Origin of the sequence: Pseudomonas kermanshahensis (assembly GCF_014269205.2) — a bacterium.
In the GTDB taxonomy this organism is placed as follows: Bacteria; Pseudomonadota; Gammaproteobacteria; order Pseudomonadales; family Pseudomonadaceae; genus Aquipseudomonas; species Aquipseudomonas kermanshahensis.
Genome location: NZ_JABWRY020000001.1, coordinates 4,227,934 through 4,285,604, shown reverse-complemented (window position 1 = coordinate 4,285,604; position 57,671 = coordinate 4,227,934). Strand labels below are relative to the sequence as shown.

Sequence of the window (57,671 nt, the reverse complement as noted above, 5' to 3'; positions counted from 1 at the left end):
CCTGCAAGAGCAGCAGATGATGGTCGAGGGTTGGAACGACACCGCCGCGACGTACCCGAATGAGCGCAGCATCCACTCACTGATCGAAGCCCAGGTGTTCGCCACCCCGGACGCCCCGGCGTTGATGTTTGGTGAGCAGACCCTGAGCTACGCCGAACTCAACGGCAAAGCCAACCAGCTGGCGCACAAGCTGCGTGAACTGGGCGTTGGCCCGGACGTGCTGGTAGGCATCGCCATGGAGCGCAGCCTGGAGATGGTTATCGGCTTGCTGGGTATCGTCAAAGCCGGTGGCGCCTATGTGCCGCTGGACCCGGAATACCCGCAGGACCGCCTGAGCTACATGTTCGAAGACAGCGGCATTGCCTTGCTGCTGACCCAGTCGCACCTGCGCGATGCCTTGCCGATCCCGGCTGGCCTGCGCAGCCTTGATCTGGATGTCGAGGATTTGACCGGCTACAGCGATGCCAACCCAGGTATCGACGTGGCGCCGCTGAACCTTGCCTACGTGATCTACACCTCCGGCTCCACCGGCCGCCCGAAAGGCGCCGGCAACAGCCACCAGGCACTGGTCAACCGCCTGTGGTGGATGCAGAAAGCCTATGGCCTGGACGCCAGTGACAGCGTGCTGCAGAAAACCCCGTTCAGCTTCGACGTGTCGGTGTGGGAGTTCTTCTGGCCGCTGATGACCGGTGCGCGCCTGGTCATGGCCCAGCCGGGTGCCCACCGCGACCCGCAGCTGCTGGTCGACACCATCAACCAGTACGCCATCAGCACGCTGCACTTCGTGCCGTCGATGCTGCAGGCGTTCATGACCCACGAAGCGGTGGAAAGCTGCCGCAGCCTCAAGCGTGTGGTGTGCAGTGGCGAGGCACTGCCGGCCGAGCTGGCGCGCCAGACCCTGCAGCGCCTGCCAGGGGCGGGCCTGTACAACCTGTACGGCCCGACCGAAGCGGCCATCGACGTCACCCACTGGACCTGCCGCGCGGACGAACGCATCAGCGTGCCGATCGGCCAGCCGATCGACAACCTCAAGACCCACATCCTCGAAGGCAGCCTGCAACCGGCGGTACGCGGCAGTGCCGGCGAGCTGTACCTGGGCGGCGTAGGCCTGGCCCGTGGTTATCACCAGCGCCCGGCGCTGACGGCCGAGCGTTTTGTGCCGGACCCGTTCAGCGACAACGGCGGGCGCCTGTACCGCACCGGTGACCTGGCGCGTTACAACGCCGATGGCGTGATCGACTACGCCGGGCGTCTCGACCACCAGGTGAAGATCCGCGGGTTGCGGATTGAACTGGGTGAAATCGAAGCGCGCCTGCTGGAATTGCCAGCGGTGCAGGAAGCGGTGGTACTGGCCCAGGACGGGCCGAGCGGCAAACAGTTGGTGGGCTATGTGGTACCGGCCGACAGCACGCAAGACGAGGTAGAGTTGCGCGACAGCCTGCGTGAAGCCCTCAAGGCCGGCCTGCCGGATTACATGGTGCCTACGCACCTGCTGTTGCTGAGCACGCTGCCGGTAACACCGAACGGCAAGCTGGACCGCAAGGCCCTGCCGCAACCGGATGCCAGTTTGCTGCAAGGCGAATACATCGAACCCCAGACCGAAATGGAGCAGCAGGTCGCGGCTATCTGGGCCGATGTACTGAAGCTGGAGAAGGTCGGCCTCACTGACAACTTCTTCGCGCTGGGTGGCCATTCCCTGTTGGCGACTTCGGTGATCGTGCGCATTCAGGAGCAAGCCGGTGTTTCTGCCGAGCTGAAAGAGCTCTTCGAGTTCCCTGTCCTGGCTGACTTCAGCCGCCAGCTTGAAGCCAAGGCGCCCGTCATCGACGCTACCCAGGACCAGTTGGCCAAGTCCCTGGCGTTGCTCGACAGCTTGAGCACGGAAGAGCTCGATGAGCTGGTTTCCTAGCTTTTTGACTTAGCAGGGACCGTGTGGGGCCGGCCAACCGGCGCCCACACGGTAAGCGGCGCGAATTTCCATCTAAATCCTTGCCAGTGCTCAATCGTCTACCTACGGAGGAAATTGAAGAGCTGATTTCTTAGGAGATTCCCTGTGCAAGAGCTGCTCGATACGGTCGTATCGTTGTCCACCCAAAAACGTAAGGCGTTGGCAGCCTTGCTCAAGAAACAAGGCGTCAACCTGTATGGGGTCACGCCGATCTTCCCGAGGGATCCAGAAGAGCCGGTACTGCTGTCCTATGCCCAGCAGCGGCTGTGGATACTGTCACAACTGGGGGAGGTGAGTACCGCGTACAACCTCTCGTCCGTCTTGCGCTTCAAAGGGCAGTTGGACACTGCTGCCCTGCAGCGCAGCTTCGAGGCGTTGATCGCCCGTCACGAGACATTGCGCACCACCTTCCGCCTGGAAGGCGAGCAGGCCATACAAGTGGTCCATGCGCACACCCCCTTCGAATTGATGTTCGAACAGCTGGAGCAGGCCGATGACGCCAGCGTGCGTCGTCACGTCGAGCGCGAAGCCCATCTGCCCTTCGACCTGCAAACGGGCCCGCTGTTGCGGGTGAAGTTACTGGGGCTGATGCCGGGCGAGCAGGTACTGGTGCTGACCCTGCACCACATCGTATCTGACGGCTGGTCGATGCCGCTGATGATCAATGAACTGGTGCAGCTCTACCAAGGCTACAGCCAAGGGCAGGCGGTGGACCTGCCTGTGCTGCCGGTGCAGTATGCCGACTACGCCATCTGGCAGCGAAACTGGATGGAGGCCGGCGAGCAGGCGCGACAGCTCGCCTACTGGACCGAACAACTGGGTGACGAACAGCCCGTGCTGGCGCTGCCCACCGACCGGCCGCGGCCCACGACCAGCAGCTACCACGGCGCCCGCGTTACTGTGGCGATCGACAGCACGCTGGCTGGCGCGCTGAAGCAGTTGGCCCAGCAACAGGGCGCCACGCCCTTCATGGTGTTGTTGGCCAGCTTCCAGGCATTGCTGCACCGCTACAGCGGGCAGTGCGATATCCGTGTCGGTGTGCCCGTCGCCAACCGTAATCGGGTCGAGACCGAGCGGCTGATCGGCTTCTTCGTCAACACTCAAGTGCTGCGCGCAGAATTCGACCTGCAGATGACCTTTACTGCGCTGCTGCAACAGGTCAAGCAACGTGTGCTGGGTGCTCAGGCGCACCAGGACCTGCCGTTCGAGCAACTGGTAGAGGCCCTGCAGACCGAGCGCAACCTCAGTCACAGCCCTTTGTTCCAGGTGATGTACAACCACCAGACCCAGGCCAAGGGCGAGCGCCGCCGTCTGCAGGGGCTGGAGATGGAAGAATTGGCCTGGGACAGCCACACGGCCAAGTTCGACCTGACCCTGGACACCTTCGAGCATGAGCAAGGCATCAGTGCTGCGCTGACCTATGCCACTGACCTGTTCGAGGCTAAGACTATCGAACACATGGCCCGGCACTGGCTGAACCTGCTGCAGGGGATTGTTCACGAACCACAGCAGCGCGTTGTCGATCTGCCTCTGCTGGCAGAACAAGAGCAGGCCCGAATCATTCAGGACTGGAACCGCAACCCGGCGAAATTCCCCAGCGAGCACACGCTTCATCAGTTGATCGAAGCCCAGGTCGCGTTGTCGCCGGATTCACCCGCCTTGAGTTTTGCCGGCCAGACACTGAGCTACGGCGAATTGAACCGCCGCGCCAACCGCTTGGCGCACAAACTGTGCGAACTGGGTGTCGGGCCCGACGTACTGGTGGGGCTTGCCGTGGAGCGCAGCCTGGACATGGTCGTCGGCCTGCTCGGCATCCTCAAGGCGGGCGGCGCTTATGTGCCGCTGGACCCGGAATACCCCCAGGATCGCCTTGCCTACCTGTTCGAGGACAGTGGCATCGGCTTGTTGGTGACCCAAAGCCACGTGCGCGATGCCTTGCCGATTACGCCAGGCATGCAGACCGTGAACCTGGACGATAGGGCGCTGGCCGACTACAGCGAGGCAAACCTTGATCACGTGGTATCACCGCAGAACCTGGCGTATGTGATCTACACCTCGGGTTCCACGGGCAAACCCAAGGGTGCGCTGCTGGCGCACCAAAACGTGGTGCGCTTGTTCGCGGCGACCCAGGACTGGTTCCGGTTCGATGCCAGCGACGTATGGACGGTGTTCCACTCCTACGCGTTCGACTTTTCCGTGTGGGAGCTGTACGGCGCGCTGCTGTATGGCGGCAAGGCGGTCATTGTGCCGAGGGATGTGGCGCGTTCACCGCAGGATTTCCATGCGTTGTTGGTCAGCGAGCAGGTCACAGTCCTGAACCAGACGCCCTCGGCGTTTCAGCAACTGATCCCGCTGGCCTGCAACGCAGCGCAGGCTGGCAACCTGCTGGCACTGCGGCATGTGGTGTTTGGCGGTGAGGCGTTGGATGTGAGCAGCCTCAAGCCCTGGTTCGACGTTTTCGGTGACCACCAGCCGCGCCTGATCAACATGTATGGCATCACCGAGACCACGGTGCATGTGACCTATCGGCCAATCCGCCGGGATGACCTCAAACAGGTTGGCAGCAGCCCGATTGGCGAGGTGATTCCTGACCTGAGCTGGTACCTGCTGGACGGCGCCTTGAACACGATCGTGCCCGGTAGCCAGGGTGAGCTGATGATTGGCCAGGAGGGCCTGGCACGTGGCTATCACGGTCGCCCGGCGTTGACTGCAGAGCGTTTCGTACCGAACCCATTCGATAGCCACGGTGGCCGCCTGTACCGCTCGGGAGACTTGGCCCGCTATGGCGGTGATGGCGTGATCGAGTACCTGGGGCGCATCGATCACCAGGTGAAGATTCGTGGTTTCCGTATCGAGTTGGGTGAGATCGAAGCACGCCTTCAGGAGCAGGGCGCAGTGCGCCAGGGGGTGGTGGTTGCCCAGGATGGCCAGCATGGCAAACAGTTGGTGGGGTATGTGGTACCTGTCGACAGCGCGGTCCTGGACAGCCTCGAAGGCCAGGTTGTGCTGCGGGCTTCCCTGCGCGAAGCGCTCAAGGCAAGCCTGCCGGAATACATGGTGCCGACTCAGGTGCTGTTCCTCGCCAGCTTGCCGCTGACCGGCAACGGCAAGCTGGACCGCAAGGCGCTGCCGCAACCGGACGCCAGCCTGCTGCAGGGCCAGTTCACGGCGCCACAAAGTGCATTGGAGCAACGGATCGCAGTGGTCTGGGCCGATGTGCTGAAGCTGGACAAGGTGGGCCTTTACGACAACTTCTTTGAACTGGGTGGCCACTCCTTGCTGGCGACCCAGGTGATGGCTCGCCTGCAGGTTGAGCTGGGCATCAACTTGCCGCTCGCCTTGCTGTTCCAGGCCCAAAACCTGCAGGCATACGCAGCCATGATCAGTGGCTTGAATTCCAATACCGATGCAGACCTGGATGACCTCCAGGACTTCATGAGCGAGCTTGAGGCAGTTTGAGATGCAAACGGACAACAGAAACTTGGAACTGGTAAAACGCTTCATTGGCCTGCCCCTGCCGCAGCGCAAGCTCTTTCTTGAAAAGCTCGCATCGAAGGGCATGAGCCTTGCGCAGTTACCGATTCCGCAGAGCCGTGGCGGTGTCGACCCGATACCGCTTTCCTTTGCTCAGCAAAGGCAATGGTTCCTTTGGCAGCTGGAGCCGCAAAGTTCTGCCTATAACATTCCTGCTGCCTTGAAGTTCACCGGTGCACTGGACATCAGCGCTTTGCAGCGCAGTTTCGAGTCGTTGATCGCCCGCCACGAAACGCTGCGTACCACCTTCCGGCTGGAGGGTGAACAGGCGGTACAGGTCCTTCATCCGCACATGCCGTTCGCGCTGGTCGTGGAGCCTGTCGAGGCCTCCGCGACTTCTGTTCGAGCCTGCCTTGAAGCTGAGGCCCAGCTGCCCTTCGACCTGGAACATGGGCCACTGATGCGGGCCAGGCTGTTGCAGTTGGGGGCGCAAGAGCACGTGCTCACACTGACGTTGCACCACATCGTGGCTGACGGGTGGTCCTTGCCGGTGATGGTGCAAGACCTGGTCAAGCTTTATGAAGGGTTCAGCCAAGGCCGCGACGTGCAGTTGCCGGCGTTGCCGATCCAGTACGCCGACTACGCCATTTGGCAGCGGGCCTGGATGCAGGCAGGTGAACAGGACCGGCAACTTACCTACTGGAAAGCACAGTTGGGTGATGAGCAACCGGTGCTGGAGTTGCCGACTGATCGTCCTCGCCCGGCGGTCCACAGCCAACAGGGCGCACGGTTGGAAATCCCTTTGGACGGGGAACTGGTCGGTTCGCTCAAGCAATTGGCGCAGCAGCAGGGCGTGACACCGTTCATGCTGCTGCTCGCCAGCTTTCAAACGCTGCTGCACCGCTACTCAGGGCAGGCGGATATCCGCGTGGGCGTTCCGATCGCAAACCGCAACCGTGCCGAGACGGAGCGCCTGGCGGGCTTCTTCGTCAATACCCAGGTGCTGCGTGCCGAGTTCGACCTGAGCATCACCTTTACCGAGCTGCTGGAGCAAGTCAGGCAGCGTGCTTTGGGCGCGCAGGCGCATCAGGATTTGCCTTTCGAACAACTGGTCGAAGCTTTGCAGCCGGAGCGCAGCCTCAGCCACAGCCCGTTGTTCCAGGTGATGTACAACCACCAGACCGAGACCAAAAAAAGCGAAGGGCGCAACCTGCCTGGCCTGCTGATGGAGGAGTTGGCGGCTGAGAGCCATGTGGCCAAGTTCGACCTCGCACTGGACACGTTCGAGCACGAAGCGGGTATCAGCGCGGCGTTGACGTATGCGACCGATCTGTTCGACGCGGCCACCATTGAGCGCATGGCAGGGCACTGGCTCAACTTGCTCGTCAGCATCGCAGGGCAGCCGCACCAGCCTGTTGCAGGCTTGTCGATGCTGAGCCCGCAAGAGCAGCAACGCGTCATCAGCGACTGGAACAGCACGCAAGCGGATTACCCTGCCGATAAAGCCATGCACCAATTGTTCGAAGCTCAGGTGCGTGTGTCACCCGACGCCCCGGCCTTGTTGTTTGGCGAACAGGTGTTGAGTTATGCAACGCTGAACGAACGGGCCAACCAGTTGGCGCACAGGCTTCGTGAGCAGGGGGTAGGCCCGGATGTGCTGGTGGGCATCGCTATGGAGCGCAGCCCTGAAATGGTGGTTGGCCTACTGGCGATACTCAAGGCGGGTGGCGCCTATGTGCCGCTCGATCCTGAATACCCGCAGGACCGTATCGAGTACATGCTCGAGGACAGCGAGTCGGTCTTGCTGTTGTCCCAGTCGCACCTGCTTGCGCGCATGCCTGAGGAGTTCCATGCCAGGACCTTGTTGCTGGATCAGTTGTCGTTGCAGGCATACCCGGTAACCGATCCGGTCTGCCTGACCGAACCGGGCAATTTGGCCTACAGCATCTATACCTCTGGGTCCACAGGCAAACCCAAGGGTGTTCTGATCGAGCACCGCAACGTAACGGCGCTGATTGGTTGGGCACTGACGGTTTACAGCCAAGAGGACCTGTGCGGTGTGCTGGCCTCGACCTCGATCTGTTTCGACCTGTCGGTGTGGGAGCTGTTCGTCACGCTGTCGGCCGGAGGCTACGCGGTGCTTGCTGCCAACGCGCTGGAGCTGCCACACCTGGCGGCCAAAGACCGCGTACGCCTCGTCAACACCGTACCTTCGGCAATCAAGATGCTGCTTGAGACCGATGCCCTGCCGGCAACCGTTCGCACCATCAACCTTGCCGGGGAAGCGCTGAAGCAGTCGCTGGTCGACGATTTGTACGCGACCGGGCATGTGCAACAGGTTTATGACCTGTACGGCCCTTCCGAGGACACGACCTACTCCACCTTTACCCTGCGTTGCGCCAATGGCAAAGCCAACATTGGCCGGCCGATCGCCAACAGTGCGGTTTATCTGCTGAGTGAAGCGGTAATGCCGGTACCGGTAGGTGTTAACGGCGAGCTGTACATGGCCGGTGCGGGGTTGGCACGGGGTTATCTCGGCCGCCCAGGCCTGACAGCCGAACGCTTCATTCCCGACCCGTTCGATGAGCAGGGCGGCGGCAGGATGTACCGTACCGGCGACCTCGCCCGCTACCAGGAAGACGGGTTGATCGAGTATGCCGGTCGCATCGATCACCAGGTGAAGATTCGTGGCTTCCGTATCGAACTGGGTGAGATCGAGGCGCGGCTGCAGGCCCAGGAGGCCGTCCGCGAAGCGGTCCTGTTGGCTCAGGATGGCCCAAGTGGCAAGCAATTGGTGGGCTATGTGGTACCGGCCGATGATGCCGTGATGCACACACTCGAGCAGCAGTCAGCGCTGCGTGATGCGTTGCGTGGCCAGCTCAAGCAAAGCCTGCCGGAGTACATGGTCCCGGCGCAGCTTGTGTTCCTCAAAGCGTTGCCGCTGACGCCCAATGGCAAGCTGGATCGCAAGGCGCTTCCGCAGCCCGATATCAGCGTGTTCCAAGCCCAGTACCTTGAGCCTCGTACCGAACTGGAACGCAGTATTGCTGCGGTCTGGGCGGGTGTGCTGAAACTGGAAAAGGTCGGGCTGACCGATAACTTCTTCGAGTTGGGTGGCGACTCGATCATTTCCTTGCAGGTTGTCAGCCGTGCGCGCCAGGCAGGCATCCAGTTCACGCCCAAGCAATTGTTCCAATTCCAGACCGTACAAGGCTTGGCATCGGTTGCGCGGTGTGCCGATAACGTTGTCATCGACCAAGGCGCAGTCACCGGCACCTCGCCGCTGACACCTGTTCAGCACTGGTTCTTCGATCAGGCGATGCCCCAGCCTGAGCACTGGAACCAGTCGGTACTGCTGGCACCCAGCGTAAGCATCGACCCGCAGCATCTGAGTGCCGCACTGCAACACGTGCTGCAGCACCACGACGCGCTGCGCCTGGGTTTTGATCAGGCAGGCGGACGTTGGCAAGGCACGTTCAACGATGTCGATACCCAGGACGTGCTGTGGCATCGCTCGTTCAGCGACATGGACGCGCTTTTGCGCGCGGCCAGTGATGCGCAGCGCAGTTTCACGCTCGGTGGCCCCTTGATGCGGGTATTGCTGGGCACGTTGCCTGATGGTGACCAACGGCTGCTATTGGTGGTCCATCACCTGGTCGTTGACGGTGTGTCATGGCGCGTACTGCTTGAGGATCTGCAGCAGGCCTATCTGTCAGTCTCGGCCGGCCAGCCTGTCGAATTGCCTGCCAAGACCAGCGCCTACAAGGCTTGGGCCGAACGGCTGCAGGCGTACGGCAAAAGCGCCGATCTGGCTCAGGAGCTGAGCTACTGGCACGCACAGTTGCAGCATGCTGACGACGATTTGCCCCGTGATCATCTGCAAGGCGGTAACCAGGTCAGGCACGCCGCCTACGCAAGCACCCATCTGGATGCACAGTGGACGCGCAAGCTTTTGCATGAAGCGCCCATGGCCTACCGCACCCAGATCAATGACCTGCTGCTCGCAGCGCTGGCGCGTGTGGTGGCCCGTTGGACCGGGCGGACTAACGTACTGGTGCGCCTGGAAGGGCATGGCCGTGAGGACGTGTTCGACGACCTGGACCTGACGCGCACCGTGGGTTGGTTCACCAGCATCTATCCGGTGACCTTGACCGCTCAGGCGCAACTCGACAGCTCGATCAAGGTCATCAAGGAGCAACTGCGGGCAGTCCCCAACAAGGGTATTGGATACGGGCTGCTGCGCTATCTTGGCAGCGATGACAGCCGGCAGGTGCTGGAGAGCCTGCCGCAGGGTGAAATTGTCTTCAACTACCTGGGGCAATTCGACGGCAGTTTCCAGGAGCAAGACAGCGTCTTCACGCCAGCCAAGGAGGATGGCGGGGCCAATCAAAGCGAAGAGGCACCCTTGGGCAGCCTGTTGGCACTGAACGGGAAGGTTTATGCGGGCGAGCTGAAAATGGGGTGGACCTTCAGCCGGGAACTGTTCGACGCGTCGACCATTCAGCGCTTGGCTGATGAGTATGCCCAGGAACTGAAGGCGCTGATCACCCATTGCTGCCAGGCGGCCAATCGCGGGGTCACGCCTTCGGATTTCCCGCTGGCCCGCTTGAGCCAGGCCGAACTGGACAGCCTGCCGGTACCCGCCGCCGAGATCGCCGATATCTACCCGCTGGCACCCATGCAGCAGGGCATGTTGTTCCATACGCTGTACGAGCAGTCGGCCGGCAACTACATCAACCAGCTCCGTGTAGACGTGGACGGGTTGGACGTGGAGCGCTTCAAGCATGCCTGGCAGGGCGCGCTGGGGGCGTACGATATTTTGCGAACCGGTTTCGTCTGGCAGGGAGACCTGGACCACGCGGTGCAGATCGTACGCAAGCACGTCGAGCTGCCGTTCACTGAACAGGATTGGCGCAATCAGCCAACGGCAGATCAAGCGTTGGACGCGTTGGCCGAGCGTGAGCGACAACGCGGCTTCGTGCTGGATGCAGCCCCCTTGTTGCGTCTGGTGTTGGTGCGTACCGGTGAGCAACGTCATCATCTGATCTGCACGCATCATCACATCCTGATGGATGGCTGGAGTACGTCGCGTCTGTTGGGGGAAGTGCTGCAGCGCTATGCCGGTCAGGCACTGCCGACCCAGAGCGCGCATTACCGCGAATACATCGCGTGGTTGCAGCGCCAGGATGCGGTTGCCGCTGAAACCTTCTGGAAGGAGCAATTGACGGCGCTGGAACAACCGACGCGTCTGGTGCATGCCATACGCATGGCGCCGGGTGAGCAGGCTTCGGGTCACGCAGCCTTCCACCAGGTTTTCGACCGCGAGCAGACCGCACGTGTCGAAGCGTTCGCCCGAGCTAACCGCGTCACGGTCAATACGCTGATGCAATCTGCGTGGATGCTGCTTCTGCACCGCTATACGGGGCAATCGACCGTGTGCTTCGGCGCTACGGTAGCAGGGCGACCGGCTGACCTGCCCGGTGTGGAGGAACAGATCGGCTTGTTCATCAACACCTTGCCTGTGATCGGTTCCCCTCGCGTGGAGCAGACGGTGGCTGAGTGGATCAACCAGGTGCAAGCGAGCAACCTTGCCCTGCGTGAGTTCGAGCACACGCCGTTGTACGAGGTGCAGCGCTGGGCTGGCCTGGGCGGTGAGGCACTGTTCGACAACCTCTTGGTGTTCGAGAGCTATCCGGTATCCGAAGCCCTCCAGCAAGGCGCGCCGGCCGGCTTGCAGTTTGGGGAGGTGGCAAACCGGGAGCAGACCAACTACCCCCTCAGCGTGGCAATCGGGCTCGGCAATGTGCTGTCCGTCCGCTACACCCATGATCGAACGCTGTGGAGTACGCAAGCGATCCAAGGGGTCGCCAGCCACTTCGCCAATCTGCTCGAGGCGCTCGTCGACAATGCCACCACGGCACTGGGCGACCTGCCTCTGCTGGATCCGCAAGCAGCTCGCCTGATGGTCTCGGACTGGAACTGCCAAGCCGCCGTCAGCACCGATGAGCGGAGTGTCAGCCAGTTGATCGAAGCGCAGGTAGCACAGACGCCTGATGCCGTGGCAGTGCTTTTCGAGGGGCAGTCGTTGAGCTATGCCGAGCTGAACCTCAGGGCTAACCAACTGGCAGGCCGGTTGCGTGAGCTGGGTGTAGGCCCTGATGTGCTGGTCGGTATCGCCATGGCGCGCAGCCTGGAGATGGTGGTGGGGTTGCTGGCTGTGCTCAAGGCGGGCGGCGCCTATGTGCCGCTGGACCCGGACTACCCCCAGGACCGCTTGGCCTACATGCTCGAGGACAGTGATGTTCAGCTGGTGCTGACGCAGGCATCATCGGTTGCGCACGTACCGGTGCCAGCGCGGATGCACTGCGTTGTCGTCGACCGACACGATGAATTTGCAGGTTACCCAGGCGAGAACCTGACGCAAACCAGCGTCGCGCAGAACCTGGCCTACGTCATTTACACCTCTGGCTCGACCGGCAAACCGAAAGGTGCAGGCGTTGATCAGCAAGCACTCTGTGGTCGCCTGCTCTGGATGCAGAACGCCTATGGCCTCAACGAGCACGATGTGGTCCTGCAAAAAACATCGTTCAGCTTTGACGTGTCCGTGTGGGAGCTGCTCTGGCCATTGACCTGTGGTGCCAAGGTGCTGCTGGCACGGCAGGGTGATCAGCGTGACCCGGCGCTTCTGATCGACCTGATTCGTGCCCACGGCGTCACGACGCTGCACTTCATTCCGTCCATGCTCAAAAGTTTCCTAGACGCGGAGCACGTTGCCCACTGCCATAGCCTGAAGCGTTTGTTCTCTGGTGGCGAGGCCATCACCCATGACCTGCTCAACAGGGCCCTGGAGTGCTTGCCGCACGTGGCAATCTACAACCGTTACGGCCCGGTCGAGGCGACGATCAATGCGACTCACAGTGAGCGTTTGAGCGTTCGGCAGGGCGACGTCGAGATCGGCAAGGCGCTGCCTGATACGCGGATCCATATCCTCGACTCGGGCCTCAATCCGGTGCCGGTTGGCGTCTGTGGAGAGCTGTACATCGGTGGTAAAGCCCTGGCACGCGGTTATCACCGCAAGGCCCAGCTCTCGGCAGAACGGTTCATCCCCGATCCGTTTGGAGCCCCGGAGGGTGAGCGCCTGTACCGCACCGGTGACCTGGCGCGCTACCGCATCGATGGGGTCGTCGAGTACGTCGGGCGTATTGACCATCAGGTGAAAATTCGCGGTTTCCGTATCGAACTCGGTGAAATCGAAGCGCGCCTGCAGGCGTTACCAGGGGTGCGTCAAGCCGTGGTATTGGCTCAGCCAGGGCCGCAGGGACACCAGTTGGTGGGTTATGTGGTGCCGACCGAGCCATCGGTGATGCAAGGCGGCTCTGATACTCAGTCGACGCTGCGTGATGCCCTGCGGGTCGAACTCAAGGCCGCACTGCCTGAATACATGGTGCCTGCACACTTGCTGTTCCTGGATCAGCTGCCGCTGTCGCCGAATGGCAAGCTGGACCGCAAAGCCCTGCCACACGCGGATGCCAGCCTGTTACAGCAGGCCTACCTCGAACCGCAAACGGACCTGCAGCGTACGATTGCAGTGATCTGGGCGGACGTATTGAAACTGGACAAGGTGGGGCTGGCCGACAACTTCTTCGAGTTGGGCGGCGACTCGATCATTTCCTTGCAAGTGGTCAGCCGGGCACGTCAGGCCGGCATTCAATTCACGCCCAAGGAGTTGTTCGAGCACCAGACGGTACAGGGGCTGGCATCGGTTGCCCGGTTGTCGGCAGGCTTGAGCATCGACCAAGGCCTGGTCGTGGGCGAGATGCAGCTGACCCCGATCCAGCGTCGCTTCTTCGATGCGGATATCCCCGAGCGCCATCACTGGAACCAGTCGTTGCTGCTCACGCCGAATACCGCACTGGAAGCGGATCGACTGAATGCGGCGTTGCACGCGTTGCTTGCGCATCACGATGCGCTGCGTTTGCAGTTCGCACCGTCAGGTGGCAATTGGTCGGCCAGCTTCGGCACAGCAGCGCCGTCAACGTTGTTGTGGACCCGTACGCTGCGCGACGACGAAGCGCTGCGCGGGCTTGTCGACGAGGCGCAACGCAGCCTCGACCTGGAACAAGGGCCGTTAATGCGTGCGGTGCTCGCGTTGCTGCCTGATGGTAGCCAGCGGTTGCTGCTGGTGATCCACCACCTGGTCGTGGACGGTGTTTCATGGCGGGTATTGCTGGAAGACTTGCAACAGGCCTATGCCTCGTTGGGCTCCGGCCAAGCGCCGAGCTTGCCGGCCAAGACCAGTTCGTTCCAGGCCTGGGCCCAACGCTTGCAGGCCTATGCCAGCAGCGTCGAGCTGGCGCATGAGGTCAGCTATTGGCAAGGTAGCCTGCAAACGGCACGAGGCGCGTCGTTGCCTGTGGACCATCCGGGTGGCGAAAACCTGGTCAGGCATGCCGCCTCGGTGACGACCCGTCTGGATAAAACCTGCACCCGTCAGCTCTTGCAGGATGCGCCAGCGGCCTATCGCACGCAGATCAACGACTTGTTGCTGACCGCGCTGGCGCGGGTGCTTAGCCGCTGGATAGGGCAGCCGGACGTAGTAGTTCGTTTGGAAGGGCATGGACGGGAGGATGTGTTCGATGACCTCGATCTGACCCGCACCGTTGGATGGTTCACCAGTGTTTATCCGGTGAAATTGACCCCGAGCGCTGGGATGGCCGATTCGGTCAAAGCGATCAAAGAGCAACTGCGCGCGGTGCCTGAAAAAGGCATGGGTTATGGTGTGCTGCGCTTCCTGGGGAGTGACGAACAGCGTCAGGCACTGGCGCAGTTGCCACAGGGTGAGATTGTCTTCAACTACTTGGGCCAGTTCGACGGCAGCTTCGGCGATGAGGCAGGCCTGTTCGTTCCCGCTAAAGAGTACAGCGGTGATACCCATGACCAAGCCGCGCCACTGAGCAATCTGCTGGCAATCAACGGTCAGGTGTATGCCGGTGAGCTCAAACTTGGCTGGACCTTCAGCAGTGCGTTGTTCGATGCGTCGACGGTGCAACGCCTGGCCGACGAGTACGCTGAAGAACTCAAGGCGTTGATTGCCCATTGCTGCGTACCCGGGCATCGCGGGTTCACCCCGTCGGACTTCCCGCTGGCACGTTTGAGCCAGGTACAGCTGGACCACCTGCCCGTGGCGGCGGCTTCGATCGCCGATGTCTATCCATTGTCGCCGATGCAGCAGGGCATGCTGTTCCACACGCTCTACGACCAACAGGCCGGCAACTACATCAACCAGTTGCGCGTCGATGTCGAGGGGCTGGATGTACTGCGCTTCAAGCAGGCCTGGCAGGCGGCGTTGGATGCGCACGACATTCTGCGCACCGGGTTTGTCTGGGAAGGGGACCTGGACCAGGCGATGCAGGTGGTCCGAAAGCAGGTGACGCTGCCGTTCAGCGAGCACGACTGGCGTGGAGCACCAGCGCTCGAAGCGGCGCTGCAAGCATTGGCCGAAGACGAGCGTCAGCGTGGTTTTGCGCTTGATGAGCCGGCGCTACTGCGCCTGGTGCTGGTCCGTATCGACGATGACCGTTACCACCTGATCTATACCAACCACCATATTTTGATGGATGGCTGGAGCACGTCGCGCCTGCTGGGCGAAGTCCTGCAGCGTTATGCTGGCCCGACGACCGGGTTCCAGGCCACGCACTATCGGGATTACATCGCCTGGCTGCAACGTCAGGATACGGCAGTTGCCCAAGCCTTCTGGCAAGCCCAGTTGGCCGCGCTCGACGAGCCGACGCGCCTGGCCCAGGCCATTGCCGGTTGCGCAGGCGATGCCGGCAGCGGCTACGGTGATCATCGCCTGGCCCTCGATGCCGAGCAGACCGCCCGCATCGAAGCCTTCGCCCGGGCTAACCGCGTCACCGTCAACACCCTGGTGCAATCGGCCTGGCTGCTGCTGTTGCAGCGCTATACCGGCCAGGCCAGTGTCTGCTTCGGCGCCACCGTGGCCGGCCGCCCGGCAGATTTGCCAGGCGTTGAGGAGCAGATCGGCCTGTTCATCAACACCCTGCCGGTGATTGGTGCACCCCGTGCCGAGCAGCGTGTCGGCGAGTGGATCGCCCAGGTTCAAGGCTGCAACCTGGCGTTGCGCGAGTTCGAGCACACCCCGCTGTACGACGTGCAGCGCTGGGCCGGGCAGGGCGGTGACGCGCTGTTCGACAGCATTCTGGTGTTCGAAAACTACCCGGTGTCCGAGGCGCTGCAACAAGGCGCGCCCGGGCGCTTGCGCTTTGGCAACGTGGCCGTACAGGAGCAAACCAACTACCCACTGACCCTGGTGGTTGAGCTGGGTAGCAGCCTGGCGATGCACTACAACCACGACCGTACGCGGTGGAGCGACGAGACCATTGGCCGCCTGGCGGCCAACTTTGCGGATTTGCTGCAGGCACTGGTCGCGGATGCGGATGCAGCAGTCGGCGAGCTGCCGATGCTGAGCCTGCAAGAGCAGCAGTTGATGGTCGAAGGCTGGAACGACACCGCCGCGACGTACCCGAATGAGCGCAGCATCCACTCACTGATCGAAGCCCAGGTGTTCGCCACCCCGGACGCCCCGGCGTTGATGTTTGGTGAGCAGACCCTGAGCTACGCCGAACTCAACGGCAAAGCCAACCAGCTGGCGCACAAGCTGCGGGAACTGGGCGTGGGCCCTGACGTGCTGGTAGGCATCGCCATGGAGCGCAGCCTGGAGATGGTTATCGGCTTGCTGGGTATCGTCAAAGCCGGTGGCGCCTATGTGCCGCTGGACCCGGAGTACCCGCAGGACCGCCTCAGCTACATGTTCGAAGACAGCGGCATTGCCTTGCTGCTGACCCAGTCGCACCTGCGCGATGCCTTGCCGATCCCGGCTGGCCTGCGCAGCCTTGATCTGGATGTCGAGGATTTGACCGGCTACAGCGATGCCAACCCAGGTATCGACGTGGCGCCGCTGAACCTTGCCTACGTGATCTACACCTCCGGCTCCACCGGCCGCCCGAAAGGCGCCGGCAACAGCCACCAGGCACTGGTCAACCGCCTGTGGTGGATGCAGAAAGCCTATGGCCTGGACGCCAGTGACAGCGTGCTGCAGAAAACCCCGTTCAGCTTCGACGTGTCGGTGTGGGAGTTCTTCTGGCCGCTGATGACCGGTGCGCGCCTGGTCATGGCCCAGCCGGGTGCCCACCGCGACCCGCAGCTGCTGGTCGACACCATCAACCAGTACGCCATCAGCACGCTGCACTTCGTGCCGTCGATGCTGCAGGCGTTCATGACCCACGAAGCGGTGGAAAGCTGCCGCAGCCTCAAGCGTGTGGTGTGCAGTGGCGAGGCACTGCCGGCCGAGCTGGCGCGCCAGACCCTGCAGCGCCTGCCAGGGGCGGGCCTGTACAACCTGTACGGCCCGACCGAAGCGGCCATCGACGTCACCCACTGGACCTGCCGCGCGGACGAACGCATCAGCGTGCCGATCGGCCAGCCGATCGACAACCTCAAGACCCACATCCTCGAAGGCAGCCTGCAACCGGCGGTACGCGGCAGTGCCGGCGAGCTGTACCTGGGCGGCGTAGGCCTGGCCCGTGGTTATCACCAGCGCCCGGCGCTGACGGCCGAGCGTTTTGTGCCGGACCCGTTCAGCGACAACGGCGGGCGCCTGTACCGCACCGGTGACCTGGCGCGTTACAACGCCGATGGCGTGATCGACTACGCCGGGCGTCTCGACCACCAGGTGAAGATCCGCGGGTTGCGGATTGAACTGGGTGAAATCGAAGCGCGCCTGCTGGAATTGCCAGCGGTGCAGGAAGCGGTGGTGCTGGCCCAGGACGGGCCGAGCGGTAAACAGTTGGTGGGCTATGTGGTACCCGCCGACAGCACGCAAAACGAGGGCGCGTTGCGCGACAGCCTGCGTGAAGCCCTCAAGGCCGGCCTGCCGGATTACATGGTGCCTACGCACCTGCTGTTGCTGAGCACGCTGCCGGTAACACCGAACGGCAAGCTGGACCGCAAGGCCCTGCCGCAACCGGATGTCAGTTTGCTGCAAGGCGAATACATCGAACCCCAGACCGAAATGGAGCAGCAGATCGCGGCGATCTGGGCAGATGTACTCAGGTTGGAACGCGTCGGCTTGAGTGACAACTTCTTCGAGTTGGGGGGCGACTCTATCGTGTCGCTGCAGGTGGTCAGTCGCGCACGCCTGCAAAACATCCAGTTCACGCCCAAGGAATTGTTCCAGGCTCAAACAGTTCAAGGCCTGGCAGCCGTGGCCCGCCGCGCGGCGAGTGCTGTCATCGATCAAGGGCCGGTAACCGGCGTCACGCCGCTGATACCGATTCAGCACTGGTTCTTCGAGGCGGATATTCCTCAACGACACCACTGGAACCAGTCGGTACTGCTGACACCGAGTGAACGACTGGACTCGGATACGCTGGACGCAGCTTTGCTCGCACTGGTCGAGCACCATGATGTACTGCGCTTGCGCTTCGAGTCGAAGGGGGGCGCCTGGCAAGCCGAGTTCCGCGAAGCGCTACCCCATCAACTGTGGACGCGCTCAGCGGTCAATGCAGACGACCTTCAGCCTCTTGTCGAAGAAGCCCAGCGCAGCTTGAGCCTGGAGCAGGGCCCGCTGGTGCGGGCGGTGCTGGCTAACCTCGCCGATGGCAGCCAACGCGTGCTGCTGGTGATCCACCACCTGGTTGTGGATGGTGTGTCGTGGCGGGTGCTGTTGGAGGATTTGCAACAGGCATACCAAGCACTGCGGGCCGGTAATGCGCTGCGCTTGCCGGCCAAGACCTGCGCGTTCAAAGTCTGGGCGGAGCATGTACAGCGTCATGCCACCAGCCCTGAGTTGCAGGCCGAGCTGGGCTTCTGGCAAACACAACTGCAGGGCGCCAATGACGCGCTGCCGTGTGACAACCCGCAAGGCGAAAACCTGCTCAAACATGCGGCGTCGGTCAGCACCAAATTGGACCGCGAGACCACGCGGCAACTGCTTCAGCAAGCCCCGGTGGCCTATCGCACACAGATCAACGACTTGCTGCTGACTGCGCTGGCCAGGGTAGTGGGCCGTTGGACGGGGCGCCCGGACGTGTTGGTGCGCCTGGAAGGCCATGGTCGGGAAGACCTGTTCGATGGCATCGACCTGAGCCGCACGGTAGGCTGGTTTACCAGCATGTATCCGATCACCTTGCGCCCTCACGCTGGCCTGTCCGACTCGATCAAGGCCATCAAGGAGCAATTGCGCGCAGTACCCAATAAAGGGGTCGGGTATGGTCTGCTGCGATACCTGGGCGGGGACAACGCGCGTGATGTGCTCGCGGCGCTGCCCCAGGGGGAAATCGTGTTCAACTACCTGGGGCAGTTCGACGGTAGCTTTGACGGCGAGTCGGGCCTGTTCGTGCCTGCCAAGGAGTACGCGGGTGCTAACCAGGACGCAGACGCGCCATTGCCCAGCTTGCTGACAGTGAACAGCCAGGTGTATGGCGGCGAATTGAAGGTGAGCTGGAGTTTCAGCCGCGAGCGGTTCGACGAGGCGACACTCAAGCAGCTGGCGGACGCGTATGCCGATGAGTTGAGAGCGTTGGTGGCCCACTGCTGCGAACCGTCCCATCGAGGTGTCACACCCTCGGACTTCCCATTGGCGGGCCTTACCCAGGCTCAGCTGGACAGCTTGCCGGTTGCAGCTGCGGACATTGCCGATCTCTACCCGCTATCCCCGATGCAGCAGGGCATGCTCTTCCACACGCTGCAGGGCTCGGAAGCCGCGCTCTACATCAACCAGACCGCAGTAGAAGTCGAAGGCCTTGAAGTCGAGCGTTTCATCGCGGCCTGGAACCATGTGATTGCGCGCCATGACATCCTGCGTACCGGCTTCTGGTTGTCTGCCAAAGCAGACCAGCCGCTGCAAGTGGTCCATCGCCACGCCACCCTGCCTGTGCAAGTGCTTGACTGGCGCGGCCGTGATGATACCGCCCAGGCATTGCAAGACCTGGCTGCAAGGGAGGCGGCAGAAGGCTTTGACCTGATGGCTGCACCGCTGATGAGGTTGACATTGGTCAAGCTCGAAGACGCACGCTTGCACCTGATCTGGACACGTCATCACATCCTGATGGATGGCTGGAGCAACTCACGCCTGCTGGGCGAGGTGCTGCAGCATTACCACGGTCATGCTGCCAAGGCGCCGCTCGGCCGCTTCGCTGACTACATCCGTTGGCTGGGCGAGCAGCCGCAAAGCGCGCTCGAGACGTTCTGGAGCAGTAAGTTGCAAGGGCTGGAAAGCCCGACGCTGCTGGCGGGCAGCATAGCGCCACAGCCTGATGCCAAGCAGGTTGGCCATGATGCCCTGTATCTGAAATGGGACCGCCAGCAGACTTCGCGTTTACGCGAACAGGCACAGCGTCTGCGCGTCACCCCGAACACCTTGATTCAGGCCACTTGGCTGTTGCTCTTGCAGCGCTATACCGGGCAATCTACGGTGTGCTTCGGGGCCACGGTAGCTGGGCGGCCAGCAGGTTTGGCCGGCGCCGATGAGATGCTCGGGCTGTTCATCAATACCTTGCCAGTGGTGCAGTCAGCACAACCTCATCACGTTGTCGCTGAGTGGGTACGTCAGCTTCAGGCCTACAACCTGGAACTGCGAGACCATGAACATGCTGCCTTGTCTGACGTCCAGCGTTGGGCAGGGCGCGCGGGGCAACCGCTGTTCGACAGCATCGTGGTCTTCGAGAACTATCCAGTCGATGAGCGTCTGCGCGAGGAAGGGGCTGGCACGCTGCGGTTCGGTGAAGTCAGTAGCCGTGACGTGACCAACTATGCCATGGACCTCGCCGTGCACCTGGGCGAGACCTTGTCCGTCGAGTTCCTGTACCTGCGAAACCGCTTGACTCATGCGGCAACGGACATGATCCGCGGCAGCTTTGAGCGCTTGCTCACCGGGATACTGGATAACCCGAACGCAGCGATAGGCAGCCTGGACATGCTCACGCCGATGCAGTCGCTCAAGGCACGCGAGCGCAACCAACTGCAACCTAAGCAACAGGGCCTGCCGTTGCTGGCTGAGCGCATTGCCCAACACGCGGTAGCCAGGCCGCAAGCCGTGGCTGTCATCTGTGCTGGGCAGCAACTGACGTATGCGCAACTGGACGAACGCGCCAACCGCCTTGCGCACCATTTGATCGACCTGGGCGCGCAGCCAGAAGCGACGGTGGGGGTTGCGCTGGAGCGTTCGGTCGAGACGATCGTAGCCTTCCTGGCAGTGATGAAAACCGGCGCGGCCTATGTACCACTGGACATTGACTACCCGCAGGAACGTTTGCAGTGGATCGTGGAGGATTCGCACATGCACCTGCTGCTGACCAGCAGCAGCCTGCGTGAGCGTGTGGGTGACGTACAACACGTGGTGGCACTGGACCAGTTGTCGCTGTCGCGGCGGCCGTCGACTGCACCTCAGCTTCAGGTACAGGAAGACAACCTCGCTTACCTGATCTACACCTCTGGCTCTACCGGCAAGCCGAAAGGTGTGGCGGTAAGCCATGGGCAAATCCGCATGCACTGCCAGGCCATCGCCCAGTTGTATGAGATGGACGAGGCCACGCGCGAGTTGCTGTTCATGTCGTTTGCCTTCGACGGAGCCCAGGAGCGGTGGCTTTCCACCCTGTCCTCCGGTGGTTGCCTGGTGGTTCGCGAGAACCGCTTGTGGACCGCGGAAGAAACCTGGCAGGTGCTGCAGGCACAAAGCATCGATATTGCGTGCTTCCCGCCAGCCTACCTGCAGCAGTTGGCCGAGTTCGCCGAGAGTCAGCCAGAGGCGCCACCTGCGGTACGCATCTATTGCTTCGGCGGGGATGCGGTACCCGATGCCTTGTTCGAATTGGTCAAGCGCACCTTGCAACCGCAGTACTTGACCAATGGTTATGGGCCTACAGAAACGGTAGTGACGCCGATGCTGTGGAAGGTATCGGCACAGCAGCGTTGCGAGGCGGTGTATGCGCCGATCGGTGATCGGGTCGGCCAGCGCACGTTGCATGTACTCGATGATGACCTCAACCCGCTGCCCGAGGGTGTCGCGGGTGAGCTGTACATCGGGGGCGAGGGTGTGGCGCGGGGTTACCACCAGCGCAGTGCCCTGACGGCCGAGCGTTTCGTGGCCGACCCCTTCGCCGAAGGTTCGCGCCTGTATCGGACGGGGGACCGCGTGCGCCGCCGTGCTGACGGGGTGATCGATTTCATTGGGCGACTGGACAGCCAGTTGAAGGTGCGCGGCTTCCGTATCGAACCGGGCGAGATCGAAGCGCGCTTGCGTAACCTGGCCGATGTCAGGGATGCCGTAGTCGTGGCGCGTGAGGGCGCTGCCGGCAAACAGCTGGTCGGGTATGTGGTCACCGGTACGGCCGCAACCGATGCGACGCAGCTGCGTGAGGCGCTTCGTGCCGAGCTGCCTGACTACATGGTGCCTGCGCAGTTGGTGCTGTTGCCGACGCTGCCGCTCACACCTAATGGCAAAATCGATCGCAATGCATTGCCTGCCCCTGAGTTTGCAGCACAGCGGCAGCGGATTGCACCGCGCAATGCCGTGGAGCAGGCCTTGGTGAACATCTGGCAAGAGGTGCTGGGCGTGCAAAGTGTGGGTGTGGACGACAACTTCTTCGAGCTTGGCGGTGACTCGCTGCGGGTGCTCAAGATGTTGTCGAAGGTCCGCGCCAGCGATGATATTCCGATAGAGCTGAAACTGCGGGACGTCATGGCTAAACCGACCATCGGTGAACTCAGTGGCTATGCCGCCGCCGATGAAAGCCTCGATCCTTTGTTGCTGCTCAACAGCCGGGTGCCCGATGTGGCCCCCCTGTTCTGCCTGCACGCGGGCTTTGGTACGGTGTTCGATTATGAACCACTGGCCCGACGCCTGGAGGGGCGCTGCAGCGTATACGGTGTGCAATGCCGAATGCTGCTCGACCGTGACTGGGTGGACGATTCGCTTCAGTCGATGGCCATCGATTACGCCCAGTACATCCGCCAGAAGCAGCCCGAAGGGCCTTACCGCCTGCTGGGTTGGTCGTTGGGGGGGACGCTGGCCGTGCTGGTGGCCCAGGAACTGGAAAGCCAGGGCCAGCAGGTATCGTTGCTCGGGCTGGTCGACAGCTTCATGCCGGGGGCCGAACCAAGTGACGTGCCAGGTGACTGGAGCGATGACCTACGCGGCTTCCTGGGTGTCGTGTTGGGCGTACCCAAGGAACAACTGGCTATTGGCTCAGTGCCAGCCGGTACTGCAACTGCAATGCTGGAGCAGGTGATCGACGAGGTCTGCGCGATGCAGGGTGGGCAGTCAGCGTTTGCCGAAGTCGGCAGCGCTGAATTGGCTCATACATTCACCGTTGCCATGCGGCTGAAGGTGTTGTCGCAAGGGGTCGAGCCGCTTCCGGCCACCCAGGCATTGGCATCGTGCTGGTGGGCAGGCGGCAGCGTGAGCCCTGCCTGGACCCATGCCTATGCTGAAAGCAACGCTGTCTTAGCTGGCCACTATGACATCCTCAAGCATGCAGAGGTGATCGAGAGCCTGGTGGCGAAGTTGAGGGAGGTGGATACGGTCGCGTAGCAACGGCCTTGTAGAAGTACCAAGAGGGGCTATCCGTACGGGATAGCCCCTTTTTGTATGCAGGCGTAAATGGCGCTCGCCTTTGCAAAAGCTGGGCATGAAAAAACGGCGCTCCGGTTAGGGAAGCGCCGTTTTCAACAGGCCTGTCGTGTGGACCGTGGCCGGCTAGACCCGCCTGGCTAGATGAACGCCATCAGAAGTCGTAGCGCAGGTCGAGCGTGGCATTACGCGGAGCACCATAGTGGCCATAACTGCCGGCCATGCCGGAGTAGTACTTTTCGTCGAACAGGTTGTTCACATTCAGCGTTGCCGCCAAGTGGTCGGTGACCTGGTAACGCGCCATCAGGCTGGCCACGGCATAGTCGTCATCCTTGACCTTGGCATTGTTGAAGTTGGTGAACGTCAACGCTTTGCTGGAATCCCAGTTGACGCCACCGCCTACGGTCAGCTTGTCCCAGTTGCCCTGGAAGCGATAAGTGCTCCACAGGCGGAACGTGTCCATGGGCAATTGGGTCGTCAGACGGTCGCCGTCGGCGTTCTCGGTACGGGCATGGCTGTAGCCGGTTTGTACATTCCAGCCAGGCGCGATCTCACCCGCGATTTCAAACTCAAAGCCCTTGGTTTTCGCGCCGTCTACGGCACGGTACGCCTGGCCATTGGTTGGTGTGAGTTGGCCCGGATCAATTTCAGCGAAGTTGTCCCGCTCTACCATGAACACGGCGGCGCTGGTATTCAGGCGGCCATCGAAGAATTCGCCTTTCCACCCCAATTCGTAGTTCTTGCCGACCACAGGCTCGAGTACCTTGCCGTCTTTGTCCATCGACGTCTGCGGCTTGAAGATGTCGGTATAGCTGACATAGACAGACTGTTCAGGGGTCAGGTCGTAGACCAGACCGGCATAGGGGGTAACCTGGCCGGTTTCACGCATCTTGCTGACCGTGTTGGTGTTGGCAATCAGCGAGGTCAGGTCGGAGTCGTAAGTGTATTGCGAAACCCGTGCACCCAGCAGCAGGTGCAGGTCATCGGTAATGTTGAAACGGTTGGCCACGAAGTAACCGCTTTGTCGTGTCTTGATGTTGAAAATCAGAGAGGGCCGGTAGCCATCGCGGGCCAGGTAGTTATCCCAGGTGTAGAAATTGAACGTGGCGATACCACCGGTCTGCGAGTGGTGGTCGTTTTCATATTCGGAATAGTTGTACCCCACGACCAAGTCGTGGGAACGGCCGAACAGCTCGTAAGTGCCGGCGAGGTTGACGTCCAAGCCCTTCTGGGTTTGATCGGCGGAAATCTTTGCCCGTTCGGCGCTTGCAGCGCCGGTTTCCTCGTTCAAGTACGTGACCCCGGACGTGCTGCGGTACCAGCCCAGGTCAGCATCGCGATCGACGTCCATGTAATTGGCCACCACCCTGAGCTTCCAGTCGTTGACCAACTGCTGCTCCAAGGTCGCCGTGTAGTTCATGGTCTCGAAATCATCGTACATCCACCGAGCGCCGGAGCTGGTGGATCGCGAGAAATCGGTTTGCTTGCCATTGGTGAACAGCAGCGGGACACCCGGCGCGCCCGTCGATTTGTACTTCTGGTAGTCGACACCAAAACGCACGAGGGTCGTGTCGGTCAGGTCGGCTTCGACGACACCGTAGAGGATTTCCCGCTTCTGGTCATACCAGTCCATGAACGTGTGGTTGTCTTGCTTGGCCGCAACCATGCGCCCTCGGACGTTACCTGTTTCTGTCAGTGGGCCGGAGACATCGACTTCGCTGCGGTAGTTATCCCAGGATCCAACACTGCCCTTGACATAGGATTTGAACTCGCGGGTCGGCTTCTTGCGGATCAGGTTGATCACGCCGCCAGGCTCGCCGGCACCGGTCATCAGGCCCGTGGCGCCACGGACGATCTCGACCCGGTCATACAGGGCCATGTCCAGTAGCGTACTGGGCATGTTGCGCGTCTGGTTTTCCTGGCTGGTATTGACGCCGTCGAACTGGTAGGTATCGATGGCACTCCCGCGGGCGTAGATGTTGAAGCGCTCCCCGCCATCCTGGGACATGGTGATCCCTGGGGTCTCTTTGAGCACATCGGTGATGGCGCTGAGGTGTTGATCATCCATGCGTTGACGCGTCATCACGGTGACCGATTGAGGCGTTTCACGAAGCGACAGGTTCATCTTCGTGGCTGTACTGGTGATACCTGTGGTGTACGAACCGGTGCCTTCGGTAGTAGCGCCGAGGCCCACGCTATTGACGTTGGTCGCCGAAAGCTCGACCTGGCCTTCCTTTGCGGCCGAACTCGCGGTCACCGTCGCCGAGTTGCCATCGATCTGGTACCTCAACCCCGTCCCTTGCAACAGGATGCGCAGCGATGACGCCAGGTCATGGCGCCCCTTCAGTGCCGAAGAACGCAGCCCGCTGATATCTTGTGGGCTGTACAGCAGTTGAGTATCCGTCTGCTTGGCCAGCGCCTGCAGCGCCGAGTTCATCGACTGCGCGGGAATATCCAGGGTCCATTCCTGTGCCTGCACCTGTGCAACCAGCGCAGAGGACAGCGCCAGGCCCAGGCCAATGCGTGACAGCGCACGCTGGGGGCGAAGGGAATGACGAATCAATAAGGCTTTGGCAAGCGGGTTGAGCGCACTGGGCAATGGCATGGACATCTGTTGCGTTCTCGTTGGCAGAGGGGTTTTTTCTATGTGCTGTATGTGACGCAGCACCTGTGAAAAACCGGAACGATTCTTATTGACTGTTTTTCCGCAGGTGCTGTTAACCGCGTCACAACGTTCAGAGTTCGCGGGCTACGCGAAAGCCGAGGAAGTCGCCACGGGTGGTCTTGAGGCGGTCGTTGCGGTTGGCCGAGCGCGAGAAGATCGGTGGCTCGCCCCAGTCGTTGCCGCGCATGTGCGCGCGGATGCACTTGGGGTCCTGGATCCAGGCGCTGCCGTCGCTAGGGGCGCCTTCGTAGCTTTCGTGGTAGCAGTCGGCGACCCACTCGTAGACGTTGCCGTGCATGTCGTACATGCCGAAGGCATTGGCCGGGTAGCTGCCCACGGGGGCGGTGAAGGTGTAGCCGTCACGGGGGCCGTAGGTGTTGGCGTGCTTGCTGATCTCGTACTTGCCCGGCGCGTCGAACGGGAAGGGGAACGGGCCGGTAGAACCGCCGCGGGCGGCGTATTCACGTTCAGCCTCGCTGACCATGCGGTAGGGCTTGCCGGTTTTTTTTGCCAGCCACACGGTGTAGGCCTGGACTTCGTCGTAGTCGACGCACACCGCAGGTTGGCGGGCCGTTTGTTTGTAGGTGGGCTTGCTGGCTTCGCACCAGCGCCCGGGGCGGTCGTCGCCGCTCTTGATGACGGTGCCGGTGGCCTTGATGTAGGCGTCCAGCTCGCCGGCAGTGACTTGATAGCGGCTCATCGCGAAAGGCTTGGCGAAGGTCACGGTGTGCAGCGGGCCTTCGTCGGGCTGGCGGCCGGCTTCGTCATCGGGTGCGCCCATCACGTAGCTGCCGGCGGGCAGTATCACCATCTCTGGGCAGTCTTTGCAGTCTTGGAATACATCACCTGGCTTGGCCGCGTGGGCGTAGGCGCTGACCAGCAGCAGGCAGGTGATCTGGGCTGGCCGGTAGAGCCAGGCTTTTGCGTTCATGAGTGGTCCTCGGAGCGGGTGAATGCGTGCGGCGTTTCGCATTCAGACGAGCCAAGGCGGTGAAAAATTAACCAACGGCCGCGCCTACAAAGGTCGGTTTAGCCAGTTGCCAGCCAGAAAACGCCGGGCTATAGTCCAGGCCATTGATCTCATCCTGAAGACCTGTTCATGCCAGCCATCCCTTCCACCTCATGCTTTGCCTTCGCGCCAGTCGCGGGCGAGGTCGTGCGTGGAAGCCAGCAGCCGGCCATGATCAGTCACTACCCACCACCTGTCAGTGGCGTTGTAGGCGGCGTAGCTCCGCCTCTTTGCGTGGTCGTGCTGGGCTGATCGGCTTCTGGCCGCTGCCCACCGCACTCGCAACCTACTGAACACGGTCGGCTACTTCCCTCGCTGAAGCGTACGCCCTCCGTTCGGCTCATTCGCCCGAAAGGTGGCAATACATGTCTGTCATTTCCAAAGCATCCGTGGCCTCGGCGGCCACCACCAGCCTGTTCGTCTTGCTGTGGAGCAGCGGGGCAATCGTCTCCAAGCTGGGCCTGGCGCACGCCAGCCCGTTCGCTTTTCTGTTATTGCGCTCGGCGCTGGCCCTTGCGGGCCTGTTGATGATCGGCCCCTTGTTGGGCCTGCGTTGGCCGCGCAGTCGTGGGGCGGTGCTGCGCGCCCTGGGCACCGGCTGCGTGTTGCTGGGGGCCTACCAGATCTTCTATCTGTTGGCGCTCAATACCCATGTCACCCCTGGCGTGATGGCCACGGTGATGGGGGTGCAACCGATCCTCACCGTAGTACTGATGGAGCGTCAGCGTTCCTGGAGCCGGCTGTTCGGCCTGGGGCTGGGCCTTGCTGGCCTGGTGATGGTGGTCTATCAAAGCATCAACCTGGGTGGGGTGTCCCTGGCCGGCATGCTGTTCGCGCTGCTGGCGCTGGGCAGCATGACCTTGGGTTCGATCCTGCAGAAACGCATCACCGACAACCCCATGGGCACCTTGCCGTTGCAGTACCTGGCAGGGTTTGCCCTGTGCGCGCTGTTCGCCCCCTTGCAGCCGTTGCACGTGCAGTGGACCGGCGGCTTCGTCGGTGCACTGCTGTGGATGGGGCTGGTGGTGTCGTTGCTGGCCACCCTGCTGCTGTATCGCCTGATCGCCAAGGGCAATCTGGTCAATGTCACCAGCCTGTTCTACCTGGTGCCTGCGGTGACTGCGGTGATGGACTTCCTGATCTTCGGCAACCGTTTGGCAGCGCTGAGCCTGCTGGGGATGGGGCTGATCGTGGTGGGCTTGCTGTTCGTGTTCCGCAAGCCGGCTGCGCGGTTGGCGGAGGCGTAAGCGTAGCGCGCTAGCGAAACTCTTCGGGGATGGTGTGCCGCAGCACGCCTTCCTCGAAGTCCAGCAGGTCGGCTTCGCGTTGGGTCAGCAGGTAGTAGAGCAAGGTGTCGAGCGCGCGCAGCGAGGGGACTTCGACGGCAAGCATCCTCACCGCCTGTTCTGCTTCGCAATTGCAGCCGAAGTCTTGCAGGGCTGCGCGCACCTGGTCGAGGGTTTCTGGTGGCTTGACGATCACCCGGAACACCGAGCGGCCGCTGCTGATGCGCAAGCTGTCGAACCAGGTTTCACCGCTGTCCTCCCGCGTGTCGATGATGTCGCCCGGCGCAATGCCGTAGACATAGAACGGGATGCCATCGACTTGGTAGCCGCCCTCGACTGCCTTGGCCCACAGGCCCTCGACCGAGGCCGGCGGGTAACCGTCTGCGTCCTGCACCAGGCGGAACAACACCTTCTTGTATGCACTGTTCATCGTATGCCCCGCTTCAATGGCGCGTCGGCCGCAGCACCAGCCACAAGGCCGCGCCAATCAACACACCGCCGTACAGGTGCGCCATCGACAGCGGCTCATCCAGCAACCATGCTCCCCACAATACGCCGAATACCGGGATCAGGAAGGTCACGGTGCTGGCTTTGACTGGGCCGATTTCTTCGAGCAGGCGGAAGTACAGGATGTAGGCGAATGCGGTGCACAGCAGGCCCAACCCGAGCAGCGACAGCCATACCTGCCAGCCGCCCCAGCTGGCAGGGGGCTGAGCCAAGGCGCTCCAGGCGAACAGCGGGCTCAGCAGCAGCGTAGCGCCGAGCATGCTGCCCAGGGCCGAGAGGCGGCTGTCCAGGCCGCTGACCCAGCGGCGGGCGAGAAAACCGGCGAAGCCATAACAGGTGGTGGCCGCCAGGCAGGCGAGGGCGCCTTGCAGCAAGGCCAGGTCCAGGGCGACGGGGCCAGCGCCGCTGAGAATGCCGACGCCGAACAGGCCCAGGAAGATGCCGCAGAGCTTGGGCAGGGTCATCGGTTCACGGAAGAACAGCACGCCGATCAGTACGCCCATCAGCGGTGTGGTGGCGTTGAAAATCGCCGAGTAGCCAGCTGGCAGTACTTGCGCGGCCACGGAGTAGAACGTCGCCGGGATGCCCGAGTTGATCATGCCCAGCACCAGGCAGGCGCCGAGCTTGCCTTGGAAGTCCCAGCGTACCCGCGCGGCGGCGACGATGGCGAACAGGCCCAGGCAGGCGATCGACACGCGGAAGAACGCGGTCGGCACGGTGCCGAGTTCGGGGGCGATGATGCGCATGAACAGGAAACTCGCCCCCCAGACAGCGGCAAGGGTCAGCAGGCGGGCTAGGGCAATGGGGGTCACAACGGTCTCCGGGTTTTGGGCAGGGCGCGAGTTTACGCCAGGGGGGAGTGGGATTCTTGTGCTTTCTTGCGCTGTGAATCTAGGCGGGCTGTGGACCGGCTAAGCTGTATCTCTCACCCTGCACCGAGATGCCCTGCATGTCCCAGCACTGGCCTGCCAGCGAAATCGCCCGGATGATCCTCGATGGCTTCGATGACTACCGCGAACACTTTCGGCGCATCACCCTCGGCGCCCGTGAGCGCTTCGAGCAGGCGCGCTGGCAAGACATCCAGCGCGCAGCGGCGGCGCGTATCAACCTCTACGAAGAAAAGGTGGCCGAGGCCAACGGCCGGCTACGGCAGAGCGTTGCCGATGAGGTGCTGCTGGATGTGGAGCAGTGGCCGCTGGTCAAGAGCGCCTACATCCACCTGATCGACCCACGGCTCGACGACGAGTTGTCCGAGACCTGGTACAACTCGCTGTTCTGCAGCCTGTTCAGCCATGACCAGATCAGCGACGGCTGCATGTTCATCCACACCACCCGGCCTTCCATGCGCAGCCACGAGCGCGCGGCGCAAACCCGCACCTATCAGCTTGAGGACGGGCTCAAGGGCCTGCTGCGGGCGATCTTCGCCGATTACCCATTCGATGTGCCCTATGGTGACCTTGAGGGCGACCTGACGCGGCTGGAAGAACAACTGCGCGAATGCCTGCCGGACTGGGTGTGCAAGGACCCGGCCCTGGCGGTCGAGCTGTTTTCGCCAGTGTTGTACCGCAACAAGGGCGCCTACCTGGTCGGCCGCCTGTACACCCCCGACGAGCAGTGGCCGCTGGTGATCCCTTTGTTGCACCGCGAAGGCCATGGCATCGAGGCCGATGCGCTGATCACCGACGAGGCGGAGGTGTCGATCATCTTCTCCTTCACCCGCTCTTACTTCATGGTCGATGTGCCGGTGCCGGCGGAGTTCGTCAACTTCCTCAAGCGCATCTTGCCCGGCAAGCACATTGCCGAGTTGTACACCTCGATCGGTTTCTACAAGCATGGCAAGTCGGAGTTCTACCGGGCGCTGATCAACCACCTGGCCAACAGTGACGACCGCTTCATCATGGCGCCTGGGGTGCGGGGGATGGTCATGAGCGTGTTCACGTTGCCGGGCTTCAATACCGTGTTCAAGATCATCAAGGACCGCTTTTCACCGTCGAAAACCGTTGACCGTGCCACGGTGATCGACAAATACCGCCTGGTGAAAAGCGTCGATCGGGTAGGGCGCATGGCCGATACCCAGGAGTTCGCCGATTTTCGCTTTCCGCGCAGCAAGTTTGAACCAGAATGCCTGGCCGAGCTGCTGGAAGTGGCGCCGTCCACGGTTGCCCTGGAAGGCGACACGGTGCTGATCCGCCACTGCTGGACCGAGCGGCGCATGACGCCCCTCAACCTGTACCTGGAGCACGCCAGTGAAGGCCAGGTGCTCGAAGCGCTGGAAGATTACGGCTTGGCCATCAAGCAACTGGCGGCGGCGAACATCTTCCCCGGCGACATGTTGCTGAAAAACTTCGGCGTCACCCGCCATGGCCGGGTGGTGTTTTACGACTATGACGAAATCTGTTTTCTGACCGAGGTGAACTTCCGCCATATACCGCCAGCGCGCTACCCGGAAGACGAGATGTCAGGCGAGCCGTGGTACTCGATCGGGCCGCATGACGTGTTCCCCGAAGAGTTCCCGCCGTTTCTGTTTGCCGATATGGGCCAGCGGCGTTTGTTCAGCCGCTTGCATGGCGAGTTGTATGACGCGGATTACTGGAAAGGTTTGCAGGCAACGATTCGCGACGGGAAGGTGATCGATGTGTTCCCGTATCGGCGTAAGGTGCGGTAACCGCTGGGGCTGCGCTGCGGGCGCAAACTATCAGCGCCACGCACGTCTGGGGTTTCAGCCCTTCAGGCACTTCAACTCGCTGAAATCGGTGCGCACCTTGCTCAGTCGCGCCTGCAGTAGCTGACGCTGCTCCGGGGTGCTCAAGTGCATCAGGTCGACCAGCAACCTGCGTGCTTGCAGCTCGGTGTTCTGGTAGGCGATGCGGTACTCCGGGGTCCACAGGCTCTCTTTGCGCTGCAGCAACTGCGCCAGGCGCGGTTCGAAGCTGGCATCGCTGCGTTTGTCCATCGCCAGCACCAGCTGTTGCTGCCAGTGGGCACGGTTGGCGATCCACTGGCGGTTCTGATCGCCCAGCGCCTGTGACCAGCTCAGCACGCGTAGCCGTTGCGCTGCATTGAGCTCACCCAGCCAGGGCGTCAGGCGTTTTTCCATGCGCTCGGCGCGGCGGGCAATCTGCTTGGGCAAAGGCGTATCGACATACTGCTTTTGCCGTTCGCTGATGTCGTCGCGGAACGCCTCGCGCATTTCCGCCACCTGCGCGTCGCTCATGCCACGCAGCAGTTCGGTGGCGGAGGGGGTGATTTCTTCGGCAACCCGGCCAATCGCCTCGCGCGCTTCGCGGGTGCGCTGCTGCAACGCCTGGTCGGTCACCTGGTCTTCGGCGACCATGGCCCGCACCCGGTCCAGCCAGTCGAGGTAACTGGGCAGTTGGGTTTTGCAATGCCAGGCCAGGTGCTGCCTGAGCCGCTCGTCGAGCAGCACCTTTTGGTCGCGGTTCATGTCCAGGTAGTCACCGAGCGACCACGGCACCAGGCGGTCCAGGTTGCGGTAAGCCAGGTCGATGCGGCTGCACGCGACCAGGGCCAGGGCGAACGCGACGGTGATGAGCAGGGGCTTGAGCAGGCGTCGAGGCATGTGCTGATCCTTGCAGTGGCTGGCCAGTCGGTAGACGCAAGGGGGAAGATGACGGTTCCACCGAATCAGCGGTCGGGCAGTACGGTGGCTTCAGGTGTAGAATAGCCGTCTTGTCTTGAGGAACATCGGAAATGGCTCTGCTTGGGCGTTACAACAGTTTGCAAATCGTTAAACACGTGGAATTCGGCCTCTACCTGGACGGCGGCGCCGATGGCGAGATCCTGCTGCCGGGGCGTTACATCCCGAAGAACGCCGAGACCGAGGTAGACGATTGGTTGAACGTGTTCATCTACCTGGACAGCGAAGACCAGCTGATTGCTACCACCGAGAAGCCCAAGGTGCAGGTCGGTGAGTTCGCCAGCCTCAAGGTCAAGGACATCAATGGTGCCGGTATCTTCCTCGACTGGGGCCTGTCCAAGGACCTGCTGATGCCTTACTCGGAAGAGTTGCGGCCACTGAAGATCGGCGACTACTGCGTGGTGCACGCGTACCTCGACAAGCGTACCCGCCGCATCACCGCGACCGCGCGCCTGGACCGCTACCTGGACCGTACCCCGGCCGATTACCAGGTCGGCCAGCCGGTTGAGCTACTGGTGGCCGGCGAGACGCCGATGGGCTTCAAGGCGATCATCAACAACCGCCACTGGGGCCTGATCCACAAGAACGAGGTGTTCAAGTTCCTGCGTTCGGGGATGCACGAGAAGGGCTTCATCAAGGAAATCCGCCACGACGGCAAGATCGCCCTGAGCCTGCAACCGGTGGGCGCTGCCCTGGCTGACAGCCTGCAGGAGCAGATCATGGCGCGCCTGGACGCCGAAGGCGGTGTGCTGCCGGTGTGCGACAAGAGCGACCCGGCAGTGATCACCAAGCTGTTCAACGTCAGCAAGGGCAACTTCAAGAAGGCCATTGGTGCGTTGTTCAAGCAAGGCCGCATCGTCATCCATGACGATCGCATCGAGCGGGTCTGATCAGGCCTGCACGAACGTACGGAAGTCCAGCTGCTCGCCGCCCGGGCGGGTGTCGCGCAGCAGCGAGTCGCGGTCAGCGCTCAGGGCCAGGCTGATGGTCGAACGGCGTTTGCCTGGCTTGCGCACTTCCATCTGCTCCAGGTGAGCCTTGAGGAAGTTGGTCGGTACTTTCAGGTGCTGCAGCTCATCGCTGTCCGGGGTGTGCAGCAGCAGGTTGACCCAATCGGGCTGGCCTTTGCCCAACAGCGCTACTGGCACTTCGAACCACCACAGGTTGCGTTTGGGGTCGAGTATGGCGAACAGGGTGTTGCTGCTGGTCAGTACGGGCCGGGCCAGTGCTTCATTGCGCCGGGCGATGGCGGCGGGTTTGTCGAGTTTCATGCAGGTTCCTGCGGGTTGACGCGTAATAAGGCCTGCATTGTGAGGGGTGGCGGTTAGCTGAGCAAGGTTTGCCAGTTGCTTTGCCTGGGCCGGCCTCTTCGCGGGGCAAGTCGGATCGCCGCACCGCCGCTCCCACAGGTACTACACCGTCCTTGAGAACATTGCAGTACCTGTGGGAGCGGCGGTGCGGCGATCCGACTTGCCCCGCGAAGAGGCCATTTGCCTCAGCGACTAACCGGCCGGCTCAACTCGGAGGTCGCCCCATCGGCCGTGGTCACCGTCGCGGTAAAGCTGCGCAACCCGCCGATATTCTCCAGCGGATGGGCAAACCGCGCCTGCCCCTGGGCATCGCTGTTCACCAGCACTTCCCCAAGATACTGCTCCGCTTCGCTGCCCGCAGCCTGCGCATTGCCGAACAACTCGACGCGCAACAGGCTCGACGCCGGCCCCTGCACCTCGCCGCGAATCACATTCCCCTCAAGCGCAATCAGCCGAGGTGGCTGCTGGTTGTGGTTAGGCAACGGTTGGCAAGGCTTGGGTTCGCCCTTGGCATCGCAGATGATCGCTTGGTCCTTCTTCGCCAGCTCCGCACCCACCCCGCGCGACCCTACATACAACGCATGCGCCTGCGCCGGCACGCCGAAGACGATGGCGCCGGTGCGCTGGTTTGGCACGCAGGAGCCACCGGCCTCGCAGCGGCGGATGTCCTGGCTGTTATTCCAGATGCGGTTGGCGCTCAGGCGTGTGGCGGTGACGCTCGGCTCTGGGCGCAAGGCCACGCCGATGCGGTTGCCGTGGATCAGGTTGCCATCGAGGATGTTGCCCTCGCCGGTGACGCTGACGCCGATCGAGTTACCGGTGAAGGTGTTGGCGCCCAGGTAGTTGCGGTTGCCCCAGTTGATCTGCAGGCCGTCCGAGTAGTTCTCGAAACGGTTGCGCACCACCGTGTTGTCATTGCCCAGCAGAATCTCGATGCCCTGGGACGGCTCGGGGTTGGCCGGTGTGGAGCGGAACAGGTTGTCCGCCACCAGGTTGAAGGCCGCACCACGCGTCAGCTCCAGGCCGTCGCCGTTGTCGATCAGCTGGTTGCGCAGCACCTTGTTGTTGACCGTGCTGGTGGCGGTGGGGTTACCGGCGCCGTCGTCACCGGTGAGCATGATGCCGGCGCCGCCTTTGTTGGCAATGACGCGGTTGTCTTCGATGACGTTGCCGCTGGCGCGGTTGACCAGAATGCCGATGCAGAAGTTGCGCACTTCCAGGCCGCTCAGGTGCACGCCTTGGGTGTCGCGCAGCACCAGGCCCGGGTGGGTTGTGGTGCGTACGTTGGTGCCGAACTGGCCGGGCAGGGCGCCGGGGCAGGTGTGCACGCCCTGGTCTTTGATATAGCCCGAGCCGTCGATGGCGATGTACTGGCCGTCGCGGGCCCAAGCCAGGCCGGTAATGCTAACCGGGCCTTTGATTTCAGGCAGCGCGCGCGTGGGTTTAATCACATAGGGCGCCTGGCCCACCGCGGCAATCTCGATGCGGTAGTGGCCGGGGTTCTGGTTGCTGGTCTCGATCGCCCAGCGCAAGCTGCCGGGTTGACCGTCATCGGCATAGCGCTCGACGCGCAGGGCTTCGGTGACGGCCGGCGAGGCGGCGAGGGCAGGCAGGGGGAGCAGTGGCAGCATGGCCACGAGCACAGGCATCAAACGCATGGGGCGGGTTTTCCGATAAGTCGTTGTTTTTATTGCAGGCGGTCGTATGCGGGGATTCTAGGGCAGGCAATCGGCCCTGCGCAGGTGGTTGGCGGGAATTGGTGCGGTATTCGCCCGCAGATTTGCCGCTCGGCTTGATCGTGGCAAATTGGTTGAAACTCTTGCGAAGGGCCTCAGGTCCACAGACTGTCGACACGGTTCACGTGTCTCCATTTGCAGGAGTTTTGCCATGAGCGGTACTAAAGACAAAGCGAAAGGCTTGGCCAACGAAGCAATCGGTAACGTGAAACAAGGCGTCGGCAAAGTGACCGACAATGAAAAGCTCAAGGCCGAAGGCAAGGCGCAGGAACTGAAGGGTGAAGCCCAGCAGATCAAAGGCAATGTGAAGGACGCTGTGAAAAAGCCTTGATGCATCCTGCCCTGTTCGCCAGGGTATAGGCGTCGCCCTGTAGGAGCAGCCTTGTGCTGCGAAGAGGCCAGTGATAGCAATGAATATTATGTAAGTTGCTACCGGCCTCTTCGCAGCGCAAGGCTGCTCCTACAAGGATTGTGTTTAACGTAGGCATTTTCTTTTAAACCCTCGGGAGCAGCACAGCAACGGCGTGGTCTATTAGACTTGTCTGTTGTATCGATCGAGCGGCGAAAGGAGACGCTATGATTTTTTCCGCCCTGCAAGGTTTGCCCTTGCACCGCGTGCTGGTGCGCACCGTCAAAGAGTTTCTTGACGACGAGATGTCCACCTATGCGTCCGCGCTGGCCTACCAGATGCTGTTTTCGCTGTTCCCCTTCCTGTTGTTTCTGATTGCCTTGATCGGCTTTCTGCATTTGCCAGATTTCTTCTCCTGGTTGCGCCTGCAATCAGAATTGGTGCTGCCGCCCCAGGCTCTGGAACAGGTGAACCCAGTGATCGACCAGTTGCAACAGTCCAAGGGTGGGCTGTTGTCGGTGGGTATCGTGATTGCCCTGTGGACAGCCTCGGCAGGTGTGCGGCTGATGATGAGCGCCATGAACGCCGCCTACGACGTACCCGAAGGCCGCCCAGTATGGAAGCGCATTCCGCTGTCCATCTTCTACACCGTGGGCATCGCCGTCATGCTGCTGGCCGCCGCCGCGTTGATGGTGCTGGGGCCGCAGGTGATGGAGTGGATTGCCGCCCAGGTTGGCATGCAGGAAGTCATCGTCACGGTGTGGACCATCCTGCGCTGGCCGGCAATCATCATCCTGATGATGGTGGCGGTGGCGCTGATCTATTACGTGATGCCCGATGTTAAGCAGAAGTTTCGCTTCATCACCCCAGGCTCGGTGCTGGCCGTGGTGGTGTGGATCGTCGCCTCCCTGGGCTTTGCCTACTACGTGAAAACCTTTGCCGATTACAACGCCATGTATGGCAGCATCGGTGCAATCATCGTCCTGTTGCTGTATTTCTACATTTCTGCTGCCGTGCTGTTGCTTGGCGCGGAAATGAACGCCGTGATCGAACACATGTCGGCCGAGGGCAAGAACCCTGGCGAAAAGGATTTCGACGGCGATAAGCCCAAGGAAACCATCACTGTGCTCGGCCATGAACACCCCGTCGAGCCGCAAACCACCGAGCCGAATCCCCGATGATCCGTGACATTCTCAAGATGGGCGACGAACGCTTGCTGCGCATCGCCCCGCCGGTGCCCCCGCAGATGATCGGCAGCGCCGAACTGCAGCAACTGATCGACGACATGTTCGAAACCATGCGCCATGTCGGGGGTGTGGGTTTGGCTGCGCCGCAGATCGGCATCGACCTACAACTGGTCATCTTCGGCTTCGAACGCAGCGAGCGTTACCCGGATGCCGAACCGGTGCCGCAGACCATTCTGCTCAACCCGCTGATCACGCCGATGTCGAGCGAGGTCGAAGACGGTTGGGAGGGCTGCCTGTCGGTGCCCGGCCTGCGCGGCGTGGTACCGCGTTACCAGCACATTCGCTACGAAGGCCTCGACCCTCAGGGCAACCCGATCAACCGCTTTGCCGATGGCTTCCATGCACGTGTGGTGCAGCACGAATGCGACCACCTGATCGGCCGGCTGTACCCCTCGCGCATCCAGGATTTCGCCAAATTCGGTTACACCGAGGTGCTGTTCCCCGGGCTGGACGCCAGCGACGATTGACCGCGCACCAGGGCCACCAAGCGCTTGCTGCGTTGGTAGCGCTGCAGGCGCGCGACCAGGGGCTCGGGTAGCGTTTGCGCATCATCGAAGCCCAGGCGCTGGTAGAAGGGCACAAGGTCGGGGTGGCAAAACAGCCAGGTCGGCCCAGCCGCTTGCGCCAACGCACTGTCGATCAGCCGCCCAGCGATACCCTGGCCACGCTGTGACGGGGCGACGAACAGCCCGGTCAGCCAGAAGCCATCGCCGACAGCGGTCAGGCTCAGGCCTGCAATGATGCCGCTGGCCCGCGCCACCCACAGCGCAGCATCACTTGCTGCGCGCATTGGCGAGCCGTGCTGGCGGTAGAAGTGATCGAGCAGGCGACGTTCCGTGTCTGGCAGCTCGGAGCAATGCAGATAATCAGAAATGGCGTGTATCCCTTGTTTAAACGGCCAAGATGGGCAGGTAGATGCCAGAGGCTCTATCCCACTGTTCCTAACCCATTATGTCGCAGATTGTTGCAAAACCGGCAAGGGTGAATATCCGACTTCGGGGTTCAACTATTGCAAACCGGGAGTAGACTTTTACTCATCCCACCAGCAGTACGACGAAGCGGGATCGGTACTTCGTGTCATCTTTGCAGTCGATGACAACTTCTCCGCGCCAGTGACGGCATTAGAAGTCAATCGATCAGCTTGATTGTGTTATAGGCAAACTCACATGAAACCATTACTGATTCTTGCATTGGTCGGTATGTCCTCGTTCGCCCTCGCCGATGAGGTCAAACCTGTCTCCAACGAGCCCGTGGCCCAGCAATACGACTACTCCATGAACCTGGATATCAAGCGGGTCATCAACCTGTCGACCATCCCCAATGTCTGCGAAGTAGTGCCTGCGACCATGACCTACGAAGACCACCAAGGCCAGGTGCACACTATTCAGTATCGCGCCATGGGCGAGGGTTGCCAGCAGGGTTGATACTGCAACGCCAACCGCCTCTTCGCGCCGAGCCGTCGCGAAGAGGTGGCCAGGCTGGTCTCGGTGTCATGGGCTGGACATTACCTGGCGCACCACCTCCAGCCCGCGCTTCAGCTCGGCCCGGCTAGCCGCCGCCGACAGGCTGATACGCACCGCCTGCACCTCGGTCGCACCCATGGCGAAGACACTGGCCGGGACGATTTCCACACCCTGCTCGCGACACCGTCTTACCACCCGCTCCGCACCCTGCGGTGTGGCCAACCATGCGTGAGGTGAAGGCTGCGCTGTGTTGTGCAGCCCATCGCCCAGCAGCCTTCGCGCAAGGCGCCAACGCTCGGTAATTTCCGCCCGCTGCCAGGCCAGCCGCCGCGCAGCCGTACCGTCTTCGATCCACTGGCAGGCGATGTGCAGGTTCAACGGCGATACAGGCCAGTGGCTGGCCTGGGCATGCGGGTCGACCTGTGCCAGCAACTGAGGGCTGGCCACGATCCACCCCAGGCGCAACCCGGCAGCCACGGTCTTGGACAAGCTACTGATGAAAATCCCTTGCTCGCCCAACAGGGGGTAGAGCGGCGGCCTGTCGCTGAGTGCGCCATAGACATCGTCCTCGATCACCAGCAGCCCCAGGCGTTTGACGACCGCAGCGAGCGCTTCGCGGCGAGCGTCATCCATGCAGGTGCCGGTAGGGTTGTGCAGGGTGGGTGTGGTCACCAGCACACGGGCACCGCTGGCGCGGGCGACCCGGTCAAGGTCGTCGGGGCGCAGGCCTTGGCTGTCCAACGCCACACCATGCACGGGCAAGCGCAACTGCCGGCAGGCCGCCTTGATGCCGGGTGCGGTCAAGGCTTCGAGCATGACCGGCTCACCGGCCTGGCAGAACGACTGCAGCACCAGGGTCAGTGCCTGTTGCGCACCGCTACTGAGCAGCAGTGCATCCGGGGGCAGGGCCAAGCCGCGATTGGCCAGCCATTGCGCGCCATGAATGCGGCCCAGCAGTAACTGCTCGGGCCCCAGGTAATGATCCAGCAGGCCACTCTCGTGCCGTTCCAGCAGGTTACGCAGGCTGCTTTGCAGGTCCTGATTGTGCGGGTCGGCCACCGGGACGTTGGTCGACAGGTCAATCAACGGCTGTTGCCCATCGTGATGCTTGAGCCGAAACAGCGTCGCTTCCTTGCTGCCGGCCAGCACGTAGGTGCCGCGGCCGACTTCACCTGCCACCAGGTGGCGCGCGGCAGCTTCACGGTAGGCCTGCTGGGTGGTGCTGGGGTTGAGGTCGAGCTTCCAGGCCAGGCGCCGCTGGGGTGGCAGGCGGTCGCCGACCTTGAGTTCGCCACGCGCTATGGCGTCGGCAATAGCATCGACCAAGGCCAGGTAGCGGGGTTGGTCATCATCCACAAGCGTTGGGATCCACACGAAATTGCTACCCATGCAATATAAGGTTGTACCCATACAATGCCCGGCGCTTAGGATCGGATCAACCACCTAACGATGAGGGATGATCGCCATGTTCGACTTGAAAGCCCTGCGCGAAGCCGCCGATTTCGTTCACCAGCATGTGCCCGCAACGCCCCAGCACGCCTGGCCTTTGCTGGCCGAGCGGCTGGGCTGCCAAGTGTGGGTGAAACATGAAAACCACGCGCCCACTGGGGCGTTCAAAGTGCGCGGCGGGTTGGTCTACGTGCGTTCGCTGCTGGCGGATGGCGCGCCGCCCCGTGGCCTGGTCACCGCCACGCGCGGCAACCATGGCCAAAGCATGGCACTGGCCGCACGCCAGGCGGGCATACCCTTGGTGATCGTCGTGCCCGAAGGCAACTCCACCGAGAAGAACGCCGCCATGCGCGCCCTGGGTGCCGAGCTGGTAGAGCACGGTGTCGATTTTGATGTGGCCCGTGAAGAGGCGGCCCGGCTGGCTGACGAATTGGGCTACATGATGGTGCCATCGTTTCACCCGGAGCTGGTACGCGGGGTAGCCACCTATGCCTTGGAACTGTTCGAGGCCGTGTCTGAGCTGGACTGTGTATACGTGCCTATCGGCATGGGGTCGGGCATCTGCGGGCTGATCCAGGCACGCAACCTGCTGGGGTTGAAGACCGAGATCGTGGGGGTGGTGTCTAGCGCGGCCGATGCCTATGCGCAAAGCTTCGAGCGCGGGCGCATCGTCACCACTGCCACTGCCGACACCTTCGCCGATGGCATGGCCTGCCGGGTACCGCACCCGGAGGCGTTCGCCTTGGTGTGCGAGCATGCCGCGCGCATCGTGCGGGTGAGTGACAGTGAAGTCGCCGAAGCCATGCGGGTGTACCACGAGGCCACGCATAACACCGCCGAAGGTGCGGGCGCTGCGGCGCTGGCGGCGTTGATGCAGGAGCGCGAGCGGCAAGTGGGCCGGCGGGTGGCCGTGGTGCTGAGCGGGGCGAACGTGGATCGCGCGCGTTATGCGCGCGTGCTGGCGGGTGATGAAAAATCCTGAGTATTCGAGCAGGCGGCCTTTGCCTGATCGAACACTTCTTCTTCCCATCCCCTGATCACTCGTGGCAGGCTCTACGGCGCTTAATTGGCCGGTCATCGAGTGCTCAATGCCTTTCTCCAATGGTTTTCTCCTCAGCCTGTCCCTGTGTCTGGACATCGGCATCGCCAACATCGCCATGATCACCTTGGCCATGCAGCGTGGTTTTCTCAAAGGTTTCTGGCTGGGGCTGGGGACCTGTGTGGGGGATTTGATCTATGCCGTTGCCGCACTGGCCGGGATGACCGTGCTGCTGCAGTTTGAAAGCGTGCGCTGGGCCTTGTGGCTGGGCGGTTCGGCGCTGCTGGTGTGGTTCGCAGTGAAGATGCTGCTGGCGGCGTGGCGCGGTGGGCACATGGACACGCGGGCAGACGTGGTGGTGGACTCGGGCTGGCGCGAGTTCTTGCGCGGGATCTTTTTGGCCATGTCCTCACCCACCGCGATTTTGTGGTTCGCGGCGGTGGGTGGGGTGCTGATTTCCCGTTCCGGTGGTGGTAGCTTGCTGGAGGCCGGGTTGTTCCTCAGCGGCTTTTTTGCGGCGGGGTTGGTCTGGTGCCTGAGCCTGTGCGGCATTGCCAGCCACGGAGGGCGATTGCTGGGGGATCGATTGCTGACCTGGTCGTACCTGCTGTCGGCGGCGATTTTCTGCTATTTCGCGGTTTACGTGATTGTTTCGGGGTATCGCGAGTTCATTCTCGCCAGCCCTGGGGTGTAGGCAGGGTGCATGCCTTGGGTCTTTCAGCGCCTGGGAGATCGAGCGCCGCCCGCGCGGCGCTTCGCAGCACAAGGCTGCTCCCACATCTGTTTCGGGCCAATTATTCCTGAGGCATTAGCGCGCCGTCCCTAGGCGCCTGACACGATATCGAGTCGAACAAACAAGGCGGTCGCGCGCCTCTCTCACAGGCTTTACTGGCCGGAAATAGATGTGGGAGCAGCCTTGTGCTGCGAAGCGCCGCGCCGGCGGCGCTCGATCTCCCAGGCGCTAAATATCCCGAAGCAAACACCTGGTAGCCCTCACCCAACCTCAAGCCCATTTATTTTCACCGGCCTGTCGATTTCCCCCGCTACCGTTCGACTAACAGTTGAAGGCACAGGCCCCACCTGTGCCCAAACCTGACAAACGATCGGAGGCCCCCCCGATGAGCACCGCAGCCGAAAACGAACTCCGCCAATTGATCGACCGCTGGATGCAGGCCGTGCGCGACCGTGACATCCCCGGCATCACTGCGCCCTATGCCGACGACATCGTCGCCTTCGATGCCATCAAAACCCTGCAATTCAAAGGCAAGGCTGTTTACCAGGCCCACTGGGAAATGTGCATGGGCCTGTGCACCGGCCCGATGATCTTCGAGCTGGCCGAGCTCACCGTATACGCCGACGGCGACCTGGGCCTGGCGCACTGGTTGAACCGCTGCGGCCCGTCGGACGACGAGAGCCAATGCGGCTTCATGCGCGCCACGGTCGGCTATCGTCGCCAAGGCGGGCAATGGCAAGTCATCCATGAACACTGGTCGGCACCGTTCGACATGGAAACGCAGAAAGCCCTGTTCGATCTGAAGCCCTGATCTGATATCGCCAAACGCACTTTGCCAATGCCCTGGAGGCGACCATGAAATACCTGTGCCTGGTCTATTGTGACGAAGGGCTGCTGCACAGCCTGCCCGACAGCCCGGAAGACGCCGAATGCATGGCCTATGCCGAGGCGTTGCAGGGCGCTGGGCGCATGCTCGCGGCCGAGGCGCTCAAGCCGGTGCAAACCGCCACCACGGTGCGTGTGCGCAGTGGGCACATGAGCCTCACCGATGGCCCGTTCGCCGAAACCAAGGAGCAACTGGCCGGCTTTTATCTGGTAGATGCCCGAGACCTGAACGAGGCGCTGAACATCGCCAAAGGCATCCCCGCCGCAAGGGTCGGCAGCGTTGAAGTGCGACCTGTGCGCGAACTGCAACCCTGACACTCACGGAGAACCACCAGCATGAGCCTTGCACACCCTGCGCAAGCGCAGCACGAGTTGTCCATCAGCCGATTGATCGACGCGCCCCCGGCCAAGGTGTTCCGCGCCTGGACCGAGCCCCAGTGGCTGATGCAATGGTGGGGGCCGCACGGCATGACCACCCCGGAATGCGAAATGCAACTGTGGGTCGGTGGCCTGTTCCGCACCCTGATGCGGGCCCCGGATGGCACCGAGTACCCGACCCAGGGCGTGTTCCTGGAGATTGCCGCGCCGAGGCGCCTGGTGTTTACCGACGCCTTCGGGCCGGGCTGGGTACCTTCTGACAAAGCGTTCATGACCGCTGTGGTGACCTTCGACGAGGAGCACGGCAAGACCCGTTACACCGCCCGCGCCTGGCATTGGAGCGCCGCCGACAGCCGAGCCCATGAGGAAATGGGCTTTCACCAAGGCTGGGGAGAAAGCCTGGACCGCCTGGTGGAGGTGGTGACCCAGCGGATGCCGGACTGATGGCAGGGCTGGCGCAGGTGCGCGCCGAAGTCGAGGCGGTGTACCGTCGCGATTCGCGGCGCATCCTGGCGACCTTGATCCGCTTGTTGGGCGACTTCGACCTGGCCGAGGAGGCCATGCACGATGCGTTCTTCATCGCTGTTGAGCGCTGGCAGCGCGATGGTATCCCCGCTAACCCTCGGGCATGGCTGGTGTCGACCGGCCGCTTCAAGGCCATTGATGCGTTGCGCCGACGTGCCCGCTTCGACCGCTCTCAGGCGGACCTGATCATGCTGCTGGAAGGCCAGGTGCAAGACCCCAGCGAAGAAGCGTTGCTCAGCGATGATCGCCTGCGGCTGATTTTTACCTGCTGCCACCCGGCCTTGGCCGCCGACGCGCAGGTGCCGCTGACCCTGCGCGAGGTCTGCGACCTGACCACCGAGCAGATTGCCCGGGCGTTTTTGCAAAGCCCGGCAACCATCGCCCAACGCATCGTGCGCGCCAAGGCCAAGATCCGCGACGCGGGCATCCCCTACCAGGTGCCGGCGCTCGATGAGTTGCCCGAGCGCCTCGAGAGCGTGTTGCGGGTGATTTACCTGGTGTTCAACGAAGGCTATTCGGCCTCGTCCGGCGACGCCTTGCTGCAGCAGGACCTGACAGACGAAGCGATCCGGCTCGGCCGCCTGCTGGGGCAATTGTTGCCAGACCCGGAGGTGATCGGCTTGCTGGCGCTGATGCTGTTGCAGGCATCGCGGCAGCGTGCGCGCATCGACGCGCAGGGCAACCTGGTGGTGCTTGAACAGCAGGACCGCAGCGTGTGGGACCGTGAGCGCATCAAAGAAGGCTGTGAGCTGGTGCGCCATGCCCTGCGAAGCCGCAGCTATGGCGCCTATACCGTGCAGGCGGCCATAGCCGCGGTGCATGCCGAGGCGGCCACGGCGGATGACACGGACTGGGACGAGATCGTCGGGCTGTACGACGTGTTGCAACGGCACTGGCCGTCGGCGGTGGTGGCGCTCAACCGGGCAGTGGCGCTGGCGAAACGGGATGGGCCGCAGGTGGGGTTAGCGGCGGTTGAAGCGATCCTGGCGGCGGGTGAGCTGCACGACTATCACCTGGCGCATGCGGCAAGGGCAGAGTTGCATGCTCAACTGGGCCATGTCGAAGAGGCCCGTGCGGCATGGCAGCAGGCGTTGGCGTTGACCCGGCAGGCGCCGGAGCGGCGGCATATCGAGCGGCGGCTCCAGGCACTGAAATGAGCGGGCAATACTGCCCTTGTGGGAGCGGGCTTGCCCCGCGAAGGGGGCACGGGGTGCAGGGCACCGGCTTCGCCGGTGTTCGCGGGGCAAGCCCGCTCCCACTCAATCAAGGGGCGGGCCTTGCGAGGAAACCGCGCTGAAATCAGCTGGCCACGAAATTCGGTGGCGATACCAGCTCGACCGTCTGCTGCTTGCGCGGCGCCAGGATCTCGGCCTCGCCCTCGACCACCAGCTCATCGTTCTGGTTGTACACATTGGTGGCGATCCGCACCTTGAACTTCGGCAGCTTCTCGAGGATTTCCAGGCGCACGGTCAGGGTGTCGCCAATCTTCACCGGCTTCTGGAAGCTCATCTTCTGGCCCAAGTAGATGGTGCCAGGGCCAGGCAGCGTGCACGCCACCGCCGCACTGATCAGCGCGCCGCTGAACATGCCATGGGCAATGCGCTCACGGAACATGCTCTTGGCCGCGAACTCGGCATCCAGGTGCACCGGGTTGTGGTCACCGGACATCGCGGCGAACAGCTGGATGTCACGTTCTTCCACAGACTTTTCATAGGTGGCTGTCTGGCCGACTTCAAGGGCTTCGTAAGGCGTGTTGGTGACCTGGGACATCGGGGCTTCCTTAAGCGGTGGGCGAGGGCGGCTATCATTCACTGCGCGCAGGGCGGCCAAGGGCCAGCGCCTGTTCGAGCCAGCCGAGAATATCGGCGGTGACCTCGTCACGGTTGGTTTCGTTGAGCACTTCGTGCCGTGCCTCTGGGTAGATGCGCAGCTGTACATGCTGGTTGCCGGTCGCGCGTAACGCGTCGGCCAGATGGGTGAGACGCTTGCCGGTACTGACCGGATCACATTCACCGCCAATCACCAGCAGGGGCAGGTTCGGATCGATCTGCGCGAGGTTACTTGCCTGGCTGATCTGCGCCAAGCCTTGCAGCAGGTCGAGCCACAACTGGTTGCTGCAGCGAAAGCCACACAGGGGGTCATTCACGTACTGGTCCACTTCGCCAGGGTCGCGGCTCAGCCAGTCGAAGGCGGTGCGGTTGGGCTTGAAGGCTTTGTTGAACGAGCCGAACGACAGCCACTCGATCAGCGCGCTCTTGCCCAGCGGCCCTTGGCGCCAGGCCTCGACCCGGGCGATCAGCCGCGCCACGCGGTACAGCGCCGCGGGCTGGAAGTTCGAGCCGCTGAGGATCGCCCCGTGCAGGCTGGCGCTGTGGTGCAGCAGGTACGCCTGGGCAATGTAGCTGCCCATGCTGTGGCCGAACAGGAACAGCGGCGTGCAGGGGTATTGCTGGCCGATGTGCTGGGCGAGCAAGCCGAGGTCATTGACCACGGCATTCCAGCCATGATGGCGGGCGAACAGGCCGAGGCTGCCCAGCTCGGCGGTGCGCCCGTGGCCGCGCAGGTCGGGGGCGAACAGGGCGAAGCCGGCCTCGCTCAGCGCATGGCCCAGGCGCTGGTAGCGCCCGGCGTGCTCAGCCATGCCATGGGCCAGCAGCACCACGGCCTTGACCGGCGTGGCCGGCAGCCATTGGTGTACGTATAGGCTGCAATGCTCGCTGGCGGGCAGCCAGAAGGCGTCGTGGGGCATGGCCGGTCCTTTGCGCGGGAGTACGAGCACAGTGTATGCGCAACCGGCTGGATTGCAGGAAGGGCACAAATAAGATTCACAATGTTAATGGCGGAGCTTGGCGTATATGCCGCCTTGGGCTTACCTGCTAACGTCGGTTAAACGCCTGTTTGCCATTGGCGATCAGGTCAAAGGACTAAACGACCCGCTACACCTCCCGCAGCAGGTCCAGGCAGAGGAACAATAATAAATGCAAGCCGACTTCTGGAATGACAAGCGCCCGGTGGGCGTGCCTTCCACCATCGACATCCATGCCTACACCTCCGTCGTCGAGGTGTTCGAGCGCTCTTGCAAGCGCTTCGCCGACCGCCCGGCGTTCAGCAACCTGGGCGTGACCCTGACCTACGCCGAGCTGGAACGCCATTCGGCAGCCTTTGCCGCCTGGCTGCAGCAACACACCGACCTGGTACCGGGCGACCGCATCGCCGTGCAGATGCCCAACGTCCTGCAGTACCCGATTGCGGTCTTCGGCGCGTTGCGTGCCGGGCTGATCGTGGTCAACACCAACCCGCTCTATACCGAGCGTGAAATGCGCCACCAGTTCAAGGACTCCGGCGCCCGCGCGCTGGTTTACCTGAACATGTTCGGCAAGCGCGTGCAGGAGGTGCTACCCGATACCGGTATCGAGTATTTGATCGAGGCGAAGATGGGCGACCTGCTGCCCGCCGCCAAGGGCTGGCTGATCAACACCGTGGTCGACAAGCTGAAGAAGATGGTGCCGGCCTATCAATTGCCCCAGGCGGTGTCATTCAAGCAGGTGCTGCGCGAGGGCCGCTCGCTGAGCCACAAGCCGGTGCCGCTGAGCCTGGACGATATCGCCGTGCTGCAATACACCGGCGGCACCACCGGCCTGGCCAAGGGCGCGATGCTCACCCATGCCAACCTGGTGGCCAACATGCTCCAAGTGCTGGCGTGTTTCTCGCAGCACGGGCCAGACGGGCAGAAGATGATCAAAGAAGGCCAGGAGGTGATGATCGCGCCGCTGCCGCTTTATCACATCTATGCCTTTACCGCGAATTGCATGTGCATGATGGTCACCGGCAACCACAATGTGTTGATCACCAACCCGCGGGACATTGCCGGCTTCATCAAGGAGTTGGGCAAGTGGCGTTTTTCCGGCCTGCTGGGGCTCAACACGCTGTTCGTCGCGCTGATGGACCACCCTGGCTTCCGGCAACTGGATTTTTCTGCGCTGAAGGTCACCAACTCCGGTGGCACCGCGCTGGTCAAGGCCACCGCCGAGCGCTGGGAGAGCCTCACGGGCTGCCGCATCGTCGAAGGTTATGGCCTGACCGAAACCTCGCCGGTCGCCAGTACCAACCCTTATGGCCAGTTGGCGCGTCTGGGCACGGTGGGTATCCCGGTGGCAGGCACGGCGTTCAAGGTAATCGACGACGACGGCAACGAACTGCCGCTGGGCGAGCGGGGTGAACTGTGCATCAAGGGCCCGCAGGTGATGAAGGGCTATTGGCAGCAACCCGAGGCCACCGCGCAGACCCTGGACGCACAAGGCTGGCTGAAGACGGGTGATATCGCGGTGATCGACCCGGACGGCTTCACCCGCATCGTCGACCGCAAGAAGGACATGATCATCGTCTCGGGTTTCAACGTGTACCCCAACGAGATCGAGGACGTGATCATGGGCCATCCGCAGGTGGCCAACTGCGCGGCCATCGGTGTGCCGGACGAGCGTTCTGGCGAGGCGGTGAAACTGTTCGTGGTGCCGCGCGAGGGCGGCTTGAGCGTCGATGAGCTGAAGGCGTACTGCAAGGCCAATTTCACCGGCTACAAAGTGCCCAAGCACATCGTGCTGCGCGAGTCGCTGCCGATGACCCCGGTGGGCAAGATCCTGCGGCGCGAGTTGCGTGATATCGCCTGACAGCGATGCAGGACACCTCTGGAACGGGCCTTTTGGCCCGTTTTGTGACATTTTGGATAAATACTCTAAAAATGACTTGTATCGTTCATTGAGTCATTTTTGTGACCGTGAGGCCTGTTTTGGCCTCTAGGCGACCCCTGGCAAAGCTGTTACTCTCGGGCCGCTTTCAGATGATCCGGTTTGCAATGAGCCGCCATCACATATCAATAATAAGCGCATCGACGCGTGAATCGAACTTCGCTGTTGCTGAAGGAGTGGGCTTCCATGATCGAACATTTTTGGAAGGATAAATACCCAGCCGGGATTACGGCGGAAATCAATCCTGACGAATTCCCCAATATCCAGGCGGTACTCAAGCAATCCTGCCAACGCTTTGCCGACAAACCGGCCTTTAGCAACCTGGGCAAGACTATCACTTATGGCGAACTGTATGCGCTGTCGGGGGCGTTTGCCGCCTGGCTGCAGCAACACACCGACCTGAAACCGGGTGATCGCATTGCCGTGCAACTGCCAAACGTCCTGCAATACCCGGTAGCGGTATTCGGCGCCATGCGTGCAGGGCTGATCGTGGTCAACACCAACCCGCTGTATACCACGCGGGAGATGGAGCACCAGTTCAACGATTCCGGTGCCAAGGCGCTGGTGTGCCTGGCCAACATGGCCCACCTGGCCGAAAAAGTAGTGCCCAAGACCCAGGTCAAGCATGTCATCGTCACCGAAGTGGCCGACCTGCTGCCGCCGCTCAAGCGCCTGCTGATCAACAGTGTGATCAAGTACGTCAAGAAGATGGTGCCGGCCTATGACCTGCCGCGTGCCGTGCGCTTCAACGACACCCTGGCGCTGGGCAAGGGCCAGCCGGTCACCGAGGCCAACCCGCAACCCAACGATGTCGCCGTGCTGCAATACACCGGCGGTACCACGGGCGTGGCCAAGGGCGCGATGCTGACCCACCGCAACCTGGTGGCCAACATGTTGCAATGCCGGGCGCTGATGGGTTCGAACCTGCATGAAGGCTGCGAGATCCTGATCACGCCGCTGCCGCTTTACCACATCTATGCCTTTACCTTCCATTGCATGGCAATGATGCTGATCGGCAACCATAACGTGCTGATCAGCAACCCGCGTGATTTGCCGGCGATGGTCAAAGAGCTGAGCAAGTGGAAATTCAGCGGCTTCGTTGGCCTCAACACCTTGTTCGTCGCCCTGTGCAACAACGAGGGGTTCCGCGCGCTGGACTTCTCTGCGCTGAAAATCACCTTGTCTGGCGGCATGGCCCTGCAATTGAGCGTGGCCGAGCGCTGGAAGGCCGTTACCGGTTGCGCCATCTGCGAAGGTTACGGCATGACCGAAACCAGCCCGGTGGCGGCCGTCAACCCGTCCGAGGCGAACCAGATTGGCACCATCGGTATTCCGGTGCCTTCGACGCTGTGCAAGGTCATCGACGACAGTGGCAATGAACTGCCGCTGGGCGAGGTGGGTGAGCTGTGCATCAAGGGCCCGCAAGTGATGAAGGGCTACTGGCAGCGCGAAGACGCCACTGCCGAAATCCTCGACAGCGCGGGTTGGCTCAAGACCGGCGACATCGCGTTGATCCAGCCGGACGGCTACATGCGCATCGTCGACCGCAAGAAGGACATGATCCTGGTCTCCGGTTTCAACGTGTACCCCAACGAGCTGGAAGACGTGCTGGCCGGCCTGCCAGGTGTGCTGCAGTGTGCGGCCATCGGCGTGCCGGACGAAAAGTCGGGCGAAGTGATCAAGGTGTTCATCGTGGTCAAGCCGGGCATGACCGTGACCAAGGAGCAGGTGATGGAGCACATGCGCGCCAATGTCACCGGCTACAAGGTGCCGCGCTACATCGAGTTCCGCGATACGTTGCCGACCACCAACGTGGGCAAGATCCTGCGCCGTGAGTTGCGCGATGAAGAGCTGAAGAAGCAAGGGCTCAAGAAGATCGCTTGAGCCTGGATTCTGGGCTGGCTTTGCTGGCCCTTTCGCGGGCAAGCCCGCTCCTACAGGTATCTCACTGTAGGAGCGGGCTTGCCCGCGAAAGGGCCGGTGAAATCAGCGCAATTTCTCGAGCATCTGGTAGTACCACATCCCCGCCGCCAACAGCGGATTCCCCAGCAAGTCCCCCATCGGCACCCGCACGTGCTTGCACTGCGCAAAGGTGTCGAACTTCTCCAGTGTCCCGGTCAGCGCTTCGGCCATGATCTCGCCCATGATGTGGCTGGTGGCAATGCCATGCCCGGAGTAACCCTGGCAGTACCAGACATTGTCCGAGAGCTTGCCCAGTTGCGGGATGCGGTTGACCACGATGCCCATGGCGCAACTCCACTGGAACTCGATCGGCACCCCTTTGAGCGCCGGGAAGGTGCGTTCGATGCAGGGCCGTAGTTCACCTTCGATGTCGCGTGAATCACGCCCGGAGTAGTTGGCGCCGCCGCCAAACAGCAAACGCTTGTCGGCGGTCAGGCGGTAATAGTCGAGGACAAAGCGGCAGTCATACACCGCCAGGTCCTGCGGGTTGATCTGCTCGGCCAGTTCACCCAGCGGCGCTGTGGTAACGATGCCGCCCATGGCCGGGAAAATCTTGCCCTTGAGCGTGCGTTGCTCCAGCTTGTGGTAGACATCGCCGGCCAGCATCACCTGGCGGGCTTCGATGCGCCCCTCGGCGGTCACCACTGCCGGGCGCGGGCCGTGGACGATGTCCAGCACCTCTGAATGCTCGAAGATCAACGCGCCCAGGCTGTGGGCGGCGCGGGCCTCGCCCAGGCACAGGTTGAGCGGGTGCAGGTGCAGGTTGCGGCGGTTTTTCAAGGCACCCAGGTACAGCGGGCTCTGCAGGTGCTGGGCCATGGCGCTGCGGTCGAGCATCTCGACCTGATCGCCCATGCCGCGACGCTCCGCCTCGGCCGCGAAACCGCGCAGTTCGTTCAAGTGCGACGGCTTCATCGCGGCATGCAGGTGGCCGCGCTTGAGGTCGCAGTCGATGCCGTAGCGTGCCACCCGTTGTTCGATGACCTGGTGCCCGCGCCAGCGCAGGTGCCAGATGAAATCATCCACCTCGCTGCCCAGGCGATCGCGCATCTGCGTGCGCATGGCTTCGTCGCCCGACAAGCTGCCGGTCACCTGGCCGCCATTGCGCCCACTGGCGCCCCAGCCGATGCGGTTGGTTTCGACAATGGCCACCTTCAGGCCGCGCTCGGCCAATTCCACGGCGGTGGCAACGCCGGTGAACCCACCGCCGATAATGGCCACGTCGACGTGCACGGTGCCCTTGAGGGTCGGGTACTGCGTGTGGTCATTGAGGGTGGCGCTGTAATAGGACGGCGCGCGTTGGGCCGGTCCCTTGTTCAATGCTGCGTTCATGGGTGTTCCTTGTTATGAATGGGGCTCAGGCCTGGTGCAGGTACCAGCGCCAGTCCTGTTCGCTGACTTCGGCCATGAACTGGCGGTATTCGGCGCGCTTGACCTTCAGGTACACCCCAAGAAATTCAGCGCCCAGTGCCTCCCGGGCCCAGCCCGAATGCTGCAGGGCATCCAGGGCGGTCAGCCAGTCGGTGGGCAAGTGCTCGGTGGCCTGGGCATAGCCGTTGCCTTCAACGGGGGCGCCGGGGTCCAGCTGTTCACGGATGCCGCGGTGGCTGGCGGCGAGGATGGCCGCTGCGGCCAGGTAAGGGTTGGCATCGGCACCGCAGATGCGGTGCTCCACGTGTCGGCTGTTGGCCGGGCCGCCCGGTACGCGCAGGCTGACCGTGCGGTTGTCGACGCCCCAGGTGGGCGCCAGTGGCGCGTAGCTGTTGGCCTGGAAGCGGCGGAACGAGTTGGCATTGGGGCAAAACAGCAGCAGCGAATCGCGCAGGTAGCGCAGCATGCCGGCCACCGCTTGGCGCAACAACGGCGTACCGGCCTTGTCCTCGCTGGCGAACAGGTTGTTGCCGGCGCTGTCGGCCAGGCTCAGGTGCATGTGCATGCCGGTGCCGGCCAGTTGTGCAAAGGGTTTGGCCATGAAACAAGCCTGCATGCCATGCGCATGGGCCACGCCTTTGACCAGGCGCTTGTAGCGCACGGCCTGGTCCATGGCCAGCAGCGCATCGCCGTGCTCAAGGGTGATTTCCACCTGGCCAGGTGCGTACTCGGAGATCGCCGTGCGGGCGGGGATACCCTGGGCTTTGCACGCGGCGTAAAGGTCGGCGAGGAAGGGCTCGATCTGTTCCAGTTCACGCAGGCCATACACCTGCGTACTGCGCGGGCGCCCACCGTCGTTGTCCAGAGCCGGCTGCGGGCGGCCCTGTGCATCGCGTTTTTGGTCGAGCAGGTAAAACTCCAGTTCACACGCCATCACCGGGTGGTAGCCATCGGCCTTGAGCGCTTCGACAGTGCGCAGCAACACATGGCGTGGGTCGGCAATGCTCGCCGGCAGGCCTTCGCTGGGGTGCATGCTGACCTGCACGGCAGCGGTGGGTACGCGCCGCCAGGGCAGGCGCACCAAGCTGCCTTCCAGCGGGTAGGCGCGGCAGTCGATGTCGCCAACGTCCCAGACCAGGCCAGAGTTTTCGACGTCATCGCCATTGAGGGTCAGGCCCAGGATGGTGCTGGGCAGCGGGCGGCCGGTCTGGTAGACCGCCAGCAGTTCCTCGCGGTGCAGCAGCTTGCCGCGGGGGACGCCATTGGCGTCGAGGATGAACAGCTCGAACAGCTCGATATCGGGGTTGTCGGCCAGGAATTGGCTGGCGTGCTCTACGGGTGCAAAGTGCATGATGAATTCGCTCACGGGCGCACAGGGCCACCGCGCATGCTGGCGGCCCAGTTGAGTCAAACGGCCAGGCGGTGGCCGGGTTGGGTCACAATGGCGTGAGCGAAGTGTCCGGTGGGCGCGCGTGACGGCAGTGCCACAAAGCCCAGAAGGCGAGGATGATGTGGACCAGCGGATTTTCCCCAGCACGGCTCCTGGCCTTCGGCAGCGAAGGGCGGGACGACGGTGGGGCGATAGGCTGGGCGGGAGTCATGCCTTTGATACTCACATGCGGCGTAAGGTTGATTAAAGCAGTGAATGGCAACCTTTACATCAGCCTTCACTAAACATAGCGCGCCCGCCTGATCGTTGTAGGAGCAGCCTTGTGCTGCGAAGAGGCCGGTGATAGCAACCGACATCACCTTTGTTGTCACCGGCCTCTTCGCAGCACAAGGCTGCTCCACACACAAAGGTGCGGCCAGCGCGGACAGCAAAGAACCCTCAAATCTGCGACAATCGCGCCTCTTCAAATGCCGATCATGAAAAAGCAGGCTCACCTGCATCACTAAAAAGCCCCATGACAGACCAAGCCATCGACCAGCTCCTGAAAAACCTCGACCACGCCATGATCGCCGACCGCCACCGTCTGCGTCGGCAACTGCACGAGCTGCGCAAACGCCCGGACGAAGCGAAGCTCGCCCAGTGGGTGGAAAAGGTCCAGGCCTCCTGCGCGCAGGTCACTGCACGCCAGCAAAGCGTGCCAACCGTGCGCTACGACGACAGCCTGCCGATTGCTGCCAAACGTGACGAGATCAAAAAGGCGCTGGCCGAGCACCAGGTGCTGGTGATTGCCGGTGAGACCGGCTCGGGCAAGACCACTCAGTTGCCGAAAATCTGCCTCGAGTTGGGGCGCGGTAGCCATGGCCTGATCGCTCACACCCAGCCACGCCGTATCGCTGCGCGCAGCGTCGCTACCCGTGTCGCCGAAGAACTCGGCACGCCGCTGGGCGGGCTGGTCGGCTACCAGGTGCGTTTCGAGGACCAGAGTGATGCCAATACCCTGGTCAAACTGATGACCGACGGCATCCTGCTGGCCGAAACCCAGCACGACCGCTTCCTCGAACGCTACGACACGATCATCGTCGACGAGGCTCACGAACGCAGCCTCAACATCGACTTCCTGCTCGGCTACCTCAAGACCCTGCTGCACCGCCGCCCGGAACTGAAGCTGATCATCACCTCGGCGACCATCGACCTTGAGCGCTTCTCCCAGCACTTCGATGGCGCGCCGATCATCGAGGTGTCGGGGCGCACCTTCCCGGTCGAAACCTGGTACCGCCCGCTGACCAGCGAGCAGGACGAGGAAGGCAACCAGATCGAGGAAGACCTCACCGTCGACCAGGCGATCCTCGCCACCCTGGACGAACTGGCGCAGCATGAGCGCAGCGAGGCCAAGGGCCCTGGGGATGTGCTGATCTTCTTGCCGGGCGAGCGGGAAATCCGCGACGCCGCCGAGATCTTGCGCAAGGCGCAACTGCGCCATACCGAGATTCTGCCGCTGTATGCGCGCCTGTCGCCCGCCGAGCAGCAGCGCATTTTCCAGTCGCACACCGGGCGCCGCGTGATCCTGGCCACCAACGTCGCCGAGACTTCGCTGACCGTGCCGGGCATTCGTTATGTGATCGACACCGGCACCGCCCGCATCAGCCGCTACAGTTACCGCGCCAAGGTCCAGCGCCTGCCGATCGAGGCGGTGTCGCAGGCCAGCGCCAACCAGCGTAAGGGCCGCTGCGGCCGGGTCGAACCGGGCATCTGTGTACGCCTTTACAGCGAAGAGGATTTCAACGGCCGGCCGGCGTTCACCGACCCTGAGATCCTGCGCACCAACCTTGCGGCGGTGATCCTGCAGATGCTGCACCTGCGCCTGGGTGCGATCGACGCATTCCCGTTCATCGAGCCGCCGGATGGCAAGGCCATCAGCGACGGTTTCAACCTGTTGCAGGAGCTCTCGGCGGTCAACCGCGAGAACCAGTTGACCCCGCTTGGGCGACAGCTGGCGCGCTTGCCGATCGACCCACGGCTGGGCCGCATGCTGCTTGAAGGCGCACGCCAGGGCAGCCTGCAGGAAGTGTTGATCGTGACCAGCGCCCTGTCGGTGCAAGACCCGCGCGAGCGGCCGCCGGAGCGCCAGCAGGCGGCCGACCAGGCGCATGCTCAGTGGAAGGACGTCGATTCCGACTTCGCCGCACTGGTCAACCTGTGGCGTGGCTTTGAAGAACAGCGCCAGGCGTTGACGGCCAACCCGTTGCGTAACTGGTGCCGAAAGAATTTCCTCAATTACCTGCGCCTGCGCGAATGGCGCGATGCCCACCGCCAGCTGGCGCTGATTTGCCGTGACCTGCAATTGACGGTCAACAAGGAACCGTCCGATTACCAGCGGATGCACAAGGCCATCCTCAGCGGCCTGCTCAGCCAGATCGGCCAGAAGACGGAAGAGGGCGATTACCAAGGTGCCCGTCAGCGGCGTTTCTGGGTCCACCCGTCCTCGGGCTTGGGCCGCAAGCGCCCGCAGTGGGTCATGGCTGCCGAACTGGTAGAGACCACCAAACTGTATGCGCGGATGGTTGCCAAGATCGAGCCCGACTGGATCGAGCCGCTGGCCACCCACCTGGTCAAGAAGAACCACTTCGAACCGCACTGGGAGAAAAAGCGCGGGCAAGTGGTGGCCTATGAACAGATCACCTTGTATGGGCTGATTCTGGTGGGGCGCCGGCCGGTGCACTTTGGCCCGATCGACCCGGTGACCTCCCGCGAGCTGTTCATCCGCGAGGGGCTGGTGGGCGGCGAGATCCAGTCGCGGGCCAAGTGCCTGGCGGCCAACAAACGCCTGCTCGAACAGCTCGACGAACTGGAGGCCAAGGCCCGTCGGCGCGATATTCTCGCCGATGAAGAGACCCTCTACGCGTTCTACGAAGCGCGCCTGCCCGAGGAAATCCACCAGACCGCGACCTTCGATGCCTGGTACCGCATGACCAGCCAGAAGGACGCCAACCTGCTGATCATGCGCGAAGAAGACGTGCTGGCGCGTGAAGCCAGCGAAGTCACCGCGGCGCAGTACCCGGACAGCCTGCAGGTAGGGGACTTGCGCCTGTCGTTGACCTACCACTTCGAGCCGGGCCACCCCCGCGACGGTGTGACCGTGCGCGTACCGGCGCCGCTGTTGCCAAGCCTGCCGGGCGAGCGCCTGGAATGGTTGGTGCCGGGCCTGATCGAAGCCAAGTGCGTGGCGCTGGTGCGCAACCTGCCCAAGGCTCTGCGCAAGAATTTCGTGCCGGTACCGGACTTCGTCAAGGCCGCGCTGGCGCGCATGACCTTCGGCCAGGGCGCGTTGCCCCAGGCCTTGGGCCAGGAGCTGCTGCGCATGACCGGTGCGCGTGTGTCCGAAGAGGCCTGGGCAGAATCGGTCAACTTGGTCGAAGGCCACCTGCGGATGAACATCGAAGTGGTCGATGGCCAGGGCAAGTTCCTCGGCGAAGGCCGCGACCTGGCCGAGCTGACCGCACGCTTTGTCGCCGCCAGCCAGGCCGCACTGGCCGTGCCACGCAGCGAGAACGCCGAACGCCCGGTGCAGGCCAAGGCCTTCAGTGAAGTGGCGCAGAGCACCCAGCAGAAGATCGCCGGCCTGTCGATGACCGTCTACCCGGCGCTGGTGGACGAAAACGGCACCGTGCGCGAAGGGCGTTTTTCGACCCAGGCCGAAGCCGAGTTCCAGCACCGTCGCGCCTTGCAGCGCCTGTTACTGCAGCAGTTGGCGGAGCCTGCCAAGTTTTTGCGTGGCAAGCTGCCTGGGCTGACCGAACTGGGCTTGCTGTACCGCGAGCTGGGCCGTGTCGAGGCACTGGTCGAAGACATTCTGCTGGCCAGCCTGGACAGCTGCATCCTCGAGGGTGAACACCCGCTGCCGCGCGACGGTGCGGCCTTGGCCGGCTTGGCCGAGCGCAAACGTGGCAGTTGGGCCGAGCACGCTGAGCGCCTGGCGCGCCAGACCTTGGAAGTGCTCAAGTTGTGGCACGGGCTGCAGAAGCGCTTCAAAGGCAAGATCGACCTGAGCCAGGCGGTGGCGCTGAACGACATCAAGCAACAGCTGGCCAACCTGGTGTACCCGGGTTTCGTTCGCGAAACCCCGGGCGCCTGGTTCAAGGAGTTGCCGCGTTACCTCAAGGCCGTGGAGTTACGCTTGGAGAAGCTCGGCTCGCAGGTGCAGAAGGACCGCGTCTGGAGTGGCGAGCTGGCAAACCTCTGGGCCCAGTACAAGGCACGTGCCGACAAGCACGCCCAGGAGGGCAAGCGTGATGAGCAACTGACGCTGTACCGGTGGTTGCTGGAGGAATATCGGGTGTCGTTGTTCGCTCAGCAGTTGGGTACCAAAGTGCCGATTTCTGACAAGCGTCTCAGCAAACAGTGGAGTCAGGTGGAAGCCTAAACCGCAGAAGATGTGGCAATATTGATGCAATTTGGGGTCGCCTGGCGGCCCCTGTGGGAGCGGGTTTACCTGCGAACGAGGGCAACGCCCTCGCCTTCGAGTTGGCACTAAAGTGCTATTACGCATTTTCCAGCCAGCGCCCCGTGGCGATGGCCTTTGACCAGAGGAACGACCGTGCATAACGTCGTGATCAGCGGCACCGGCCTGTATACCCCGGCCCAGAGCATTTCCAACGAAGAACTGGTGGAGTCCTTCAACACGTGGGCGCAGCAGTTCAACCACGACAACGCCGCCGCCATCGAGCGCGGCGAGGTCGAGGCAGCGCCGCTGTCCGACGCCGCTTTCATCGAGAAGGCCTCGGGCATCAAGAGCCGCTTCGTGCTGGACAAGGCCGGCATCCTCGACCCGCAACGCATGAAGCCACGCCTGCCAGAGCGCTCCAATGACGAGCCGTCGATTTTGTGTGAAATGG

33 protein-coding genes (2 of these 33 only partly in view) are annotated in these 57,671 nt (G+C 62.5%); 20 read left to right on the top strand and 13 right to left on the bottom strand.

Going from position 1 to position 57,671, the window contains the following annotated elements:
• From HU764_RS19225 to HU764_RS19215, 3 genes are all read left to right on the top strand, one after another.
• On the top strand, nucleotides 1-1,909 hold the final stretch of the coding sequence (locus tag HU764_RS19225; protein WP_217835012.1) for a non-ribosomal peptide synthetase. The gene continues 5,936 nt to the left of window position 1, outside the view; only the last 1,909 of its 7,845 coding nucleotides appear in the window; the start codon falls outside the window, past its left edge; its stop codon occupies nucleotides 1,907-1,909.
• 144 nt (nucleotides 1,910-2,053) lie between these two features.
• A complete protein-coding gene (locus tag HU764_RS19220) occupies nucleotides 2,054-5,407 on the top strand; it encodes a non-ribosomal peptide synthetase (RefSeq protein ID WP_186683343.1) in 3,354 nt (1,117 codons plus the stop codon).
• A 22-nt stretch (nucleotides 5,408-5,429) separates the two neighbouring features.
• On the top strand, nucleotides 5,430-23,033 hold the full coding sequence (locus HU764_RS19215; protein WP_217835011.1) for a non-ribosomal peptide synthase/polyketide synthase: 17,604 nt from the start codon (nucleotides 5,430-5,432) through the stop codon (nucleotides 23,031-23,033).
• A 193-nt stretch (nucleotides 23,034-23,226) separates the two neighbouring features.
• On the opposite strand, the gene HU764_RS19210 is transcribed toward HU764_RS19215, so the two are convergent.
• Both HU764_RS19210 and pvdO read right to left on the bottom strand, forming a co-directional pair.
• Complete coding sequence (locus tag HU764_RS19210; RefSeq protein WP_186681969.1) at nucleotides 23,227-25,683, bottom strand: TonB-dependent siderophore receptor; 2,457 nt, start codon at nucleotides 25,681-25,683, stop codon at nucleotides 23,227-23,229.
• A 124-nt stretch (nucleotides 25,684-25,807) separates the two neighbouring features.
• Nucleotides 25,808-26,668 (bottom strand): dihydropyoverdine dehydrogenase, encoded by an 861-nt coding sequence (gene pvdO, locus HU764_RS19205; protein WP_186681967.1) that lies wholly within the window; start codon nucleotides 26,666-26,668, stop codon nucleotides 25,808-25,810.
• 443 nt (nucleotides 26,669-27,111) lie between these two features.
• Between pvdO and HU764_RS19200 the strand changes: the two genes are divergently transcribed.
• The gene (locus HU764_RS19200) at nucleotides 27,112-27,993 is read left to right on the top strand and encodes a DMT family transporter (protein WP_186681965.1); all 882 of its coding nucleotides are present in this window, start codon (nucleotides 27,112-27,114) and stop codon (nucleotides 27,991-27,993) included.
• A gap of 10 nt (nucleotides 27,994-28,003) precedes the next feature.
• Here HU764_RS19200 and HU764_RS19195 read toward each other — a convergent pair whose 3' ends face one another.
• Both HU764_RS19195 and HU764_RS19190 read right to left on the bottom strand, forming a co-directional pair.
• A complete protein-coding gene (locus tag HU764_RS19195; RefSeq protein WP_186704197.1) occupies nucleotides 28,004-28,462 on the bottom strand; it encodes a DUF4265 domain-containing protein in 459 nt (152 codons plus the stop codon).
• A gap of 13 nt (nucleotides 28,463-28,475) precedes the next feature.
• Nucleotides 28,476-29,351, bottom strand: coding sequence for an EamA family transporter (locus tag HU764_RS19190; protein ID WP_186704196.1), 876 nt, complete (start codon nucleotides 29,349-29,351; stop codon nucleotides 28,476-28,478).
• A gap of 137 nt (nucleotides 29,352-29,488) precedes the next feature.
• On the opposite strand from HU764_RS19190, the gene aceK reads away from it, so the two are divergent.
• Nucleotides 29,489-31,204, top strand: a complete 1,716-nt coding sequence (gene aceK, locus HU764_RS19185) for a bifunctional isocitrate dehydrogenase kinase/phosphatase (RefSeq protein WP_186704195.1) — start codon at nucleotides 29,489-29,491, stop codon at nucleotides 31,202-31,204.
• Nucleotides 31,205-31,258: 54 nt separating this feature from the next.
• On the opposite strand, the gene HU764_RS19180 is transcribed toward aceK, so the two are convergent.
• Nucleotides 31,259-32,119, bottom strand: coding sequence for a DUF6279 family lipoprotein (locus HU764_RS19180; RefSeq protein WP_186704194.1), 861 nt, complete (start codon nucleotides 32,117-32,119; stop codon nucleotides 31,259-31,261).
• 131 nt (nucleotides 32,120-32,250) lie between these two features.
• On the opposite strand from HU764_RS19180, the gene HU764_RS19175 reads away from it, so the two are divergent.
• Nucleotides 32,251-33,087: a CvfB family protein gene (locus tag HU764_RS19175; RefSeq protein WP_027593169.1), complete on the top strand. Its 837-nt coding sequence runs from the start codon at nucleotides 32,251-32,253 to the stop codon at nucleotides 33,085-33,087.
• On the opposite strand, the gene HU764_RS19170 is transcribed toward HU764_RS19175, so the two are convergent.
• Complete coding sequence (locus HU764_RS19170; protein WP_027593168.1) at nucleotides 33,088-33,468, bottom strand: hypothetical protein; 381 nt, start codon at nucleotides 33,466-33,468, stop codon at nucleotides 33,088-33,090.
• Between the two features lie 224 nt (nucleotides 33,469-33,692).
• Nucleotides 33,693-35,165: a right-handed parallel beta-helix repeat-containing protein gene (locus tag HU764_RS19165; RefSeq protein ID WP_186704193.1), complete on the bottom strand. Its 1,473-nt coding sequence runs from the start codon at nucleotides 35,163-35,165 to the stop codon at nucleotides 33,693-33,695.
• Nucleotides 35,166-35,394: 229 nt separating this feature from the next.
• Between HU764_RS19165 and HU764_RS19160 the strand changes: the two genes are divergently transcribed.
• The 3 genes from HU764_RS19160 (at nucleotide 35,395) to def (ending at nucleotide 37,306) form a co-directional block, all read left to right on the top strand.
• Nucleotides 35,395-35,574, top strand: coding sequence for a CsbD family protein (locus HU764_RS19160; protein ID WP_027593166.1), 180 nt, complete (start codon nucleotides 35,395-35,397; stop codon nucleotides 35,572-35,574).
• A gap of 245 nt (nucleotides 35,575-35,819) precedes the next feature.
• A complete protein-coding gene (locus tag HU764_RS19155; protein WP_027593165.1) occupies nucleotides 35,820-36,773 on the top strand; it encodes a YihY/virulence factor BrkB family protein in 954 nt (317 codons plus the stop codon).
• Nucleotides 36,770-37,306 (top strand): peptide deformylase, encoded by a 537-nt coding sequence (gene def, locus HU764_RS19150; RefSeq protein ID WP_027593164.1) that lies wholly within the window; start codon nucleotides 36,770-36,772, stop codon nucleotides 37,304-37,306. The genes HU764_RS19155 and def overlap by 4 nt, the downstream gene beginning before the upstream one ends.
• On the opposite strand, the gene HU764_RS19145 is transcribed toward def, so the two are convergent.
• Entirely contained in the window at nucleotides 37,261-37,665 is a 405-nt protein-coding gene (locus HU764_RS19145) for a GNAT family N-acetyltransferase (protein WP_338109087.1), read from the bottom strand. The genes def and HU764_RS19145 overlap by 46 nt on opposite strands.
• A gap of 340 nt (nucleotides 37,666-38,005) precedes the next feature.
• On the opposite strand from HU764_RS19145, the gene HU764_RS19140 reads away from it, so the two are divergent.
• Nucleotides 38,006-38,263 (top strand): DUF2790 domain-containing protein, encoded by a 258-nt coding sequence (locus HU764_RS19140; RefSeq protein ID WP_027593162.1) that lies wholly within the window; start codon nucleotides 38,006-38,008, stop codon nucleotides 38,261-38,263.
• A 66-nt stretch (nucleotides 38,264-38,329) separates the two neighbouring features.
• Here HU764_RS19140 and HU764_RS19135 read toward each other — a convergent pair whose 3' ends face one another.
• Complete coding sequence (locus HU764_RS19135) at nucleotides 38,330-39,676, bottom strand: aminotransferase-like domain-containing protein (RefSeq protein WP_477749794.1); 1,347 nt, start codon at nucleotides 39,674-39,676, stop codon at nucleotides 38,330-38,332.
• 91 nt (nucleotides 39,677-39,767) lie between these two features.
• Here HU764_RS19135 and HU764_RS19130 point away from each other — a divergent pair, with 91 nt between their 5' ends.
• The 6 genes from HU764_RS19130 (at nucleotide 39,768) to HU764_RS19105 (ending at nucleotide 44,468) form a co-directional block, all read left to right on the top strand.
• On the top strand, nucleotides 39,768-40,733 hold the full coding sequence (locus HU764_RS19130) for a threonine dehydratase (RefSeq protein WP_027593160.1): 966 nt from the start codon (nucleotides 39,768-39,770) through the stop codon (nucleotides 40,731-40,733).
• A 106-nt stretch (nucleotides 40,734-40,839) separates the two neighbouring features.
• A complete protein-coding gene (locus HU764_RS19125; protein ID WP_186681948.1) occupies nucleotides 40,840-41,484 on the top strand; it encodes a LysE family translocator in 645 nt (214 codons plus the stop codon).
• A 424-nt stretch (nucleotides 41,485-41,908) separates the two neighbouring features.
• Nucleotides 41,909-42,334 (top strand): YybH family protein, encoded by a 426-nt coding sequence (locus HU764_RS19120; RefSeq protein WP_027593158.1) that lies wholly within the window; start codon nucleotides 41,909-41,911, stop codon nucleotides 42,332-42,334.
• A 44-nt stretch (nucleotides 42,335-42,378) separates the two neighbouring features.
• Complete coding sequence (locus tag HU764_RS19115) at nucleotides 42,379-42,723, top strand: YciI family protein (protein ID WP_027593157.1); 345 nt, start codon at nucleotides 42,379-42,381, stop codon at nucleotides 42,721-42,723.
• A gap of 21 nt (nucleotides 42,724-42,744) precedes the next feature.
• Nucleotides 42,745-43,230, top strand: coding sequence for an SRPBCC family protein (locus HU764_RS19110; RefSeq protein ID WP_027593156.1), 486 nt, complete (start codon nucleotides 42,745-42,747; stop codon nucleotides 43,228-43,230).
• A complete protein-coding gene (locus HU764_RS19105; RefSeq protein ID WP_186681946.1) occupies nucleotides 43,230-44,468 on the top strand; it encodes an RNA polymerase sigma factor in 1,239 nt (412 codons plus the stop codon). Before HU764_RS19110 ends, HU764_RS19105 begins: the two co-directional genes overlap by 1 nt.
• A gap of 142 nt (nucleotides 44,469-44,610) precedes the next feature.
• Here HU764_RS19105 and HU764_RS19100 read toward each other — a convergent pair whose 3' ends face one another.
• Together HU764_RS19100 and HU764_RS19095 are read right to left on the bottom strand one after the other, a co-directional pair.
• Entirely contained in the window at nucleotides 44,611-45,081 is a 471-nt protein-coding gene (locus tag HU764_RS19100; RefSeq protein WP_099430159.1) for a MaoC family dehydratase, read from the bottom strand.
• 34 nt (nucleotides 45,082-45,115) lie between these two features.
• On the bottom strand, nucleotides 45,116-46,060 hold the full coding sequence (locus tag HU764_RS19095) for an alpha/beta hydrolase (RefSeq protein ID WP_186681944.1): 945 nt from the start codon (nucleotides 46,058-46,060) through the stop codon (nucleotides 45,116-45,118).
• Between the two features lie 229 nt (nucleotides 46,061-46,289).
• Between HU764_RS19095 and fadD2 the strand changes: the two genes are divergently transcribed.
• Both fadD2 and fadD1 read left to right on the top strand, forming a co-directional pair.
• Complete coding sequence (fadD2, locus tag HU764_RS19090; protein WP_186681942.1) at nucleotides 46,290-47,978, top strand: long-chain-fatty-acid--CoA ligase FadD2; 1,689 nt, start codon at nucleotides 46,290-46,292, stop codon at nucleotides 47,976-47,978.
• Between the two features lie 264 nt (nucleotides 47,979-48,242).
• Entirely contained in the window at nucleotides 48,243-49,940 is a 1,698-nt protein-coding gene (gene fadD1, locus HU764_RS19085; RefSeq protein ID WP_186704191.1) for a long-chain-fatty-acid--CoA ligase FadD1, read from the top strand.
• Nucleotides 49,941-50,042: 102 nt separating this feature from the next.
• On the opposite strand, the gene HU764_RS19080 is transcribed toward fadD1, so the two are convergent.
• Together HU764_RS19080 and HU764_RS19075 are read right to left on the bottom strand one after the other, a co-directional pair.
• Complete coding sequence (locus tag HU764_RS19080; RefSeq protein WP_186681938.1) at nucleotides 50,043-51,350, bottom strand: NAD(P)/FAD-dependent oxidoreductase; 1,308 nt, start codon at nucleotides 51,348-51,350, stop codon at nucleotides 50,043-50,045.
• Between the two features lie 25 nt (nucleotides 51,351-51,375).
• The gene (locus HU764_RS19075) at nucleotides 51,376-52,740 is read right to left on the bottom strand and encodes a glutamine synthetase family protein (RefSeq protein WP_099455886.1); all 1,365 of its coding nucleotides are present in this window, start codon (nucleotides 52,738-52,740) and stop codon (nucleotides 51,376-51,378) included.
• A gap of 553 nt (nucleotides 52,741-53,293) precedes the next feature.
• On the opposite strand from HU764_RS19075, the gene hrpA reads away from it, so the two are divergent.
• Nucleotides 53,294-57,199 carry an ATP-dependent RNA helicase HrpA gene (gene hrpA, locus HU764_RS19070; RefSeq protein ID WP_186704190.1) on the top strand — a complete coding sequence of 1,302 codons (3,906 nt, stop codon included), beginning with the start codon at nucleotides 53,294-53,296 and terminating at the stop codon, nucleotides 57,197-57,199.
• A 174-nt stretch (nucleotides 57,200-57,373) separates the two neighbouring features.
• Nucleotides 57,374-57,671, top strand: partial view of a beta-ketoacyl-ACP synthase III gene (locus HU764_RS19065; RefSeq protein ID WP_186704189.1) — the 5' end (the start) only. It continues 824 nt past the right edge of the window; the window shows 298 of its 1,122 coding nt (coding positions 1-298); it begins with the start codon at nucleotides 57,374-57,376; the stop codon falls past the right edge of the window.

Coding starts and splice junctions, on each gene's coding strand:
- HU764_RS19210 (WP_186681969.1), bottom strand. CDS start 25,683: ATGTCCATGCCATTGCCCAGTGCGCTCAACCCGCTTGCCAAAGCCTTA.
- pvdO (WP_186681967.1), bottom strand. CDS start 26,668: ATGAACGCAAAAGCCTGGCTCTACCGGCCAGCCCAGATCACCTGCCTG.
- HU764_RS19200 (WP_186681965.1), top strand. CDS start 27,112: ATGTCTGTCATTTCCAAAGCATCCGTGGCCTCGGCGGCCACCACCAGC.
- HU764_RS19195 (WP_186704197.1), bottom strand. CDS start 28,462: ATGAACAGTGCATACAAGAAGGTGTTGTTCCGCCTGGTGCAGGACGCA.
- aceK (WP_186704195.1), top strand. CDS start 29,489: ATGTCCCAGCACTGGCCTGCCAGCGAAATCGCCCGGATGATCCTCGAT.
- HU764_RS19180 (WP_186704194.1), bottom strand. CDS start 32,119: ATGCCTCGACGCCTGCTCAAGCCCCTGCTCATCACCGTCGCGTTCGCC.
- HU764_RS19175 (WP_027593169.1), top strand. CDS start 32,251: ATGGCTCTGCTTGGGCGTTACAACAGTTTGCAAATCGTTAAACACGTG.
- HU764_RS19170 (WP_027593168.1), bottom strand. CDS start 33,468: ATGAAACTCGACAAACCCGCCGCCATCGCCCGGCGCAATGAAGCACTG.
- HU764_RS19165 (WP_186704193.1), bottom strand. CDS start 35,165: ATGCGTTTGATGCCTGTGCTCGTGGCCATGCTGCCACTGCTCCCCCTG.
- HU764_RS19160 (WP_027593166.1), top strand. CDS start 35,395: ATGAGCGGTACTAAAGACAAAGCGAAAGGCTTGGCCAACGAAGCAATC.
- HU764_RS19155 (WP_027593165.1), top strand. CDS start 35,820: ATGATTTTTTCCGCCCTGCAAGGTTTGCCCTTGCACCGCGTGCTGGTG.
- def (WP_027593164.1), top strand. CDS start 36,770: ATGATCCGTGACATTCTCAAGATGGGCGACGAACGCTTGCTGCGCATC.
- HU764_RS19140 (WP_027593162.1), top strand. CDS start 38,006: ATGAAACCATTACTGATTCTTGCATTGGTCGGTATGTCCTCGTTCGCC.
- HU764_RS19130 (WP_027593160.1), top strand. CDS start 39,768: ATGTTCGACTTGAAAGCCCTGCGCGAAGCCGCCGATTTCGTTCACCAG.
- HU764_RS19125 (WP_186681948.1), top strand. CDS start 40,840: ATGCCTTTCTCCAATGGTTTTCTCCTCAGCCTGTCCCTGTGTCTGGAC.
- HU764_RS19120 (WP_027593158.1), top strand. CDS start 41,909: ATGAGCACCGCAGCCGAAAACGAACTCCGCCAATTGATCGACCGCTGG.
- HU764_RS19115 (WP_027593157.1), top strand. CDS start 42,379: ATGAAATACCTGTGCCTGGTCTATTGTGACGAAGGGCTGCTGCACAGC.
- HU764_RS19110 (WP_027593156.1), top strand. CDS start 42,745: ATGAGCCTTGCACACCCTGCGCAAGCGCAGCACGAGTTGTCCATCAGC.
- HU764_RS19105 (WP_186681946.1), top strand. CDS start 43,230: ATGGCAGGGCTGGCGCAGGTGCGCGCCGAAGTCGAGGCGGTGTACCGT.
- HU764_RS19100 (WP_099430159.1), bottom strand. CDS start 45,081: ATGTCCCAGGTCACCAACACGCCTTACGAAGCCCTTGAAGTCGGCCAG.
- HU764_RS19095 (WP_186681944.1), bottom strand. CDS start 46,060: ATGCCCCACGACGCCTTCTGGCTGCCCGCCAGCGAGCATTGCAGCCTA.
- fadD2 (WP_186681942.1), top strand. CDS start 46,290: ATGCAAGCCGACTTCTGGAATGACAAGCGCCCGGTGGGCGTGCCTTCC.
- fadD1 (WP_186704191.1), top strand. CDS start 48,243: ATGATCGAACATTTTTGGAAGGATAAATACCCAGCCGGGATTACGGCG.
- HU764_RS19080 (WP_186681938.1), bottom strand. CDS start 51,350: ATGAACGCAGCATTGAACAAGGGACCGGCCCAACGCGCGCCGTCCTAT.
- HU764_RS19075 (WP_099455886.1), bottom strand. CDS start 52,740: ATGCACTTTGCACCCGTAGAGCACGCCAGCCAATTCCTGGCCGACAAC.
- hrpA (WP_186704190.1), top strand. CDS start 53,294: ATGACAGACCAAGCCATCGACCAGCTCCTGAAAAACCTCGACCACGCC.